This window comes from Flavobacterium sp. UBA6135, from assembly GCF_002428305.1.
Lineage (GTDB): Bacteria > Bacteroidota > Bacteroidia > Flavobacteriales > Flavobacteriaceae > Flavobacterium.
The window spans coordinates 57672-109071 of record NZ_DIVJ01000028.1; the positions used below are offsets into that span (position 1 = coordinate 57672).

A 51400-nucleotide genomic window follows, 5' to 3' on the forward strand; every position below is an offset into this window, starting at 1 on the left:
CGGGAAAACACCTAAAATATAGTGTATCTCATACTAACTTTAAACCCATTCAATCCTTTTCTAATTTTTATGCATTTCAACAAACTTGCAATTTAGATAATACAAATACCAAAACAACTTTTGCTGATTTTGGTAGTCATATTTTAAGTTCATTTATTGCTCAAAAAAAATTTAAATTAAAAGAAGGTTGTAAATAATTATCAATGAACCCAAAAATCCAAATCACCAAAACCGAATTACTTTCTGATAATTGGTACCTACTAAATAAAGTCACATTTGAATTTACACCCGAAAATGGCGAGCCCGAAATGCAACGCAGAGAAGTTTATGATCGTGGAAACGGAGCCGCAATTTTGTTGTACAATAAAGAAAAACAAACCGTCATTTTAACCCGTCAATTTCGATTACCTACATTCTTAAACGGAAACGAAAGCGGCATGATGATTGAAGTTTGTGCCGGACTTTTAGACGAAAATAATGCAGAAGACTGCATCAAACGTGAAACCGAGGAAGAAACCGGTTACCGCATTCAAGAGGTAAAAAAAGTATTTGAAGCCTATATGTCGCCCGGAGCTGTAACCGAAATTTTATACTTTTTTACAGCCGAATATCAACCGGAAATGAAAGTGAGTGAGGGAGGTGGTTTAGCCACAGAACACGAATATATTGAAGTCTTAGAACTCGATTTTAACCAAGCTTTAAAAATGGTTTATGACGGAAAAATTAAAGATGCGAAGACGATAATGTTATTGTTGCATGCTAAGAGTCAATCCATTCTAAACTAAAAAATCGGACAACAAAAAAACAGCTGTCCGATTTTCAATCAACCAAAAAATCAATCTTTAATTTTAAAAACTTTAGTTAAAATATCATCCATCAAACACCATTTGGTTAAGGATGATTGTAATAAATTGGCCCCCACAAAAGCGGTAAACCATAACCAATTGATGTTTACATATATCGCCAGCAAAATACTGAGCAAGATAAACGTTCCGGCTATACCTCTCACGATTCGATTTTTCATAATAAAATTAGTTTTGTTTAATTAGTTGTTTTTTCAATAGGAACAATGGAAGCATGAATCTTTGAATGTACTTCGCAAGTAAGATTAAATCGATTCAATTCTAACAATATGGATTCCGTTTGTTGTTCCGTTACAAAAGCAAAGAACAACAAGGATGTGGTTTCATTCATCTCTGTGGCAAACCAATTAGTTTCTACTGCATCCATGGTACTGTCTCTGAATCCGGTTACTTCGCGATAGGAATAGGTCTGTACTCCATTTTCCTTTAATTGCTTTTTTACCTCAAGTCCAAATTCTTGCACGGCAGTGATTATTAATAGTTTCATTATCTCTTAATTTAGATTATTATCCTGTTCAGTGTTTTCATCTGTATTTTTGATTTCATTATGTTCCCATTTCTTCCGTTCGGTGATATAATAAATCAAGGGAACAACAATTAAAGTTAAGAGTGTCGATACAATCGCTCCGGCAACTAACGAAATCGCTAATCCTTGAAAAATTGGGTCAAATAAGATGATAGAAGCTCCAATTACAACGGCTCCGGTGGTTAATAAAATTGGAGTGGTTCGCACGGCTCCGGCTTCAATGATGGCTTGTTTTAATTCGATTCCGTCGTTTAATCTAATTTCTATAAAATCAATTAATAAAACCGAGTTTCGAACCATCACACCGGCTAAAGCAATCATTCCGATGAAAGAAGTTGCCGTAAAGAAAGCTCCTAACAACCAGTGTCCTAGCACAATTCCTACCAACGAAAGCGGAATGGCCAACATCATCACAATGGGTGTTTTGAAGTTTTGAAACCAACCTACAATTAACATATAAATTACTAAAATTACAACTAAGAAAGCCACTCCTAAATCTCGGAAAACTTCTAAGGTAATTTGCCATTCTCCATACCATTTTACAGTAAAATTACTTTCATCGGATGGTTGTTCCATATACAATTCATTGATAGAATAGCCTTTTGGCAAATTCATTTTTTTAAGTTTTTCTTCCATTCCTAAAATGGCATACACCGGACTTTCTAAATCTCCCGCCATGTCTGCGGTAACATAAACAACCCGTTTTTGGTCTTTACGGTAAATGGTGTTTTGCAGGGTACTTTTCGTTACTTTCACCAAATCACTCACGGGAATCACATTTCCTTGTGAACCTTTAATTTTCAAGTTTTGAATATCTTGCAACGACGTTTTATCTTGATCGTCAAGCGATAATACAATTCCAACCGGGTTATTAGAACGTTCGTCATACAAATTGGAAACAGGCATTTCTCGCAACAAATACGTCAAATTACCCACCACTTGTTGCGGAGCTATTCCGTTCAACATGGCTTTTTCTTTGTCCACTTCCAATTTATATTCAATTTGAGCATCTTCCACCATCCAATCAATATCTACAATATCAGGAGTGTTTTCTAAAATGGTTTTTACTTGGTGAGCTACTTTAATTTGCTCTTCATAATTTGGTCCGTAAATTTCTGCAACCAAAGTAGAAAGTACCGGTGGTCCGGGTGGAACTTCAATGATCTTTACATTCGCACCATATTTTTTGGCAATTTTTTGTACTTCAGGACGAACGATTTTGGCAATGTCATGACTTTGTAAATCACGGTCTTCTTTGTGTAATAAATTCACTTGAATGTCTGCCATGTTGCTTCCTCCTCGCAAATCGTAATGACGCACTAATCCGTTGAATGTTATCGGTGCAGAAGCTCCTATATAATTTTGATAATCTACCACTTCCGGAACGGTTGACAAGTATTGAGCAATTTCTTTGGTAACCGCTGCTGTTCTTTCTAATGTTGTGCCTTCCGGCATATCAATCACTACTTGAAACTCATTTTTATTATCAAACGGTAACATTTTCACGGCCACCGATTTGGTAAAAAACATCAATACCGAACCTATTAGCAATACCGTCGTAATTCCCAACATGACCATTCTTTTCTTAGAACTTTCTAAAAACGGTCGTTCTAATTTGTTGTAAATTCTATAAATACGAGAAGTTTCTAAACCTTGTTCTTCTTTGTGTGCTTGTTCGTCTTTTTCTCTTAATAAATGATAACCCAAATAAGGGGTCACGGTTAACGCAACAAACAACGATAAAATCATCGCAATAGAAGCTCCAATCGGCATCGGACTCATGTAAGGTCCCATCATTCCGGATACAAAAGCCATCGGAAGAATCGCTGCAATTACGGTGAATGTCGCTAAAATGGTTGGATTCCCAACTTCATTAATCGCATAAATGGCAGCTTGTTTAAATGGTAATCGCTTCATTTTGAAATGCCGGTGCATGTTTTCGGCGATGATGATACTGTCGTCAACCACAATTCCCACCACAAAAACAAGGGCAAAAAGTGTAATTCTATTCAACGTATAACCTAATAAATAATAACTGAATAAAGTCAGTGCAAAAGTCAACGGAACGGAAAAGAAAACTACTAATCCGCCTCTCCAGCCCATGGCTAACATCACTAATATGGTTACAGCCAAGATGGCAACACCCAAATGCAATAACAACTCGCCTACTTTGTGTGAAGCCGTCTCCCCATAATTTCGAGTAACTTCCACATGCACATCATCGGGAATTAAATTGGTTTTGAGTTGTTCTACTCTTTCTAAAATCTTATCCGATATTTTCATTGCATCGGCACCTTTTACTTTTCCTACAGAAATAGTAACCGCGGGATATTCGCTTGGTTTATTGGCAAACTTTTCGTTCGCTTTTCCATACCCAAAAGAAACATAACTTCTTGCTGTAGAAGGTCCATCTTGAATGGAAGCCACCTGTTTTAAATAAACCGGCATATTTTGATTTATTCCCACCACCAAATTTTCTACATCTTCGGCATTGGATAAAAATTTTCCGGTAGTGATTAAATATTCCGTGTCATTTTGCACAAAGCTTCCCGACTGCGAAGAACCGTTGTTGGCTTGAATCATTTGCATAATTCCTAACGCATCCACCTTGTTTTCGGCCATTTTGTCTTTGTCTAAAACCACTTTCAACTCACGGGTTCGTCCGCCAATTTCTTTGGTAATAGCTACATCTTTCACTTTTTCAATTTCCGAAGTAACTTCTTCTGCCAGTTGTCGAATTTCAAAATCATCGTATTTTTCACTCCATAACGTTAATCCCAACATCGGAACATCATCGATTGAACGCGTTTTTACCATCGGTTTATAAACGCCTTGCGGAAAAATATGTTCGTGTTTGGCTAATTCGTCATACAATTTTACATAAGAACGCTCAATGTCTTCACCCACATAAAACTGAACAATAATCATCGCCTGACCGTTCATTGCCATGCTGTGCAAATGTTCAACACCTTTGATGTTTGATAACACTTTTTCTAACGGTTTAATGACACGGCTTTCTACTTCTGCCGGTGTTGCTCCCGGATAACCAATCATTACATCGGCCATGGGAACATTGATTTGTGGTTCTTCTTCTCTTGGAATTAAGAACGAACTGTATATACCAATCACCATCAAGGCCACCATCAACAGAATGGTTAGTTTGGAATTGATAAAGAAATTGGCGATTTTGCCTGAGATACCTTCTTGCATGTTGTTTTATTTTTGTTTGAAGTTTTAAGTTTTAGGTTTCAAGTTAATATTAACTGAAAACTGTGACTGAAAACTGTTTACTATTTACTGAACACTCACTTTTGCTCCGTTAAACAATTTCTCTTCTGCCGAAACGATATACGGTTCTTTGGAAGATAATCCGGAGAGGATTTCAACTTTATCGCCGTAGGTTTTCCCAATACGTAACCATCTTAAAATGGCGGTATTGTTGGCAACAGTATAAATTCCGGTGAGCTGACCTTGTTTTACTAATGCCGATTCGGGAACTAAAACTTGTTCTGAACCTTCATTTGAATCTGATGATTTTTCAATTGGAAATTGCACGTTGACAAACATTCCGGAAAGGATAGTTTTATCCATTTCATCTAAATTGACTTTCACTAGATATTGTCCGCCGGTGTTTTTGGCTGATAGACTCACTTCCGAAACTTTTCCGGCTACTTTTTTATTTAATGATTTTAGGATAACCGAAACAGTCATACCTTGTTTGATTTTTGAAATATCACTTTCAGAAACCATGGCTGTAACTTGTAATTTACCTGAACCCTCTACACTTACTAACGGCATTCCCGGATTGGCCATGTCGCCTTCTTTGATGAATGTATTGGTTACAATTCCGCCAAAAGGAGCTGTAATGTTAGCATAATTAAATTGAGCCATAACTTCGTTACGCATTTGTTTGGCACCTTCTAAACCGGCTTTTGCCATTTCAAAACGAGCGGTCATATCGTCTAATTCTTTTTGAGAAGCACTTTGTTGATTGAACAACGCTACAAAACGATCGTAATCTTTTTTGGCATTGTTATAACCGGCAGTTGCTTGTAAAATGGCTGCATCAACTTGTGCTTTTTTGGCTTGTAAATCGGTATTGTTGATGCTAACTAACAGTTGACCTGCTCCTACTTTTTGACCTACTTTCACATGGACTTTGGTTACATAACCCATCATTCGGGTGCTGACATTGGCACTGTTTTCAGCTTCAATTTTACCACTTGCCGTCACAAATGGACTGGAAGAATTTTCTATTGAACCATTTACTTTAACTGCAATAGCAGGTAATGTTTTAACTTCTTTTTGGTCGCTTCCGCAGGAAAATAAAATTGCTGCTGAAAAAATAAGTAGAGATGTTATTTTGATATTCATAAGGTTGTGATTTTGTATATTGATTTGTTGAATGCTATTATTTAGTTAAAAATTCCAAATACATTTTGGTAAAATTGTATTCAAAAACCGCTTGTAAGTATTCCAATTCCTTTTGAGCCGTTTGTGTTTCCGTCATTAATAAATCCGAGGTTTTTTCTAAGCCTTGAATGAAACGATTTTGTCGGATTCTAAAACTTTCTTGTGTTTGTTCAAAGGCCAATTTGGAAAGAGCCACTTTATTTTGAGCATCGGCTAATTGGCGATTGGTTTTGTTTAATTCCAGCTGACTTTGTTTTTTGTATTGTTCTGCCTCAGTTTGTGCTTTTTGGAATTCTACTTTTGATTTTTCAAATTTTCCTATGGATTTATAACCGTCAAATACATTCCAAGACAGTTGTGCTCCGATGGTATAACCGTTTGCACCAAATTGAAAGATTTGGGTATCGTATAATTCGTAGGTTCCAAATGCATTCAAACGTGGTAGAAAGCTCATTTTGCCGGATTTCATTATATTTTTATACGCTTCAGTTGATTTTTCCATCGCTAAAAAATCTTTTCTTGATGTTGATAATTGAGCATTTTCTAACGTAGGATTGATTTCGTTTTCTAAATTTTCAACTGGTTTGTAAATGCCGCCTTGGGTATCTTCGTTCAATAAAAAAGCCAAATAATCGGATGCGTTTCGCACATTACTTTTGGCATATGATAATTGATTGGTGATTTCATTTACACGAACTTGCACATCCAACACATCTGTTTTTTGCAACATGCCTTGTTTGAAATAATTGTTGACTAAATTCAGATTGGCTTGTGCAGTAGAATTTGCTTTTTCTAAAACCTCAACCGCTTTATAAGCCAATTGCAATTGCATGAAGGCTTTGTTTACCTCCAATTCTAAATATTCTTTGGTACGCTCGGTTTGCAATTGATAGGCTTCCATTTTTGACTTGGCCGCTTTTCGTTCAAATAAACCATCTGCATTTAAAATCGGTTGAAGCACTTCAATTCGAGTGGCATAATTTTGCACTTGACTTGGATCATTCAACAAAGCCGGATTAAAATCGGATGGCGTTAAAATTTCTTGATTCAATTTTGAACCAAATGCCATCAACGGATTGGTTGTTGTAATGGCAGTATGCGAAGCCGAAATACTCGGTAAAAAAAGAGCATTCGATTGACGGTAATCGGATCTAGCCAATTCAAAACTTTGCTTAGAAATTTTCAATTGAAGATTTTGTTCCGATAATTTGGTTGTTAAATCAGCTTTGGATAGTTGTAAAGTATCTTGACTGAAAACCGAATATGAAAGTAAAAAACTTACTGTGAAAATTATTCTTTGTATTTGTCTCATAATATTTATACTGAATTATGAGGCAAATTTAAAACGCAAAAAAACAATAGGAAGTAACAAATGTTACTGTGTAACTATTGTTACAGAAGGCTTTGATAAGGAAATATCAAAGGGTAGATTTCAAAATTTAAATTCAAAAAATTATACTTATTAAAAACTTACTGTTAAAAATAAGAACCAACTGAAATTCATTAAATTCTGGCTAAACTTTATACTAAATTACTTCTTATCAAAAGTTATACTCCAAATACCACGAACTTCATTTTCATCGTATCCAACAGCTAAATCTTTTGGATAAAACTTTAAAATTTGTTTTGAAATTTCGGGTTTGATATGTTTTCCGTGGCATTGCAAGCACATGGAATTTGTTTCAATGGGATAATAAAACTGAATTTTATTTCCTTTTTCAATGGCAACCGGCTTTATTTCTTGATTTGCTGCCAATGCTTTTTTAAATTGAGCTATATAGTTCAATTCTTCGGCGTTGGCACTATTATGTGGATTTCTATTTTTGTCTGAAACACGTTTTATAGAAGCATTATAATTGATTGACATACTATCCGTTAACGAAAGTGCTTGGCTATTACAAAATACCAAAGCTTCTAATGTACCTTTTTGTTGAATCGCTTCCATCAAATTTTTGCCTAGTACTTTTTTGGTTTCCAAAGCATACTCTAAACCGACATCGGCATAGGTTTTTTCATTTTCAATTTCTTCGTATTTTTTACCCGATTGTTTCCAACTTTTATTCCCATTAGCTTGCCAATGAGCTTTAAACCATTCCGGTTCTTCGATTTGATAATCAAACATAAAAGCAGCAATTTTTGCTACAGTACCCTCCGGAAATGCTTGTTTTGGCATTAATCCGTGTTTTCTGATGGCTCCAAACATCAATGCTTTATCTTCTGTCGGATTGGCAACAAACGCCACAACATTTTCAATAAATTCATCTCTGTTGTATCCTTCAATTTCAATATATCTCGCTTTTATAGCAACCATTGGCGGAGCAATTCTTCCTTGGTTTTCTGCCGCATTTGGACTATGACATAAATAGCAATGGGTTTCCATTAATTTTTTAACTGTCAATATGTCGGTAACTGTGCCTATCACTTTATCATTTGAAACAGATTGGTAAACTTCATTATTTTTCTTAGTACAAGAAAACAAAAAAAGTAAACTAATAAATAGAGTTATGATTTTCATTTAGAAAAAATTTAATTTTAAAATTATTATATTTAATCCTCTTTACTCATCTTGCCAATAGCACAATTCACATATGATTTTGCCTTTCTAATCAAATTGTTGTTTCCTTTTTCCGGATAACCCAATTCGTTTAATTTTGATGTGATTGATTCTGCATCTACATTTCCGTTTACAAAAATTGTTTCAGAGTCGAGAATAATATCCACCTTTTCAACCCCTTCAATTTTGAGTAATGCGGTTTTAATACTATTCATACAACCGCCACATTTTATATTTTCAACTTCAAATTGATATGTCATAATTTTTTTAATTATTCAACGTGATTTGTAATTATTTTTTAGGTTTTAAAAATAATGCTCACAATTATTCTCTTTTTTCTTCTTTCACAAAAAGATTAAAAAATAATCCACCCATCAAACTACCATATAATATACTATTAATCGGGTTTGAAGTAATGGAACATGTTCCGGAATTGCATCCAACAAAATGATAGTATAAATAACCCACTACAGCTCCAACTAAAACACCTAAAATTGTAATCAAACTTTTCTTTTTCATAAAAAATAAACCTTTAAATTACTACAAAAATAGTTGCTTTACAGTAGAAAATAAGTAACATTTGTTACGTAATGAGACAATTAAATTGGAAAAAAATCTTTTCAACAATTCAGAATAACTCCCACATAAATCGCAAATAATCGTTACTTTTGCCTTCCGTAAAAATGCAACGACAATGATTTACAAATTACGAGTAATACTCGATAACGAAGATGATGTTTTTAGAGATTTAGCCATTGAAAACACCGATACTTTAGAAGATTTACACAATGCTATTGTGAATGCTTTTGGCTTTGACGGAAGCGAAATGGCTTCCTTTTACACCTGTGATGACAACTGGAATCAAGAAGATGAAATTCCGCTTTTTGATACTGGCGATGTTCCGGGTGAAATGCGAATCATGAGCGATTTATCTCTGGAAGACATGCTCTATGAAAAGCAAACCAAAATTATTTATGTGTATGATTTCCTGAACATGTGGACATTTTTGGTGGAATTAGCCGCCATCGAAGAAAAACAAGCTGGTGCTACATATCCTGAACTTTTATACTCGCACGGATTAATGCCAATTGGTTCAAACGATCCAACTTTTGAAGCCGATGACGATTCTTTGTTCTCCGAATTTGAAGACGATTTAGACGAAGACGATTTGGATATGTTTGAAGGCGGAGATGACTCTTTTGAAGATTTTGGGTTTGAAGAGAATTGGAATTAAGTAGCTGAGTAGCTGAGTAGCTGAGAAGCTGAGAAGCTGAAAATAAAATATATAAACCATTTAAAACAATTATAAGCATGAAAAATTTCAGATCTTTACTCATTTGGCAAAAATCAATGTCATTGGTTACAGAAACTTATTTATCCACAAAAGAATTCCCAAAAGAAGAAATTTTTGGATTAACATCACAAATTCGAAGAAGTTCAATTTCGATCCCTAGTAACATTGCAGAAGGATTTGGAAGAGATGGAAATAAAGAATTTTTAAGATTTTTAAAAATTTCATTAAGTTCACTTTTTGAATATCAAACCCAAATTGAGATTGCAAAAAACATAAATTATTTAAACGAAAATCAATTTAACAAACTATACGAGTTCAGTAGAGAACTAGAAGCTATGCTTGTTTCATTCATCAAAAAAGTTGACGAATCAAAGTAAAACTTAGCAACTCAGTATCTCAGCAACTCAGCAACTAAAAAACATGATCAACCTTTTCAACGCCCACATCGAATCTCTTTCCATCCACCGAGTTGGAAACAAAAGTAGAAATGAAGCTATTTTTTTATCTGAAAATCCATATCAAACCAATGACGAAATTACGCCATTGTTAAAAGAGTTTTTTCTGAAATCATTTCGTGAGAAAGAGGAAAACTATTACCAATTTGCTCACGAAGTTGATTTAGAATATAACGATATGTTCAAATTGGCTTCGGAAGTTTTTGAAAATCCATCAACGATACATGATGTTTCAAAAAAAATTACGAAACATTTGTTTGAACAATCCAATCATCCGCACATTAAAAATGGTGAAGTTTATGTGGTTCATTTTACACATTTAACGATTGATAACAATCAAGTGGATGCGATTGGTGTATTCAAAAGTGAGTTACAATCCGACTTTTTACAATTTGAAGAAAAAGGGACAAATTTAGAAATGTTGCTGCAACACGGCATCAATTTGAATAAATTGGATAAAGGTTGTTTGATTTTTAATTACAAAAAAGACGAAGGTTATAAAATTCTAACGGTTGACAGCAATCGCTACGATGCTCGTTATTGGTTGGAACATTTTTTAAGCGTTGATGCTTTTCAAGATGAAAATTTCATCACCAAAAAATACTTGAAATTTTGTCAGGATTTTGCCAAAGATGTTGTTTTTCCTGCCGAAGATAAAAAACAAGAAGTGATGTTTATGAATCGCTCCGTGAATTATTTTGCGAAGAATGATGAATTTGAAGAAACCAATTTCTTGAATGAAGTCATGGATAATCCCGATTTGATTCCTGAATTCAAAAGCTATAAAGTGGATAAAGGCGAAAAATACAGCATAGAAGATGTAACCAATTTCCCGATCGCTAATGCTGCTGTTTCTGATGCAAGAAAGAAAATTAAAAACGTGATTAATTTAGATACCAACATTCAAATTAAACTCGATTTCATCAACCCTGAAAGTGCAGAAAAATTTGTAGAAAAAGGCTGGGATGAGGAAAAGCAAATGTATTACTACTTGGTTTATTTTAATAAAGAACAAAAATCATAATCAAAAAAAAATGCACTCCAACGAGTGCATTTTCATTTTAAAAAACGGTTAACCAATTTCAATCATTCGTTTAGGTTTTGGCAATGCTTCTTCACGTTTTGGTAAAGTGATGTGCAAAACGCCGTTTTCATAAGTTGCGTTTATGTCAAATTCATTTACAATATCCGGTAAAGTAAAAGAACGTTTGAAAGAAGAATAGCTAAACTCTTTACGAGTATATTTTCCATCTTTGTCTTTTTCTTCGTTTTCAACGCTTGCTTCAGAAGAAATGGTCAACACATTGTCATCTAACTCAATGTTGAAGTCTTCTTTTTTCTTTCCTGGAGCGGCCAATTCTACAACAAAATTGGTTTCGGTTTCTTTGATGTTCACAGCCGGAACATTCACATTAAAGCGTTCCATTCCACCCATCCAGTCGGGTTTCAAAAACTCATCAATTAGAGATGGAAACGCAAATCGGTTGTTTGTTTTAACTAGTGTCATGGTTTAAAATATTTAAATTAAACATTGTTTTCACTTACTAAAATGACAAAAAACAGACCAAATCATTTTTTCGGTCAAGATGGCATTTTAACACCCTAAATCACGTCATTTTATCAGTTAAACCAACTGATTACAAGATAAATAGCTGACATTTTTTCATTAATCAAAAAACTAGCTTGGTATTCCTTTTTAATAAGTCTATTTTTGCACTCCTTAAATTTTTAAAATGAAACAATTATTTAATCTATTTGATTTAAATCAAAAAGTAAATTATAAAACAGAAATACTTTCCGGTACAACCGTAGCATTAGCCTTAGTTCCCGAAGCAATTGCCTTTGCTATGATTGCGGGATTTTCACCGCTAACGGGATTATATGCTGCTTTTGTAATGGGATTAGTTACCGCAGTTTTTGGTGGACGTCCCGGAATGATTTCCGGAGCAACCGGTGCTATTGCCGTGATCTTTGTTGGTTTAATTCTTGAACTTAAAAATACGTTTCCGGATATTACACAGGAAACTATCTTACAATATGTCTTTGCAACGGTAATTTTAGGTGGGGTTCTTCAAATTTTGTTTGGATTATTCCGTCTGGGAAAATTCATTCGATTGGTACCACATCCCGTTATGTTTGGTTTTGTGAATGGTTTGGCTATCATTATTTTTATGGCTCAATTCCCAAACTTCTACCAAAAAGGAACAGATAATTTATTGGAAGGAAGTGCTTTTTTATTGATGCTCGGACTGGTTTTAGTAACCATGTTTATCATTTGGGGGTTACCAAAATTAACCAAAATAGTGCCCTCTTCTTTAGTTGCAATACTTGTAGTTTCAGCCATCGTAATCGGTTTTGGAATTGACACAATGACCGTTGCAGATACTTTGAACGAAGGTGAAACCATTAAAGGTGGATTTCCTCCTCTTTCCAATTTTACTATTCCATTATTTACAACAGAAACTTTTCTATTAATTCTTCCTTATGCTGCTATTGTTGCGGGAGTTGGTTTAATTGAAAGTTTGTTGACGTTAAACTTAATTGACGAAATTACAGAAACTCGCGGACGAAGTAATCGCGAATGTGTGGCACAAGGTACTGCTAATATTTTCTCCGGATTACTTTCAGGAATGGGAGGATGTGCGATGATTGGACAAAGTTTAATTAATACATCTGCCGGTGCCAGAGCTCGACTTTCAGGAATTGTAGCCGCAATAATGCTTTTGGTTTTTATCATGTTTGGTTCTAGTCTCATTGAAAAATTACCAATGGCTGCTTTAGTCGGATTGATGTTTATGGTTGCCATCGGAACGTTTGAATGGGCGAGTTTAAAAACCTTCAAAAAAATGCCAACATCTGATGTGGTGGTGATGGTTTTAGTTACCTTAATAACAGCCATCACACACAATCTTGCGGTTGCTGTTTTAATTGGTGTAATATTAGCCGCTTTAGCTTATGCTTGGGAAAATGCAAAACGAATCCGTGCCAGAAAATATGTGGATGAAAATGGGGTAAAACATTATGAAATTTTCGGTCCGTTATTCTTTGGTTCAACTAAAGCTTTTTCTGAAAAATTTGATATTTTAGAAGATCCAAAAGTGGTTATCATCGATTTTAAAGAAAGTAGAATTGCGGATATGTCGGCTATCGAAGCGGTTAACGTTATTACACATCGCTATGCCAAACAAGGTAAAGAAGTGCATTTAAGGCATTTGAGTAAAGATTGTATCAATCTCTTAAAAAATGCGGAAGCAATTATTGATGTCAACATCATGGAAGATCCAACTTATAAAGTGGTCATTGACAATTCGCCATTATAAAAAAGTAAAAGCCTCAAAAATTTAATCGAGGCTTTTTATTTGGGTCATTTTCATCAACTCTTTTTGAAAACGTTCAAAGTTTTCTTTGTTTTTTCCCCAGTCATAAATTTGATAAGGATAACCACATATTGAACTAAAATGTAATTGAAGTTTATTATCCAAAGGAATTATCTTAACTTCGATATATTCAAACCAAGAACTCATTGAAAAAGATGTAGTTGCATAAAATTTTTTGTCTTCCAAATTGAAATCCACGTCTTTAAAACCAGCTCTTTTCATTGCTTCTTGTAATAAACTTACACTATTTTCATTTAATGAAATTTCTACTGTTTGTTCATACATCGAACGCATGAAATTTGGTTTACGAATAACTATTCTAATAATAAATATGATAAGAATACTTCCAAAGAAGATAATCCAAAAAAAGTAATCTTTTATAATTTCCATATTTAAAAATAAAATATTAAAATCCGTTAGGTATAATTATTTAAAATTAAAAAAATATCATAAATTAATATACTTTTTTTCACATCCTTATAATTACATAAAAAAACAATAATTATGACAAATATAATTAAAAGTTCTTTGAAATATGAATTAACGAATAAATCAGGTGTTTGAAAAAAAAGATATCTGATTAAAAAATGATTGACTACAAAACTATGCCCATTGACAATGAAAATTCATTACTCAAATAGATGAATCAAGTTGAAATTACAAATTTAATTGAGCAAAATCAGCTCAATAAAGGAAGGAGAAAATTGTTTTATTTTCAGAAAAAGTTAGAAATAAATTAGATAGATATTTTTTGAAATTTGAAGATAATTATATTATTGCTAGCATGCCACTTGAAATATTTTAATCTTCTTATCATGGTAGAGTATGAATCAGTAAAGAGGAATTTGAAAGTACTCCATCAAAAGGATTTTGTGCCTAACACAAAACTATTAGCTTTATAGGTATAAATTGTATCGAGTTTCTTATTTAGCTGGAGTTTTCCATTCTTTGGATATTATAAGAGTAAGAGTTCACGAAATTCATTTTTTGTGAAACATAAAAAAACAAATACCTGATTATGTACTACTTGTAAATAAAGGTTATTTATTAGACTTTATTCTATTAGATTCAATTCAATCAGTAAATATAAAATTTGAAACCTCAATGAAAATAAATAAAAAAAATATAAGTTACAGCCATACATTTTTTAGAAAATGAAGAAAAAGAATAACAACTTTAATTTTCTCAATTATAAAACCAACTAATGGTTAAAAGGGATTACTCAAATTTTATTATGGTTCCAAAATCAAATTTTCAGCAAAAATAACACTTATAACTATAGCATAATTTACCAATAAATTTAGCTTTTACAGATAAATTAACCATATCAAAAATCAAATTTATTTAATTACAATCGAGGGAATATCAAACTTAATAGTAATTATTAATCATAATTTTAACAAAATAAACTAATAATTTAAAAATCATATCGTTAATTTTATTACATTTATTTTTTATTTCGCACAACACTCCCTCAAATCGATTCATACGCTTACTTATAGAATAATACAGCATCGATGAATCTTTTACAAAACAAAACACTTGGATTGCTTTCGTGTTTCTTTCTTTTTTCGTGGGTAGTGTCCGCTCAAGACGTGCGTTTTCAAAAATTAACCATCAATGAAGGCTTGTCCCAAAATGTAGTATTTTCTATCACACAAGACAGCGATGGTTTTATGTGGTTTGCTACCAAAGATGGCCTGAATCGCTACGATGGCTACACGTTTACGATTTACCAACACAGCCCTTCCGATAAAAACTCCTTGGCTTCCAATTACATTACTACCTTATTTAATGACAGAAATGGAACACTGTGGATTGGTACAGAAAATGGCGTTTTGCACAACTACAATAAAAAAACCAACAACTTTCAACGTATTTATTTACCCTTGGCTCATGCGATGAGTAAAAATACCGCCGAAATCACCAACATCACTCAAGATAAAAACGCCACGATTTGGGTGGGCACAAAATCTAACGGAATCTTTAAAATCCCTTTTGACGAGGAGCACTACAAGCTGAATCAAATTACCCAGATTTACAAAAACCCAAAAAGTAATTTCAATCTTAGCGACAACAACATTTCAAAACTCCATGTAGACGATTCAGGTATGCTATGGATTGCGACTGCCAATGGCTTAACGCGAATGCACATGAAAAACGAAGCAATGGCCACCTTTTATTTTGAGGTACAACACAAAAGCACCTTCGGCCTCGACAAAGATTTTGGAATTGGTTCCATAGCCGAAGCGGATAAAAATAAATTATGGTTAGGTACTCGATCGGGCTTGGTGCTCTTTAACACCCTTGACTTTTCCTATGAATTCTACCCCCATCATTTAAACATCTTTCGATACGGCTGGGGCAATATAAAAGAAATTGTCGAAGATAAAAAAGGTAACCTTTGGCTAGCTACAGCAGCTGAATTGATGCGGTTTGACAAGACAACCAAAAAATACGAAAGTTTTAAAAACGACCCTTTATTGCCGGAATCGCTAAATTACAACAGCATATCCAGTCTGTTTATCGACCATTCCAATATGCTGTGGGTGGGTACCACGGGAATGGGTATCAACTACTACGACCCCAAAGCCAACCGGTTTGGAAAATTAAATCGAAAAGACTTCTTAAATTCCAGAATTCCCGGTTTCAGTATCCGCTCCATTGTGGAAGAAAACGACAGGTATGTTTGGATTGGTGCCGAAGTACTATACCGTTGGGACAGGAAAACAAACCAACTCAAAACTTTTGAAAGCAGTTCCAAAAATCTTAAGCATTTTGGCAACACCAGTGTGTCTTCTTTACTCAAATCAAAAGACAATGCGTTGTGGATAGGTTCCACAGAAGGTTTGTTTCGCTACAACCCCAAAACAGAAGAAACGGTTTTATTTGCAAATGACCCTAATAATCCCAATAGTTTACCCAAAAAAGGAGCTTCCTTTATTTTTGAATCGCAAAATGGGACGATTTGGGTGATTACCGAAAACCACTTATCTAAAATAATTGACCGCAACAAAGGTATTTTTAAAAATTATACTATTAAAAATAACAGTGCCGAAAACTTCATCGTGCAGTCCTTCATTTATGAAGATGAAAACAACATCTTATGGATTGCGTCCAAAAATGGAATGATGGCCTTCAATCCCGTAAAAGAAAGTTTTCACACCTATTTGAACAACCCCGAAAATGAAAAGAGTTTAAGCAACAATAATGTGAATGTGATTTGTCCCGATCCCTATCATCCGTCTCGCTTTTTATGGATTGGTACCACCGGGGGTTTAAATTTATTTGATAAAAAACACCAAACTTTTACCCACTTCTCCCAAAAAGACGGACTCCCCAACAATGTGGTATATGGCATTCTTCCCGACAGTCAAAACTTCCTGTGGTTGAGCACCAACAAAGGGATTTCTAAATTCAATCCGAAAGACAAGACCTTCAGAAACTATGATGTGCATGACGGTTTACAAAGTAATGAATTCAATACGGGAGCTTTTTATAAAAGTGCTAAAGGGGAACTGTTCTTTGGAGGTATTTCAGGCGTCAATTACTTTTTCCCCGAACAGATTCAAGACAACCCTTATTTGCCTTCAGTCGCCATCACAGGAATCAAAATTTACAGTGAGAACAAATCCAAAAAAGACTATACAGAAACCCGTGAAATTCATTCCATTTACGAGGAAAAGCTCCAATTCTCTCATCGGGACAACATCTTGATTTTTGAATTTGCAGCTCTTGATTTTTCAGCCATTGCAAAAAATAAGTTTGCTTACCAACTGGAGAACTTTAACGACAATTGGATTTATATCGACAAAAGCCGATCTGCCACGTTCACCAACTTACCGCCCGGAAACTACACCTTTAAAGTAAAAGGAAGCAATAACGATGGTGTTTGGAATCAAAAAGTGACCACCGTCTCTTTTCAAGTGTTACCCCATTGGAGCGGTACCTGGTGGGCTTACTTGGGTTATTTCCTCATCCTCTTAGCGGTGTTATACCGCATAAGAAACTATGAAATGAAACGATTAAAATGGAAAGCCAAAATTGAAAAAGATAAAAATGAAAATGAAACACTGCGTAATCTTGACCAACTGAAAACTCGTTTCTTTACAAATATCTCGCACGAATTCAGAACACCGCTCACACTAATTCGTGGAAATATTGAACAACTGATGGAAGACCACAACGCCTCAAAAATTAAAAACCAATTACATCAAATCGATCAAAACACGCAGCAGTTGTTGAAATTAATCAACCAACTCCTGGACATTTCCAAATTAGAAGCGGGAGCCACGCAACTCAACAGTAAGACGTACAACATCGTTCCTTTTATCGAACACTTGGTGTATTCGCTTGAAGCGGTTTGTCAAAATAGAGGCATCACCTTGAGCTTTACCACAGAAAGTCAAACGATTCATATCAACTATGACGAAGAAAAAATGGAAAAAGTCATCCTGAATTTGTTGTCCAATGCGTTAAAGTTCACAAATGACAACGGCACCATCGTGGTGAGCGTTACTACAAACAACAACACCGTCTACATTACTGTAAAAGATGATGGTGTTGGTATTGAACCTACCGCCTTACCCTTTATCTTCAATCGCTTTTATCAGGCAGACAACTCCGATACGAAACCATTTGCAGGTACGGGTATTGGACTTACCTTAGTGAAAGAATTAATTGAACTCCATAAGGGTAAAGTACATGTAATTAGAAATGAAGATAGTAATAATGATAAAGGAACCACCTTTATAATCGAACTGCCCATCGGAATAGTGGTTGATATACCATTGAAACAACCAATAAAAAAAGAAATGATATTTCATGACGCTGTACCTGATTTAAAAGTAGCAGCAATTAAAAATGCCAAAGAGGTACCTAAAAAAATAATTGTTTTGGTGGATGACAACCCACACATTCGTTTGTTTCTAAAACAACAACTGAAAGACAAATACAAAATCATTGAAGCCGAAAATGATAAAAAAGGTATTCTAAAATCGCAAAAACACATACCAGATCTGATCATTGCCGATATCATGATGCCGGAAATGGATGGCTATACCATGGTAGAGCAATTGCGAAACGACGAATTGACTAGTCATATCCCCATTATCCTATTGACAGGAAAAGCCACGTTGGATGATAAACTAAAAGGGCTTGAATATGGCGTGGATGCCTACCTCACTAAACCGTTTAACAGTAAAGAACTTAAAATCACGATGGCCAACTTAATGGATCAACGGGAACAACTCCGCCTCAAATTTCAAAAAAGCTTTAAAGTAGAAAAAAGTCAGGTAGCCGTGTCTTCGGTAGACCAACTGTTTTTAGAAAAAACGATACACTACATCAAAGACAACATGGATAATGCCAATTTTAGTGTAGAGCTGTTGGCTCAAAAAATGTGCTTGAGTCCTTCGCAACTCCATCAAAAAATGGTGGCATTACTCGATCAGGCTCCGGGACAACTGATACGCAGTATTCGTTTGGAACATTCAGCCGATTTACTAATTCAAAATGCCGGAAATATTGCTGAAATATGCTATCAAACAGGGTTCAGTGACCAAACGTACTTTTCACGTGCGTTTAAAAATCAGTTTGGTTGTTCCCCATCATCTTATAAAAAAACAGTAAAATGAAAGGAACTTCTATGAATATAAACAAGAATTATGAATGCGAGTACCAATGCTATAAAAGTACCTATTGTTGCAAGATTTATACAACTTATTCTACCGCCATGTAGTTAATTTTGGATTATTAATAACCAATTAAATAACCAAAAAATGAAAAATGTAATGTATTTGTTGCTACTCTTTCCACTAATGTTAGTAGCTCAAAACCCGGGTAAGATTTTGAACATGACTGAAATTACAGTCAAAAGCGGCCACAACAGCCAGTTCAAAGCAGCAGTGAAATTATATAAAGAATGCTACGAAAAAAACAACGGCACCGAAGGCTGGAATCTATGGCAACGCTTTCAGGGAGAAGGCACCGTGTATGTATTGACCAGTATGTTGGACAATTGGGCTGCGTTTGACAAAGAAGACAAAGCGGGCGACGATTGTCAATCGTTTGTAACTACCCACATCATGCCTCACGTGGAAAAAATCAGTTATTCTACCGCTCGAAACTTACCGGACTTGAGTAGAGCTCCGTTGGAAGGAACCAAAATGGTAGTGGTTTATTCGGTTAAAGTCAACAATGCTGCAGCCTTTGAAGAAGGGATTAAAGAACGTCAGGCGTTCATAAGAAGAGTAGAAGGTAGCCCACGTAGTTATATCTACCGCTTTATGGGCGGACATCCGGATTCTCCCTCCTATCTTTTCTCTACCCCATTCAAAAGTTTTGCGGATATGGACATCCAACGCGACAACATATGGAAATTGATTGAAAAAGAAAAAGGCTTAAAAGTAGCCAACCAAATGAGAGAAACCAACGCCAAACTCATTGAAAAAGAATGGTCGTATCTCTATATACTGCACGATGAATTAAGTAAATAAAGTAAATTAAAAAGTAACGTTATGAAAAATGCTGTTTTTTTTTTAACTATCCTGTTGCTGTTTTTTTTCTCAACAGCTGTGGCTCAAAATTCAATTCGCTACCGTGTGCATGTAGACAATGTCTATCCCGGCAAAGTGGAAGTTTATGAAGTCTTGGCTAAAAAGTTAGCAGATTTAGCGGCAGAAAATAAAGAGGAAAAAGAATGGGTCATGTTTGTTTCTGATGATTTCAAATACCATGCAATTTCTCCTCTTAACAGCATGACGGAAATAGGAATCAATCCTTATTCGAATACCTTAGAAAAAATGGGGGGTGAAGCGTTCATCAAAATGTTTGAAAGTTTTGATGAATGTTATCCCAGTCATGGCGATTACATTCTCAATTTGAGTACTACCCTATCCTATATGCCGTATGGCTTAGTGAATATGATAGACGGTAAAGATTTCAGAACCAATTACCTCTATTACTATGAACCAAAGGATTTTGATGCCGTTTTAAAAACGGCCGAACAATTCAAAACGTTGAACGAAAAGAAAAAATCAAAATTGCACTACCGTATCTACCTTAGTGGTTTTGGAAATCCGGAAGCCTATATACTGATTTCCTATGCCGCATCAAACGAGGAGGAACTTAAAAAAATGGTAGAAGAAAACAACAAACTCCTTGGAGAAGAACGGGTAAAACTCAACGATGCCTTAAACGCAAATACCTTTAAAATGGAAACACGTAGAGGCACCATCCGACGCGATTTATCCTATATAAAATAATAACCTAAAACAGTACAATGAAAAAACTAAACATCCTTTTGCTTGCTGTACTTATACTGATAGCCTGCGAAACCAAAAAAGACCGTTATACACAAACGGCTCCTGAAATTGAGACCTATAAAAAAGCTCTGAAAGATTATGAAATGGCCAACTGGGAAGAACTGGCCTCACACTATGCCGATACGGCCAAAGTAATGATGAATGTCACGAAGAAAAATGCAAAAACAGTAGCTCAAATGATTGAAGCTAATAAACAAGACCAAACCTTGTTTATTTCTTATGGGTTTGTTCCCGAAGAATCGGAATATGAAATGGTAGTTACCGACAAAGGGGAAACCTGGGTGAACTACTGGGGGCTATGGCAAGGCCGCTTAAAATTGAACAACGAACTCTACGAAATACCCGTGCACCTAACCGCTCGTTTCAGTAACGGTAAAATTGTGAAGGAGCACGGCTATTGGGACAACAGTGCCATAACCATGGTTTTAATGAAGCAGGCGGATACAACGGCTGTAGCGACACCATCGGTGGCCAACGAATAATACCACACCATTACCAAGTCCGTTTGATTTCAAACGGACTTTATGCAGTAATCTAAACCCTCTTATAATGAAAAATTACAATAGTATTATTATACTCCTCCTATGGAGTAGCACCAGTCTATTTGCCCAACAAAACACCACCGAAAACAACATCAAAATGTACGCTAAAGTTTGGGATGAAATTGTCAACAAAAGACAAATTGACCAAATTAATGCCACCCACTTTGACACCAACATCACCATGGTAGCCAGTCCACAAAACGTGGTAGGCCTTGAAAATTTCAAAGCCCACTACCAAAATTACCTGACGGGCTTTTCAGATATCCATTTTACCATCGTGGAAATCTTTGGTCAAGGTGATAAAATTGTCAAGCATTGGCAATTTAAAGGAAAACATACCGGCGTCTTTTTTGGTGTGCCACCCACGGGTAAAGCGGTAGATGTGGAAGGTGTCACCATTGCTAAAATGAAAAACGGAAAGATTGCTTACGAACTCGACTTTATGGACAGCCTGCCTTTTATGCAACAACTGGGTTTGCTTTCTGATCCTGCAAATGTGAGCGTGATTGACAAACTCTACAAAGCTTTTGCTAAAGGTGATATTCCCACCGTTCTGGGTGGTTTGGATACGAATGTTGTTTGGAATGAAGCCGAGGGCAACAAATACGCGGACGGCAACCCTTACAAAGGTCCGGATGCCGTGCTCAATGGGGTCTTTGCCCGAATTGATGCAGAGCACGATTCTTTCTTGTTAGATGAAATCACGCTACACGAAATGTCATATAATAAAGTACTGGCTACGTTACGCTATAAAGGAAAATATAAAAACGGGAAGGCTTACAACGCTCAAGTGGCTCATTTATGGACGCTAAAAGACGGGAAAGTCACCGCTTTTCAACAGTATGTAGATACAAAAAAACTCAATGATGCTTTAGCTAAATAAACGCGGTATGAAAAAAATACTTATTACAGGGTGCAGTAGCGGTTTCGGATTTGAAGCCGCTAAATACCTCGCCGAAAAAGGCCATCAAGTGTATGCTACCATGCGGAATGCAGCCGGTTCTAATGCGAATGCAGCAGTGGCATTACAGCATTTTGCTACAACCCATGATTTAAAAATCGACGTAATCGACTTAGATGTCACCTCTGATGAAAGTGTCAGCGTTGCTATGACCCAAATACCCACCGTGGATGTTTTAATCAACAACGCAGGTCGTGGATTTGGCGGACCCGTAGAAGCGTTTTCGGCAGCGGAATGTCTGGCTCAATTGGACCTAAACATCGTGGGCACTATTCGAATGGCAAAAGCAGTGCTTCCCGGCATGCGTGCCAAAAAATCAGGACTAATCATTCAACTCAGTTCTATTGCGGGACGCTTAGCTGTTCCCGGGTTTGGTATTTACCATGCCAGTAAGTGGGGCGTGGAAGGTTTAAGTGAAGCCATGCGGTATGAACTTGCTCCGCTGGGTATTGATGTGGCTGTTGTTGAACCCGGTCCCTTTTCCACCAACTTTTTTCCAAGTCTGATAACGGCTAAAGACGATGAAATTGTAAAAGCCTACGAACATGTGGGGGCTTTTAGTGCCGAATTCGGAACTAAAACACAAGCTGCTTTTGCCGATGAAGAAGCACCAACCGACCCAATGATTGTGGTGCAACTCTTTGAAGCTCTTATCAATGCTCCCGCAGGTTCACGACCGTTGCGAAATGTCGCAGGATTGGATTTTGGTACCCGACATATCAATGACGCCGTCGAACCGCTGCGAAAAGGGGTGTTAGAAGCCTTTTATTTATCCGATTGGGACGGCGTGAAAGCCTAAAGTTGTAACCAAACCACACTTTGCATATGAAAACAAAATTTGTAACACTCTTACTTGTTATTACCGTAATGGCTTGTAACGAAAAACAAGCGAACTCCGCTGAGGAAAACCCACCTTCCTCCTATTTGGATTATTCCAACAGCGAGGACCAACTAACTGGCGGTATCAAAATGATTCCCATTACCACCGACAAAGGAACGTTTAACGTCTTTACCAAACGCGTGGGAAACAACCCCAAAATGAGGGTGCTGTTATTACATGGCGGTCCGGGCGGTACGCACGAATGTTTTGCTGCGTTTGATGGCTACCTGCCCAACGAAGCAATTGAATACATCTACTATGACCAATTGGATTCCTATTACAGTGATAAACCCAATGATTCCACTTTGTGGACTACCGAACGTTTTGTAGAAGAAGTGGAACAAGTTCGTGTGGCTTTAAACCTCACCAAAGACAATTTTTATCTATTGGGGCATTCCTGGGGTGGCATACTCGCTGCGGAATATGCCTTAAAATACCAACAGAATTTAAAAGGATTGATCATTTCCAATATGATGATGAGTGCTCCCGACTATGGCAAATATGCCAATGAAGTATTGGGGCCGAAATTGGACCCCGAAATATTAAAGGAAATCAAAGCGTTAGAAGCGGCCGGTGATTTCGGTAACCCGAGGTATGCCGAATTATTGATGAATCATTATTATACCAAACACATACTACGTCTACCGCTAGAAGCGTGGCCGGAACCGATTAATCGGATGTTCAACCATTTAAACCCCAACATTTATGTCTATATGCAAGGGCACAGTGAGTTTGGGATGACAGGAAACGCTACGCTCAAAAATTGGGACGTTACCGATCGTCTTAAATCGATTAAAACACCCACATTAGTCATCTCAGGTACCCATGACACGATGGACCCGAAACACATGGAATGGGTGGCCAACGAGCTCCCAAACGGTCGCTTACTGCTCTGTGAAAACGGAAGTCACTTGGCTTTTTATGACGACCAAAAGACCTACTTTTCAGGTTTAGTTAAATTTATTAAAGATGTTAATAACCAACAATTTAAATAAAATATTAGTTATACGATGGTAAAACTTATAACCCCACAAAAAGACCGCATCCAATTTCTCGACGCCTTACGTGGTATTGCTATTTTAGGCATTTTAGTGGCCAACATTTATTATTTCTCGGGCTTGTTCTTTATGGACCCTGCGGAACAATATCCATGGGCGGCATCTTCTTGGGACATGCCTTTTGATTTTGTGTTGTACACCTTGGTGGACGGAAAGTTCTATTCCATCTTCTCGTTGCTGTTTGGCATTGGATGTGCCATTCAATACCATAGTTTGCAGAAGCTCGAACATCCTTTTGTGCCTTTCTTTACCCGAAGGATGTTTTGGTTGTTCGTGATTGGGATGTGTCATCTGACGTTTATTTGGTTGGGTGACATTCTTACGTTGTATGCTGTACTGGGGTTTGTATTGATGCATTTTGTTCATACCACTAACAAAAACCTCCTAAAGTATGCCATCATACTATTGTTGTTACCGCTGGTGAATGATTTTGTAATCAACCACATCGGGTGGAACTACCCCAAGCACTTTTTCAAAATGAACCAGGCAGTAGCAACCTATTTCGACATTCCGATGCGGGAGTTTGGTGAAGTAAAAACCACCAACATGAACCATTACCTCAAGAACGAGGATTGGGGCGTGTTCTTTAAAGCCAACCTCAGCAACGTGTTCATTCGTATCGGCTATCTTTTGGAAGAAGGACGTCCTTTCAAAGTACTGGGCATCTTTCTGATCGGGCTGTGGTCCGGAAGAGCCATTCTACACAACAACCTCCTAACCAATACCAAGTTGTTACGTAAAATTGCGTTACTCGGCATTACAATCGGTTTGCCGATTTGTTTTCTTCGCACCTACATCGACTTCTTTGGTTATGAGCTACCCTATGCAAGTACGTTAAAAACACTGACTTATGCTCTCGGCACCGTACCGCTGGCCTTGGGTTATGCTGCCGTTCTTGCGTTACTGCATCAAAAGAAAGCTACGCTATTCCGTTGGTTTGAACCCGTGGGGAAAATGGCGTTGACCAATTATATCATGCAATCCTTCTTGGCGATTGGCTTCTTCTACGGAATTGGACTCGGCTTTGCCGGAAAGTTCGGAGCCATTGCCATCTTTGGTATTGCGTTGCTAATCTACACGGTGCAAATCATCGGGAGCAACTTGTGGTTGCAACGATTTAAACAAGGACCCTTCGAGGGTCTCTGGCGAAAATTAACCTATAAAAAATAAAAATTATAAATTATTTACTAACCTAAACCAATAAAACATGGATTTAAAAAAAACAGTAATCATTGCCCTTTGCGTAGGATTCGTTGCCATTGGAAGTTGGGAACTCTTTTGGCGTTCAAAGGGGTATTTCCCTGATTTGGATGATGACAAACACTTGTGGGCTCGCAACCGAGCCAAAGTAGACAAAGCCATTTCAAACGATGTGGTGTTAGTGGGTTCTTCCCGCGTATTATTTGACATCCAATTGAAAGAATGGAAAGCGTTAACAGGCATCCAACCCATTCAATTAGCCAATGCCGGTGCCTCACCGCTGCCTGTTTTTAATGACATTGTGGAAAACAGCAACTTTAATGGGACCGTCATTGTTGGGGTTACTCCTCCCCTCTTTTTTTCTACTACCTATCCGCAAGCTCCGCCTTGGTCAAGAGCAAGTTCGCGTACAAAATTTTTTCATGACCGAACTTATGCCCAACGGTGGAATTACAGTTTGTCTGTTCCGCTTCAAAACACCTTTGCTTTTCTCAGTGACGATGAAGAAGGTTGGTATGACGACATCAACTTGAAGGCTTTGTTGAAAACTATCAAAATGGAAAAACGTACCACCCAACCCGATATGCCACCTTTTTATCGCTTTCAGGATATTGATAGCGATAGAAATGTTCGCATGAAGCAACGAGTGGTCACCGATACAGCCTTTGCCGGTTCGATTAAAAAGGTGTGGAAATTCTTTATGATGGCAGACATGCCGCCACCGGATAAAGACGGTACGATTGCCTTTTTCCTCAAAGACCTAGAGAAGTTTCAAGCTCGCGGTGGAAAAGTAATTCTTGTGCGTTTACCCTCTTCCGGTTTTTTCCATGATTTAGAAACAAATGTCTTTTCCCGAAAAGACTATTGGGATGTATTGGTGTCGCAAGCAGGGGTTCCTGCTTACCACTATACCGATTATGAACCTCTAACCGGATTTGACACTCCCGAATGGTCTCACTTGTCAGGTCCAGATGCCTCGGTGTTTACAGAACGATTCGTAAACATTCTACTAAAAGAAAATGTCATTCCAACCTCTAAAACCAACTAACCATGCTGTTTAATTCTTTAAGTTTCATCGTCTTCTTAGTGCTGGTTTTAGCACTCTACTATTCGCCTATTTTCAATTGGACATCCAAAAAGCGGATGCTCCTCTTAGCGAGTTATGTATTTTACGGGTTGTGGAACCCACCTCTTGTGCTGTTGCTCTGGATTTCTACGATGGTTGACTGGACCGCTGGTCAAAAACTGGCTGTAGAAGAAAACGAACGCAAGCGAAAAGGGTGGTTAATATTGAGTATGGTAGTCAACTTGGGCTTTCTTGCCTTCTTCAAATACAGAGACTTCTTACTTGATAACTTTACCTCTGTAGTCAATACCTATGGCTATGGTTATCAAGCTCAACCGATGGATATCATTCTGCCTATGGGGATTTCGTTTTATACTTTTCAAACCATGTCATATACCATTGATATGTACAAACGCAAAATCGAACCGGCAAGAACGTTTCTTGACTTTGCTTTGTATGTGACCTTTTTCCCGCAATTGGTTGCCGGACCTATTGTTAGAGCCAAAGACCTGATTTCGCAGTTTTATGAAGAGAAGAAAGCCACCGCCAATCAATTCATTTGGGGGTTGTTCTTACTCACCGTGGGTTTGTTTCAAAAGATTGTATTGGCCGATACACTACTAGCTAACACTGCCGATGAGGTATTCGGTTCCAATAAACTACTTCATGGTGTGGATGCTTGGACTGGTACCCTTGCATTCTCCGGACAGATATTCTTTGATTTTGCAGGGTATTCCACTTGTGCTATCGGGATTGCATTGTTGTTAGGTATAGTATTACCCGACAACTTCCGATATCCGTATGCGGCGTTAGGGTTTTCAGACTTGTGGAAGCGTTGGCACATCTCATTGTCCAGTTGGTTGCGTGATTACTTATATATTCCGTTGGGTGGCAATCAGTTTGGAGTAGCTCGTATGTATGCCGCATTAGTCATCACCATGCTGTTAGGTGGTTTGTGGCATGGAGCTGCATGGACCTTTGTGGTTTGGGGTGGCTTGCATGGGGTATATCTTATTTTAGAACGCCTGCAACGTAGGTACCTTCCGTTTCAGATTACGGCGGCTAATGGCATCTTCTTGGCGTTACTAACTTTTACCTGTGTCAACATCACATGGGTGTTTTTTAGATCCCGAGAGTTTGGTACGGCTTGGAACATGATTACTTCCATGAGCTTTCTGAATGGTGAAGGCGAAAAAATAGTAGCCACTTTTGATGTGCTCAAGGTGTTTGTAGTGGTTACTGTGATGTTCTTCTGCCATTGGTTCATGAGAAATACGTCAATGAAAGAAGTTTCGTTGAAAACGTCACCTTGGTTGTTGGGTGTTGTTTGGGGGCTACTCTTCTTCTTGATTTTGATAGCACAAGGCAGTGGAGAGCAATTCATCTATTTTCAATTTTAAAACTATAACAGCCGTCAGCTAGCTACTTACTATATGGTATACCTGGTAAACAATAAAGAATACTAATATTTAAATTTTTAAAATCATGTCAACAATTAACATTTTTGTAAGTAATACAGGAAACTCTAACCAAATTAAACTAAAAGATTCCGAGGAGCACAATCGGGGATGACATTACGACATTGATGAATCCCAGCGATATTATTATTTACAAAGTTGGATGGCAACATTGGTTTGAATTCATAAGACGGTGTGGAAATAAAAGGTGATAGCCTCCAATAATTTATTATAGGTGCCTTCTACTGGGAGATAAAACGCTTTTACCACATCCGTTAAACTTATATCTCATGGAAGTGGTGCTATTGAAATATATAAAAAAGGGTGAACCTTTAATCGTAGGAAAAAAATACAATGGGAAGTTACGAAGTTGTAAATAAATGAATCATATAAGCACTGTAAAAAGTTTTTTAAATAGTACTGTCTTTCCTTATTCTTGTTGATTTATAAATGGACAGGTCTAACGGACTTGATGATAATTGTAAGGTCATTTATACTTAAAAAACAGTTCAAAATTAACCACAAATTCGCATAATTAAAATTTTGAAAGTAAAAAAATTGTGAATTTGTGGTTAATATTTTTAGAGCCAGAAAAGAAAACACACTGTTAAACATGGTTTTAACTATTTTTGAGACCAATAAAGCCAATAAATTGGAGTTGCTAAGGACTATTACCGAAAAAGAAACCAATCGGGATCCAAAGATGTATTTAAAAACTAATTATTAAAAAAACTTTTACTGATTAATTATTTGACTATGTTCATAGTGACTACCAACAAAAGAACTATGCACATTGAAACAATGGAGATATTTGGCGTTGGAAACCTACTAAAGAGCTTGAACTACAGTAAGCGGATGAATTTTACAATCGGTATGGGTGACGTGATTATATCAATTACCGATTTCTATTTTGAAAAGGGAATTCTACTAATACAGTACTACATTATACGTAAGGCATCACTATTTTCCTGGAAACCAAAGACCCTATATATTAACAATTACCTTGATGAATGCAGGTAATACGTTTTAGAGGGATAAAAAGTTAGTGATTGCTTTTGACTATTTCAAGGAATCAGTGGTCATCTTCAAAAAAAACAGCACTGGAATATAATGAATAAATAACATAGTTTTTTGAATACTCCAAATTAAGGCAGATATTTCTTCTAAAAAATAACAAGAATCATTTACCAGAATCCAATTTAATTAGACATTAAATAAAAAAATCTAGAATCTAGCAGTTAATTTATAATAAACTCTTAGATAATTTCCATGGTACACTAGCTTAACTTTACTCAAAGATTTCATCCTTAAATCCTATAAGATAGAGTTTTTCTTTAGCCCGAGTAATCGCAGTATACAACCATCTGATGTATTCCCTATCAATTCCATCCGGCAAATAGGGCTGTTCCACAAAAACATTAGTCCATTGACCTCCTTGTGATTTGTGACATGTTATTGCATAGGAAAACTTTACTTGCAATGCATTGAAATACTCATTCTCTTTTACTTTTTTCAATTTTTTATACATCGCCCCTTCGTCTTCATAATCTTTCAACACCTCCTGATACAATCTATTGGATTGTTCTTGGGTTAATGATGGTGACTCGCTGCTAATAGTATCCAACAATAAAATGGTTTCAAACGGTTTTTGATTCGGATAATCCACCATTCTGATTTTTACTTTGGCAAAATTGAATCCATACAATTCTTGAATTTTGTGAATTTCTAAAATTTCAACAATATCACCATTGGCAATAAAAATAGCTTCATCGGAATCTTTCAACCAGAAATAATTGTTTTTTACCACCATCATTAAATCTCCGGTTGAAAGTTCAGAATCCCTAAGAAGAATTTGCGTTCGAATTTGTTGGTTGTATTGATTGGCTCTTTTGTTGGAACGAACAATAAACGTTGTTTCTTCCAAACCATTATTACTGTAGGAAGAATGAATCGCATCTTGAATTTCATAACCGTCCGTCAAACGAACAATATCTTTGAATCCTTTCAAATTGAACGCAAACGAATTAATTTCAAAACCCTCCAACACTTCCCTTAAATTAGTTGCATTAAATAAAATACCGGAGTTTACTTCCTGACGCATGACTTCATCTAATTCTAAATGATGTACTTCTTTATTATAATACATCCGCAAGGTATCTTCTGCCAAAGCCGGACTAATGGTTAAATTCACAGGAGGAAGCTGAGCGGTATCCCCTATCAAGATCAATTTACAATTATCACCCGAATACACATAAGAAAGTAAATCGTCCAACAGCGAATTGCTCTGACTGTTTTTCGAATCTTGTGGTGCATCCGAAATCATTGAGCTTTCATCTACAATAAATAGCGTGTTTTTGTGTTTATTTTGTTGTAGCGTAAAACTAATCCCACCTGATGGATTCTTTTTTGGGAAGTAAATCTTTTTGTGAATAGTAAATGCCGGCTTTTCGGAATAATTAGCAATAACCTTTGCTGCTCTTCCTGTTGGAGCCAACAAAACAAATTTTCTATTTATAAATTGCAATTGGTTTACTAAGGTTGAAATTAAAGTTGTTTTTCCAGTTCCGGCAAAACCTTTAAGGAGAAATAATTCGTTTTTTGACTCGTTTGTAGCAAAAATTGCAATTTTTTGAAAAAAAATATCTTGCTTTAAAGTAGTTTGAAAAGGGAAATTTTTATGTAAAATACTGTAAAACAAGGATGAATCCATTTTATCTAATTTTAAGAAATTATTAAAATTCAAATATACATATGAAATTTGCGGCAAATGCTTTTGAGAAAAAAAAAAAATTGTAGATTTGCCATATAGACTAAATAAATTTTCTAAAAAAATGATAACATTCATTATTATTGTAGTTGTTCTTGTACTTGCCATTTTTGGGTTGGTAAAATTTATCGACAAAAAGGTAAATTCAAAATTAAAGCCTGTAATTTCTATTGCTCTTTGGCTAATCTCAGCAGTTTTTGCTTATTTAATTTATCAATCCATTCAAGCTCCTATTGAGTTTGATAAACTTAAAGAAAAAAGATTTCAAGCTGCAGTAAACAAAATGATTGATATTAAAGCGGTTCAATTGGCTTACAAATCAATTAACGGTAAGTATACTGACAATTTAGACACTTTAATTACCTTTATCGAAAATGAAAAATTTGTTATCCTTGAACGTAAAGATACTTCTGTGATAGATACCGATAAAAATAAAGCCTTTGGTTTAAGTGTAGGTGCAGATGGTGTAGGAGGTTATTTTAAAGATGTTGTAAAAGTTAGAGAAATCGGTAAAGTGAGTATTAAAGATTCTTTATTTAAAGATTCAGATCGCTACAAAAGATTAAACTTGGTACGTGTTGACGGTATTGAAGCTAAAATTGAATTAAAATCAGGTTTCATAGATAGAAATGACACTAAAGTTCCGGTATTTGAAGCAAAACTTAACAAAGCTGATTTATTGAAAGACCAAGATCAAAGTTTAGTAAAAAGAGAAAAAAATGTAGTTTCAGTGGATGGTATTAATGGTGAATTTATTATGTTAGGTTCATTAGAAGAAGTTAGTATGTCAGGAAACTGGCCAAAAAAATATGGTAATAACGAATAATACAATTACAGAAAAAAATTATAAAAGGCTGTCCATTCAGATTTCACTGAATGGGCTTTCTTTTTGTTGCCGTGACCTATTAAACAACACGATTTCTAACTATAAAGAAATTGATTTTAAAAAATATCCAAAGACGTATTCCATAGAGAATTGTTTATGGAAAACTTTTTTAGATGAAAAGGATTTAACAAAAACCTATGATGAGGTGGTGGTGCTTCATGATAATACTCTAAACACTTTTGTCCCTCTTCCCCTATTTGATGAGGAATACAAAGGAAGTTACTTGCAGTATAACACTAAAGTTTTTGAAACCGATTATTTTACATTTGATCCCATTAAAAATTATGACATGGTAAATGTTTATGTGCCTTACGTAAACATAAACAACTATCTGATTGATCAAATAGGCACGTTTGAATACATGCATTCCTCAAGTATTTTAGTTTCAAAACTATTAGAGAATTCCAAAAATGATGAAACTGTCAAAATGTTTATTCATTTCAAACACAACCATTTTGAAATTGTAGTCATTCAAAATCAAAAGCTATTGTTGTTTAATTCCTTTGAATACAATACACCGGATGATTTCATTTATTATCTGCTGTTTACCGCAGAACAACTCCATTTAAATCCGGAATCCTTAAAATTATTTTTATTAGGTGACATTCAAGAGGAAAGTGAGTTGTTTAAAAAAGCGTATCGTTACATCAGAAATGTTTCATTATATGAAACAGAACTTGAAGAAAGCCACCCGTTCACCTCATATGACAAGCAAAAAAATTTTATTTTGTTTCACTCATGAGAATAATTTCCGGCAAATATAAAGGCCGAAGAATTTCCGCACCCAAAAATCTTCCGGTACGACCTACAACCGACATGAGCAAAGAAGCTTTGTTCAATATTCTCAATAATCATTTCAATTTATCTGAGTTAAAAGTACTGGATCTTTTTGCCGGAACCGGAAACATAAGTTATGAGTTTGCTTCTAGAGGCAGCGAACCCATTATTGCTGTTGATGCAAATTTTGGTTGCGTTTCCTTCATAAAAAAAACGACAGACGAATATGAATTTAATATCACTGCCATCAAAAGTGATGTATTTCAATTCTTAGAAAAAACCAAAGGAGATTTCGATATCATTTTTGCTGATCCTCCTTATGATTTAGACCAAGCGAAGTTTGAAAAAATAAGCGAATTGGTCTTTCAAAATGAATTAATGAATGAAGAAGGTATGTTGATTATTGAACATTCCAAGCATACAAAACTCAATCATTTGCAACACTTTTCATTTCAAAAAAACTATGGAGGTTCTGTATTTTCTTTTTTTGAATATGAAAATGACAATGACACTGAAATTGACGAATACGATGATGACAGCGAAGAATAAAATTTTTATCCTCCCGATTTTAGTCCTTCTTTTTAGTTTAAATGCGTGCTATTTTCCGGCATATAGAACTGTTGCAGAAACTAGTTTATATGATATTTCTTTTACGGAAGGGAAATGGTTTTTAAACTATGTTACCATTAACGGTAAACCTTTTTCAGATTTCTCGGACTATTCAGAAAAAGAGTTACAAAATTGTTTGTACGATTCACTTTACTTAAGCTACGGAAAGAGAAAATCCATTTATAATGTGCCGATTTTAACAGCTAAAAATTCCAATCAAAGTTTATCACTTTTAAGAGCCACTAATACAATTGATTATGTAATTCAAATTACCGGTTCTATTGGTGATAACGACATCGGCGGTATTACCTTTAAACCGATGAAAAATGCAGAAAAATCAACTGCTTCAATCACGTTCAAAGTGTATGAAGTGGCGACTGAAAAAATGATTTATTCTCAAACCACTTCAGGGGAAATTGTAGTAGAAAATAATCGAGAAGATGTACTTTTTGGAAAATCAGCCCAAACTATTTTGAAAAAATGTTTGGAAAAGGGCATGAAACAATTCAAAAAAAGTGGTGGTTGCAAATAAAGAAGTTTATTACCGCTCCACTTACAACCACCGTGATGATTTTCAAGATTAAAAAAAACTTTACATTTTAATTTACAAGCAATTTAATTGTTTTTTGCCCATAATTATTACTCAATTTAAGAATATAAAGTCCTGTTTGATTTATATCAAAAGACACTTCAGAGGAAGTAGTGTTTATTGATTTCACTAAAGCTCCTGCAACAGAATAGACTAAAATAGTTGATTCTCTATCAATATTATTTAAGTAAACTGTTTTGTCTTTTACATAATAATTAATGTTGGACAATGTTGTGTCTTTCACATTTAATAACAATAACCAATCAGCCATTGACATTGTTGTGTTAACTGTCGCACCATTAACTTCAATTTTATAAATTCCAAAACCATTTGTGTCACAATACACAAATATTCTTTTTGCACCATTTGTATTGTTTGCTTCTAAGATAAATGCTCCCGGATTGCTGGAATTTGGTGCACTTGCAAGCACATTTTCTCCATCACTGATAACAAGTGTTCTATTGGATGTGCTTTGTTCTCTAGCCCAAACTTTTATGGTACAATTACCTGAAACGTCAAAAAAGAAAAACCGCATGGTTGGCAAAGCTCCATCTGCAACAGAACCGCCATTCATATTTGCTCTTCTGCCGGATTGAAATCCATCTGAAAAAGTAGAAGTCCCTGTAGATTGAGAAGAAAAATTGTTTGATGTAATGTGACCAAATCTTCCTAAATGATCCACAATATCTTCCGTTCCACCAGGTACTCCGGGAAAATTATCCGGTAAAATAGTCATGTTTGTTAAAAAATTCCAAACTTTTGTTTGAGCGTCTGAAGTCACCACACATAAAAGTGTTAATACACTAAAAAGTAATTTTTTATTCATAATATTTAATTTTTAAAGGTAATCGATTACGTAAATTTAATAAAATAATTTTATTTACATGAATTTTTATGATATTATTTTTTTTTATGATAATAAAAAGAAAATCGTTAAAACAAAGTTCAAAAATGGATAATATCTATCTTTTCAAACTAAAGTGTGCGTTAAACTTTTTTTGATTTCCCTGACGATCTCTATAGTGCAATACAAACCAATAATCTGTGGCGGGCAAAGGCTTTCCTAAATATGTGCCATCCCATCCATTTCCTAAAGACGGTCTCAAACTTTTTACTAGTTTTCCATAACGGTCAAATATAAATAAACTCGAATCGGTTTGATTTTCTAAACCGCTAATATCCCATATATCATTAACATTATCTCCATTTGGAGTAAAAAACTTTGGATACTGCCAAGAAAATAAGGTGAGTATCAAATCATCACATCCGTTAAGATCTCTTACTATAATTGTGTTTTCTCCTGAAGGGATATTGGTAAAAATGGGACTGTTTTGTTGCGGACCGTCATTTAAAATATAAATATAAGCTCCGCTCCCACCCGAAACTGTAACAGTTATGGTTTGGTTATCTTGAAAATCCATACCTACAGCTGAAGTAGCTATTGCCTGTGAGGATGATTGTACTACAGCAGATGTAGTTCCCACACAACCTGTAATCAGGTTCGTTGCCGTAACACTGTAAATTCCCTCTTGTGTTGCATTATGAAAAGATGCCGTTGTAGATAATGGCTGTCCGTTTAAACTCCATTCAAAACTGTTGGTGGCACTATTTAATCCACTATTCAAAATCACTGAGCTCAAATTATTATTGCTTAACGGATCAACACAGATAAATAGGTCACCAAGTTGTGGTTCGGGTAAGGCGTGCACGCTAACACTTTTTGTTAAAATTAAGGTACAAGAACTTTGCACAACATATTTAATGGTAGTTGTTCCCGGTTGAATTCCGGTGACAGTACCATTTTGATCAATTGATAAAATCGTTGCGTTATCAGAAGACCATACACCTCCCGGTACATCCGACGTCATGAGAGAAGTAGCTCCTTCACATAATTCATTTGTACCTATAATAGTTCCGTTTACTGCCTGAATTGTGACATCTAAAGTTACTGTTGAAGCACATTGACCACTAGAAGGTGTGAATAAATATGAGCCACTAGAGTTAGTATTAATAACACTCGGATTCCAACTTCCGGAAATACCGTTAGGAGAAATAGTACTCAAAATAGGTGGAATAACTCCACTACATAAATCTAAAGTGGTAGGAAAATCAGGTACTACTATATTATTTATTGTTACAACTAAAGTTGCATTAGTCGCACATTGTCCCGGAATTGGTGTAAATATATAACTCCCTCCGGTTGTGTTATTGATGACACTTGGACTCCAACTTCCCGAAATGCCATTTGGTGAAATGTTGTTTAATAAAGGTGGAGTACCACCAAGACACAGACTTAAATTCTCAGGAAAATCAGGAATACTACTATCCGTAACAATTACATTTAAAGTTATTGGAATACCACATTGACCCGTATCAGGTGTAAAAACATAATTACCGCTTGTCGTCGCATTAATTACACTTGGATTCCAGATTCCTGTAATACCATTGGGAGACGTCGTGTTTAAAGCTGGTGGAGTAGCATTGTTGCATAACGTTAAATTAGTCAAAAAATCGGGTGTGATTGAAGCACTCACATCAATGGTCATTGTAGTTATAGAAGCACATTGCCCCGCATTAGGAGTAAAAGTATAGGTTGTAGTTGCCGAGTTATTGATTGGAGGAGACCAACTGCCACTAATGTTGTTTGTGGAAATTTCGGGCAAGGGTGATAAAGGAGATCCTAAACAAATGGGTGACACTTGATTGAACGTTGGCACTATATCAGACACCGTTATGGTTATATATTTTCTACAAGTTTGACCATTTACTGTGGTATCTACCCAATATTCTGTAGTCGTAGATGGATTAACCGAAATAGTTGGTGTGGTAGCACCTGTTGACCATAAATAGGAAACACTGTATTGAAAGTTATGAAGCGTGGTAGCAAGCACAAAAACACGCTGTACCGAAGTAGCACCAAAATCGTTTATCACTATCTTATCCACCGCTGTTGGAGTTGGTAAAGGGATATTGATTCTGTCCAATCTACGATTCAAATTTGCACTTGTCCAATAGTTAACAGTGTTTACATTATTAATTGTACTTGTATAGGAAGCACTATTATTAAAATCGCGTATGTCATCATCCCCAACTAAATCTTTAACATAGACTAACTGATTGTTATTATAAAATTCAACATTTAATAAAGCAGGTGTTCCTGAAAAACCCCAATAGGTATTTGCAAACAAACTAAAGTCGGTAATAATCCGGCAAGTTGTTGGAAGCACCAAGGATCTTGGATTCGAACCGGAAGCATAACGAGCACTCCATGCATTAAGCGTTGTAGCCCAGGGTTGTATAAAAAATGGAACGCCATTAAATACAAAATTTCCGGCTTGAGCTTGGGTTAACAAGGTATTACCATTGAATGACGAACTAGAAGGATTTGAATTAAAACTCGATGAAAAATCCAAAATAGTAAAGGGTTCAAATGAAAAGTTGTTTTCCGTAACAGCTAGTTGTACCGTTGCATTAGGACAAACAACTGTTTCACTTGCAGTAATTACAGATTGTATCAAAAATACTGTTACAGCAAGTCTTTGACTACTTTCAATCCCACCAATTGTTTGGGAAGCAAAATAAACCTGACAATTCAAAAGTGTTGTAGTGGATGGCAAAGGAACACCACCAACAGCAGTGGTATACCACAAAATTTGGGAACCCGTGGCTTCCAAATCTTCTACGGTTGGGGAAATTGTATAACAGATAACTTGAAAACCCTCCCCCGTTGGTGCAGGTGTATTTAATAAATTATTTCTCGTACTGTATGTATTCACATCAAATGAAATGAAATTCGCATGAGTCAACATGGAGTTGAATAAGAACAAAATAAGGATGCATATTGTTTTTTTAAATAACATAGTTTGATGCTTCATTATACTACACTTTTCATTAATTAAGACAGATTATTTCAAAAAACCATATGATTCTTCAAGTTCATTTGATGGATATAAACTGTATTTTGAAATAGTCTTCTCGTTTACTTTCTTACTATTAGTAATTAATTAAATACTTCTATAAAAAATACTTTTTCTTTATTGACTTTAAGAAGCATTAAAAAACAACTACAATTAATTTTCAAGATATCATTTTAAATAGTAATTGTAATCGATTACGTAAATTTAATAAAATATTTTAATTAGCAACATTTTTTATGATATTAATTTTTTTTATGGCAAAAAAAATGTGATACTGTACTAATTCTACCATAAAATGAGAGAATTAGTAAAGTATCATTTACAGAAAAATTGTAGCTAAAAATAAGTCTTTAGCATAGAAAGAGTAAAAGAAATAATGGAATAGAAGAATTGAGAAAGTGTACTTTCAAACTATATCCTTAAAAAAAGCAGACCTATAAGCCGGATTCTGTATTCGCCGAAACGAACCCTTATCATTTATCTTGCCAAGCCATTACTGACTTGATCTAGCTGCCTACCCTTCAACATCGAACGAGTAGCTCTTATCCGCCGAAACGGAGCGTTGATATACATGGCATTGCACCGCATAGAGTTTACCTGGTTTCACTACAGCCGAACTGTACATACTTTCTGTTGCACTGGTCCTCATTCGCCGAAGCGAACGGACGGGAGTTACCCGTTATGCTACTCTCTGGTGTCCGGACTTTCCTCCTTCGCCAAGGCGAAAGCGATAAGGCGGTCTGCGGGGCAAAGATACTTCTTTTTAAGGAATTGGAAATTGATTAGTAAGGTATAAATAAACAAAAAAAGCAATAGCTGTAACTACTGAAATACCAATATAAAAAACCAAAAACACCGGAATAAAAAGTAATGTTTTTAAAAACATTTGCTTTGTCGTTAAATTGAAAATTTTCTTGAGAAAATAAACATGTAAAATCGTGTAAAGTACTATGGAAAATAGGGAATAATAATTCATTGGCGGTTTAACCACATACAAAACCGGAATAAACAAAAAGGATAAAATGGCACATTGAGAATACGTATAACCATAAACCACTAAGTGTTCGGCGTAATTATACTGCTTCAAATTATAAAAAACAATTTTAGACATTAACGCCATAAACGGTAAGGAAATCAGATAAACCAAATTGTTATAATCTGCCACCTTTCTCATAATTTCTTCCATTTTAATGGGGGAATTTGTATCAGAAAATTGTCCGTAGTCAATTTCAACCAAATGTCCTCTAACCATTAACAATGAAAAAATTCCACCCATGGCAACCGCAATAATAAAATAGGAAATCGGATTTACATACCGCATTCGCAGTCCATTGATGTAACCATTTACCACATCGGACGGATCGGTAAAAATAGTTTTAAAGGTGACAAAAAACTTATTGTCAAAACTAAAATACGTCAGTGACAAATCAGAAACTATTTGTTTTATTGTAATTCTGTTTACAATGACTTTTGCACCACAAGTAGAACAAAACTTTTCATTGACTTGCATCTCACTTTGACAATTTCTACAAGGCATGGGTTTAAATTTTTTCTCTAAAGTAAAAAAAAATACTTTGTACTTTTGAAAAAAATCAGCAATGAACATCAAATTAATCGCCATAGGTAAAACCGACAATAAGAATTTACAAACTTTAATGGAGGAATACCAAAAACGGTTGTCCTTCTACATCAAGTTTGAATTGGAAGTTATACCCGATTTGAAAAATGCAAAAAACCTTTCGGAAGACCAGCAAAAAGAAAAGGAAGGCGAACTGATTTTAAGCAAGCTCACTCCTACTGACTATTTAATACTATTGGATGAAAATGGAAAATCCTTCAGCAGCATGGCGTTTTCTGCCGAATTACAAAAGAAAATGAATGCCGGTATCAAAACGTTAGTTTATGTAATTGGTGGTCCCTATGGTTTCTCTGAAAAAGTGTATCAAAAAGCCAATCAAAAAATTTCATTATCAGCCATGACGTTCTCCCACCAAATGGTGCGTTTATTTTTTATTGAACAAGTATACCGAGCTTTTACCATTCTTAAAAACGAGCCCTACCACCATCAATAACAATTGCAATCCGGTAACTTCTTTTTATTGTAAATAAAATGGGTTGTGGCAATTTGTGTCGTTTCATTTTCCAATTCCGTTAGCAACACCACATTGGACAAATAGGTATCAAAAGATACTTCCTCATCAAAATTCAAGTATATCAAATTCCGTTTTCCTTCCCCCGAAAATGCAATATAGTCTTTTAGAAAAGCTAACAATTCGCTTTGGCTCACTTCATTTCCGTCAACAGTAATGGTCTTATCTTGCTTAAAGTTGATGTAATACGTTTGAAAATGCATGTGGTATTCCGGATTTTCTTTCACATAAATACTTGAAAAATAAGAATCATAGGTATAACTAATCGATTTAAACGAAATAAAAGCTAACGACCGCTGAATACTATCGGTATAGGAATAATAATTGCCCGCAATATCTTCCGTATGAACATCATCGTTTTTGCGTTTGTTTTGTAGTTTGATTATTTGCGGAATTGCCAATCGCAACGGCAATCGCTTATCCACATTAAAAACCCAGTTGGTAGTACTAATGGTATTGTTTCGATTCACCTGCACCATCGTATCTTTGTCTTTCACTTCAAAAAACAGATACACCGGTGTGTGATCCACCATCGTAGAATCAATAGTTCGATTGGCTTTGGCTAACTGAACATCTTTTTTGCAACCCATCATTGCAAAAGCAAGAATAACTAAAAAACTAATTCGCATAATTTATTGTAATAAAGTAACTAATTTGACACATTCAACGGCTTCTTTTACATCGTGAACCCTAAGTATTTTGGCTCCTTTCAACAAAGCAGCTGTATTTAAAACAGAGGTGCCGTTCAAAGCCAACTCGGGTGTGGTTGCCAAGGTTTTATATATCATTGATTTTCGGGAAACGCCAATTAACAGGGGCAATTCAAAAGCGGCAAACAGCTCCAGCATTTTCAGTAGCTCAAAATTCTGTTCCACTGTTTTTGCAAATCCGAATCCCGGGTCAATAAGTAAATCGTTAATCCCCAATTTTCGAGCTTCCAAAATGCGTTCTGAAAAATAAAAAAGTACGTCTTTCATTAAATCATCATACTGCGTTAAAGTAGTCATGTTTTGTGGCGTGCCTTTCATGTGCATCATGATATACGGAACTTGATAATGAGCCACCACTTGCATCATGTTGACATCCAACATTCCTGCAGATATATCATTAATCAAAGCCGCTCCGTTTTCCAAAGCTATTTTGGCAACTTCACTTCTAAAGGTGTCGATGGAAAGTAGCGTTTCCGGAAAATGCTTTTGTAGCAATACCAAAACAGGCAACAAGCGTTCAATTTCTTCTTTTTCTGAAATCAAAGCTGCATTCGGTTTGCTGGAATAAACACCAATGTCTATAAAATCAGCTCCATCAGTCACCATTTTTTCTACATGATTCAGAATGGCTTTTTCGTTAGAATACCATCCACCATCATAAAAAGAATCAGGTGTAACGTTCAAAATACCCATTACTTTTGGGGTGGCCAAATCGATAAGTTTACCGCGACAGTTTATTAACATCTCGTTTGAAAAAAGGATTTAAAAAGTAGCTCGTTCTTTTACTTAAAATTGTATTTTTGAAAAACTATTACAAATATACAATCAATAATGAGTAACACGGCACAAGAATACGACAAAGTCATAGCCATTTGCAGAGATTTATACAGCAACAAACTAAAAGATTACGGAAGTGCTTGGCGTATATTGCGATTGCCTTCACTAACCGACCAAATTTTTATAAAAGCACAACGCATCAGAAGTCTTCAGGAAAACAGCTCCCGAAAAATTCAAGAAGACGAAACCGGAGAATTTATCGGCATCATCAATTATTCCATTATGGCTTTGATTCAATTGGAGTTAGGGGTGGTGGACCAACCCGATTTAAACCGCGAAGAAGCTCTTTCGCTTTACGACGCAAAAATCAAATTAACCAAACAATTAATGGAAGACAAAAACCATGATTATGGGGAAGCTTGGCGTGACATGCGGGTAAGTTCTTTAACCGATTTGATTCTGCAAAAACTATTACGCGTAAAACAAATTGAAGACAACAAAGGAAAAACCCTCGTATCGGAAGGCATTGACGCCAATTACCAAGACATGATTAACTATGCGGTATTTGCTTTGATTCATTTGGGTTTTCACAATAAATAAAAACACGTTTGGAATTGTCGCATTGACAAATTAACTAATTGACACATAAAAAATGAAGTTACTTACACAAATTTCCCGAATACTCGTTGGTGTTTTATTCATCATCTCCGGATTAATTAAGTTAAACGACCCCGTTGGTTTTTCGTTTAAACTGGAAGAATATTTTGCAGAAAACGTACTGAATGTACCGTTTTTTATTCCCTATGCCTTATTGATTGCCGTTGTGGTGGTCATCTTTGAAGTAGTACTGGGAATCATGTTGTTAATTGGTTTCAAAACCAAATTCACGGTTTGGAGTTTGCTGTTAATGATTGTGTTTTTCACGTTCCTTACCTTCTACTCCGCTTATTTCAATAAGGTTACCGATTGTGGTTGTTTTGGCGATGCCTTAAAACTAACCCCTTGGGAATCGTTCACCAAAGACATTGTCTTGCTGGTACTGATTTTAATTTTATTTTTCAATCAAAAATACATCCAACCACTTTTCAATAAATTAACTCAAAACGGAATCGTTTTCTTAGCTTATGCAGGATGTTTGTTCTTTGCTTACCATGTGTTGATGCACCTTCCTGTGAAAGATTTCAGAGCATACAAAGTGGGTACAAATATCAAAAAAGGAATGGAAATTCCCGAAGGTGCGGAAAAATCCGAATTTGAAATGGTATTCATTTACAAAATCGATGGCGTGGACACCGAAATCAGTTATGACGAAGTAATGGCAGGAAATGTTCCTGAAAATGCTGAGTTCGTTGACCGAAAAGACAAGTTAATCAAACAAGGATACGTTCCTCCAATCCACGATTACACTATGGAACTTGATGGCTCTGATTATACCGAAGAGTTATTGGAAGAACCAAAGCTTATCCTTTTGATCTCCTACGATTTAGCAAAAGCGGAAGCATCGGGAATGGCCTTATTGGAAGAGTTCCATCAAAAGGCCTTGAAAAAAGGCTACAAAGTAATTGGTATGACTGCTTCTGACCAGCCGTTGATTGAAAAAGCTCAAAAGCAACACAACCTTACGTTTGATTACTATTTCTGTGATGCTACAACACTAAAAACCATTGAAAGAGCTAATCCGAGTATTGTGGTTTTAGAAAAAGGAACCATAGTGGAAAAAAGACATTTCAACGACATTGACAAAGTAAATTTAAAATAAGATGAAACCCATTTTCACACTAGGAAACATCATTGCTTCCTTGTTCATGATATACATTGGCATTCGATTGCTGACCATTCACGAGCAAAGCGACTTTTTACCTAAATATGTTACCATTATTTTAGGGGTTCTTATTTTATTTTTAGCGATTGGAGGTTTGATTGCACGAACAGTAAATCATTTTAAAAAAGACAAACAACCTTGATTCGTTATTTGTTTCATAAAATCGGTTATGCGTTACTCACCCTTTTTGGGGTGATTACCGTAATCTTTTTTCTGTTTACCGTGTTACCCGGCGATCCGGCTCGAATGATGCTGGACCAAAACGAAAACTCCGAACAATTGGCGTTAGTAAAAAAGAAATACGGTTTCGACAAACCCGTGATGACACAATATTTATATTACCTCAACGACTTGTCGCCCCTTTCCTTTCACAGTAAAAACGAATCCGATTATACCTTTTTAGCTGAAGGAAAATACAACGCCCAAAAGCTAGTAACCATCAGTGCTACCACCTTAGCAATAAAAACCCCTTACTTGAGAGAAAGCTTTCAAAAAAGCGGCAAAAAAGTAACCGCCGTTATCGGCAACACCTTACCCAACACGTTTGTACTAGCGGTTTTTGCCATTGTCATTGCTATAGTTGTTGGTATTTTTCTCGGCATCATCTCTGCACTTTACAAAGACACCCTATTAGACAGAATGATTGCTTTATTGAGTACCCTAGGCATGAGTATTCCCTCCTTTTTCAGTGCCATTCTTTTTGCGTGGTTGTTTGGTTTTGTGTGGCACCAGTACACGGGACTCAACATGACCGGAAGTTTATACGAAGTCGATGATTTTGGCGAAGGCAGCACCATCCAATGGAAAAACATCCTCCTACCGGGAATTGTTTTAGGAATAAGACCCCTAGCAGTTGTCATCCAATTGATGCGAAATTCACTTCTGGAAACGTTCAGTCAGGATTATATCAGAACTGCCAAAGCCAAAGGGTTAAACTTATACCAAATTATCAAAACTCACGCTTTAAAAAATTCACTAAACCCTGTTGTGACTGCCATTTCAGGCTGGTTTGCCTCTATGTTAGCCGGTGCTGTTTTTGTAGAATACATCTTCGGTTGGAACGGTTTAGGAAAAGAAATTGTAGAAGCCTTAAACAATTTGGATTTACCTGTTATCATGGGCTCTGTGATTGTTATTGCCACAACCTTTGTTGTCATCAACATCCTTGTTGACATGATCTATGCTTACCTTGACCCTAAAATTAGGCTGTTTTAATTTTTTTTTACCACATAGAGACATAGTTTTTCATAGCTATCGAAGACACTTCGCTCAGTTACAGATAAACCAGCTGTGCGAAACCAAGACCCGAGCGGTCAATGTCATTAAGTTAAGGATTTTGTAATTTGAAAAAGTCACACAAAGCAAATCACCCCCAGTTTGTCATCCTGACGAAGGAAGGATCCCATAATCCAAGTAACACAAAGCTTATCCCCAGCTCGTTCGAGCACAATATCATTGAGTTAAGGATTTTGTAATTTGAAAAAGAAAGAAGGTCTTGAGAAGGATACGCTAAACCTAAATTTTAATACGTTTTTCTGCGACTTTGCGACTTTGCGAGAAAAAAAATAAGCTTAACTTAATGACATTGCCCGAGCGGTAGCGAACAGGCGAAGCAATTGGTTCTATGTCCTTTTTTCCTATGTAGCTATGTGGCTTAATTTTTTTGTTGTTTGTTTTTTCTTTAACCACCTAGAAACATAGTTTTTCATAGTTATTGAAGACGCTTCGCTCAGTTACAGATAAACCAGCTATGCGAAACCAAGCATTGGTTCTATGTCCTTTTTTCCTATGTATCTATGTGGCTTAATTTTTTTGTTGTTTGTTTATTTTCTAACCACATAAAAATCGTTGTTTCTTGTCAAACCCACCATTATGATGTAACCATTTCAAAAATCATAATCTTAGTGTCTTCTTTTCTTCGTGGCAAAAAAATCTACATTTTCGTTGTAAAAAACCCATTAATTTATATTTTCTTTATACTATTGTAATCGAACTTTAATTAAATTTGTAAATAAAAAACATGAAAAAAATAATCTTCGCACTTTGTCTTTTATTCGGATTTACCTCCTGCACAAAAGCCCAAAAAACAGAATTCTCCCCTGAAGCCTTAGCCGAAATCATGCAAACGCAAACCGGAGAAGACATTTCCTTTCAAGAAATATTAAAAAAATACCAAGGAAAAACCATCGTCATCGACATTTGGGCTTCCTGGTGTCCTGATTGTATCAAAGGCATGCCTAAAGTAGAAAGCTTACAAGAGCGTTTTCCCGAAGTAGTTTATGTATTCTTATCGTATGACAAAACCCCGGATACCTGGGCAACAGGTATTGAAAAATACAACGTAAAAGGCGAACATTATTTAATTCGCTCCAACTGGAAAGGCGGTGGCTTTAAAGATGCAATTGACATTGATTGGATTCCGAGATACATGGTCGTAGATCCAACAGGTAAAATAGCCTTATACCGTGCCATTGAAGCCGATGATGAAAAATTGATTGAAACCCTTAAAAACCTAAACTAATGAGACAACGTATCGTAGCCGGAAATTGGAAAATGCACAAAAACGCCGAAGAAACAGAAGATTTACTCAATGAATTGATACAAGCCATTCCAACAGATTGTGAAACAAGAGTCATTGTGGCTCCCACTTTTATTAATCTGGCAGCTGCGGCAGATCATTTAGAGTTTACCAACATTGAAGTAGCCGCACAAAACATGCACCAAGCAGAAGGCGGAGCTTTTACGGGTGAGATTTCTGCAAACATGTTGCAAAGTGTAGGTGTGAATATTGTCATTTTAGGTCACTCAGAAAGACGGGCCTATTTTCATGAAACCGACGCATTGTTAGCCAACAAAGTAGATACCGCTTTAAAACATGACATGGAAGTCATTTTTTGTTTTGGTGAAGAATTAAAAGACCGCTTAAACGGCAACCATTTTAATGTTGTAGAAAACCAATTAAAAGACGGCTTATTTCACTTAGATGCAGCAGCATGGAAGAATATCATTTTAGCCTATGAACCCGTTTGGGCCATTGGAACCGGAGAAACGGCTTCACCCGATCAAGCACAAGAAATGCATGATTTCATTAGAGATACGATTCAAAAAAAATATGGAAATAGCGTTTCAGAAGATGTAAGCATTCTTTATGGAGGAAGCGTAAAACCGGATAATGCCGCAGAAATATTCTCAAAACCCGATGTTGACGGCGGACTCATTGGAGGTGCCGCTTTGAAAAGCGAAGACTTTTCCAAAATTGTTTTAGCGTAAAATAAATTACATATTCATTTCAAATCCTGTCCTTGTGGGCAGGATTTTTTTTTAATTAAAATAGCTCACGAATTATCCCATAGGCTATTAACAAACCGTATGTCATCCCGACAGAAGAGGTTCTCATAATCAAAGTCGCCATTCAACCTCAATCAACAAAAAAAAGCCGTTACATCACTGTAACGACTTTTCTAGAATTAACAAATAACACTATTTATTTTGGCATAACAACCGTATCAATCGCGTGAATAACGCCATTTGAAGCAGCAACATCTGCAATAACAACGGTAGCTGTACCACCATTTGCATCTGTTAAAACTACATTTCCACCAACTAAACTCAACGTGATTTTTCCACCTTGAACAGTCGTTACTTCAAATTTTCCATTGTTTGCATTGATAGCATCAATTACAGCAGCCGCTTCAAATTTCCCGGCTACAACATGATAAGTCAAAACCGCAGTCAATTTGTCTTTGCTTTCCGGTTTCAAAAGCGATTCCACAGTTCCCGCAGGAAGTTTGTCAAACGCAGCATTCGTTGGAGCAAAAACCGTAAATGGACCTTCGCCACTCAATGTTCCTACTAAATCTGCAGCTCCTACAGCCGCAACTAACGTACTAAAATCAGCATTGCCTGAAGCAACACCAACAATATTAGGCGTTTCTTCTACAACTACAGCTTCTTCTACTACTTCTTCTGTCACTACAGTTTCTTCATTTTTCTTTTCACCACAAGAAGCCACCATAGCTCCTACTAATGATAACATGGTTAAGGATTTGATTAATTTCATTTTTATTTTTTTTATATTAATTCATGTAAAGATAGAGGTTAATAAATTTTGTTTAGCATAATTAACAAAACATTAAACAAAGTTTATCGATTAAACTTAAATAAAGAGTAAATTAGTATTGTTTAGTTGACATAAAAAAGTAAACATTCAGATAGTTTGAACATTACAAAAAAAAAAAGAGGACATCTCGTCCTCTTGAAATAGTAGCTACCTCTTAATAAAATTTCTACAGAAGACGTACTTGTAATTAGTTTTCGCCTTCCAGACAAAGAAGAGTTCAACAATCCCAATCTTTAAGAATCACTGTTGACTCATCATGTATAAAAACAATAGCTATTTTGAATAGCTATTCATTTTTCAATACTATCCTAAATCTAGCTTTACCATTTTCTAGATGTTCAATTGCTTCATTTACCTTTGCCATCGGAAATTCTTCAACATCGGGATAGATAGAGTGTCTTACACAGAAATCCAGCATAGTTTTAGTTAAAGCCGGACTTCCTATGGGGCTTCCTCCTACTGATTTTTCTCCCATAATTAAACTAAATGCTGGGATTTCCATCGGCTCCAAAACGGCTCCCACTGTATGAAATCTTCCTTTTGGTGCCAATGCAGTCAAATAAGAATTCCAATCCCCCGCTTGCGCGAGCGTCCCGCTCGTGCCCAAAATCTAATTCAAATCAATCTCTAAAATAGTTTGATCATCATTCCCGTAATTTCTGGCACTCATACAGTTCCAATTTAGTGAATATAAAACAAACTCCGATTGTTTCCCAAAATTTGTATTTTCCACTCACCCTTCAAAGATAGAAAAATTTTATTTTGGTAAAACCATAGTTGTCGGGGGGTTTCATTGTTGGCTTTTCAAGCCCAACGAAACTCTAGCTATTACCTGCTGGCGTTCTTTCGGTTTCATTTCGCCAATTTCAATATTCTATACGCTCCTCTTGCCACAACTACAAATACAATAGCTCCGATAATCAAATCGGGATAACTCGAGTTTAACCAATTGACCAAAATTCCCGCAACGATAACTCCCGAATTGATTATAACATCGTTTGACGTGAAAATCATCGAAGCCTGCATATGTGCTTCTTTGCTTTTGTTCTTTTGCAACAGGTAAAGACAAAGTACGTTTGCTATCAATGCCAAAACAGAAACAATAATCATTGTTTTGAAATCGGGCATCGCTTCTATTCCGATAAAACGTCTGATAACTTCAACAAAACCGATAACGGCTAACAGGATTTGAAAGTAACCTGCAAATTTGGCGATATTGTTTTTTCTTGCAATCGTACCCCCAACAGCAAACAAAGCCAATGCGTAAACGATGCTATCGGCAAGCATATCCAAGCTATCCGCTACCAATCCCATTGAGTTGGAAAAAATACCGAACAACATTTCCAATCCAAAGAAAACGAAATTGATAATCAATACCGTCCATAGTAGTTTCCGTTGGCTATTGCTTGTATCTGTTTCAACAACTGCGTTAGTTTCTTCGGTTGAAATCAGCGTTGTATTTAGGTTCAAGGTTTCCAAAGCCGAAAAAATCGGCTCTGGGTTTCCACTATGGTAAACATTTAGTTTTCTATTGGGAATATCAAATTCCAATGACTTTACCGTATCAAAGTTTTGCAGTTTCATACGGATTAATTGCTCCTCACTTGGGCAATCCATTTTTGTTATATTAAATATGGTTTTATTCATCTTCTTAAAGTCTAAATTTTATTCCCCCGTTAATTACAAATCCGTCCAATGGTGCATAGATGTCTTTAAAAACAGGGTTGGTTATTGTGCCTGTATAAATGTTGTCAAAACGGGTCTGCCTTGTATCAAGGAAATTTTCAAAGTTGATGTACAAAGAAAATCTTTCCCAAATTTTTTCAGCCATAAAGCCACACATCACATAGTCTTTACCTGTTGTTCCGTCATTGAGCTTTTGCGGACTAAAATAATAGGCTTCCAAACCAATCTTCCATTTATCCTCTATTTCATACATCAGTACAGAGTTAATGCGGTGTTTTGGTGTTAATGGATTTTCGGTATTTATTCCGTTTTCAATCAATCGGGTATCGGTAAAGGTGTAGCCCAAAAACAATTTAAAATCATCATAACCGATTTTGATATTGGTTTCTGTTCCTTTGGTATGAATGTAGCCCGATGAATTGATGAACTGATATGTATTTGTAGCTATATTTTGAAGCAACAAAGGATTATCCAAATAGGTGTAAAAGAATAAATGATTTATGCTGAATGTCCAATCATCGCCAATATTAGTACGGTAATTGATGTCTGCATTTGCTCCGTAGCTCTTTTCTAATTTATTGGTATTATCGTCAATAGGCATTACATTTTGATATTGTATGCGTTCGCTTTCTTCCGTAAAAATGGTTGGTGTTTTGTAGCCAAATCCGCCTCCGATACGTGAAGTCAATCCGTTAGCAATCTGAAACAATGCCGATATTCTTGGCAAAAAAACAGCTCCGTAATCTATCACGTAATCCGTTCTTAAACCTGTTTCCAATTGAAGCCAATCCGTAGCCTTAAAAGAATTTTGAACGAAAGCCCCGAATGTGGTTTGGTTGTAATCTCTTAACGGAAATGCGGTCATCTGCTTTTCTTTAAAATTGTCCGTCCAAATATTAACGCCTGTTACCCATTCTGACTTTTCTTTGCTGTGGGTATAGCTTGCTTCCGTAAAAGTGGCTGTTTGCCTTCCCTCAAACTCGTAATTGGGAATAGCTGTATTGCGGTTAAAATAACTTACGCTGTTCTTTATCTGTACAAAACTGTTTTCGTTTACCGTATGGTCAAAAACAAATTGGGTAGAATAGCGTTGTGTTTTGTTTTCTTCAAAATATTGGTGTGTGTTATCGCCTTTGCCTTTGATGTAAAGCATATCGCCACCCAAACGGTTTTCAATGGTGGTGTTAATGCCGAAGTTCATTTTTGTTTTATCATTGAAGTAAACAAATAATTTAGGGTTCAGTACATACCTTTCAAATTGGGGAATGGCAGAAAGCCCGATTTGTGCAGGGTCGTAAGCTCCGTTGCGATTATGCGAAGCAAATATTGTCGTTCCGATTTTCTTAAACTTCTGTCCGTAAAAACCATTGATGTCTAAACCCCTGCCCGATGTTCCGTTTAAATGAAAACGCAAATCCCTTTCTTCCGTTGGTGTCTTGGAAATCAGATTTACCAAACCTGCTATTGCTCCACCACCGTACAGCGTAGATGTTGAACCTTTAATAACTTCAACCTGCTTTAAGTCAAGCGGTGGAATTTGCAACAAACCCAATCCGCTCGAAGCACCCGAATAAATAGGAAAACCGTCTTTTAGAATTTGCGTATATCGTCCGTCAAGCCCTTGAATACGAATACTTGCATTGGCACTTGTGGGCGATGTGGTTTGTACGTGAATACCTGTACTTTCACTCAAAAGCATACGAATATCCCCTGCTTTCATATTGCCTTTTTCGTCTAATTCCTCTCTTCCGATAAACTCAATGCGTGTAGGGATATTTTGGATAGTTCTTGTACTTCTTGTAGATGAAATAACAATACCGTCTAACTCTGTTGAACTTTCATAGAGTAAAATCTCAATCGGGGTTGTATCTTCTAATGGAAAGTTAAAGCTGTCGGTACGTTGGGCAAAACCGATATAACTAAATTGAATTTCTTGCAAACCGTTTGCAATACCTGTTAATATAATATGTCCGTTTTCATCGGAAATTGTGGCGATTGTAGTGCCTGTTACCTGTGCGGTTACGCCCATTAAAGGCTCTTTTTTTTCGCTGTCTTTAATTACAGCTTTGAACGTATTTTGTGCATATACACAAAGGTTGAGTGTCATAAAAAATGACACAAAGAGTATTTTTTTCATTGAAAAATAATGCTTAATATTTAATAAATAAGTAATAACGGTGGAAAGCACCGTAACAAATCAGTTTGGGCGGAAAGCACCATATATTAAGCCAATTGTGGAGGATGCCAAATAGAATAAGGAAAGTCTGAAATAGGCGGTGTTGGCATTGTGCCTAATTTTCTTTGGGGTTCTTTTACTGAATGTTCAATCGAAAAATGAAAGTTGGTTAAAACAAATCCCGTACAGGTGTTGCAGTTAAAAAAAGGCGAACAGCAACTGCAATCTTCGTCTTGTTCGTTTTGTCCTTGCTCGGTGGTATGTTCCTGCATACATTTATCCTCAATAAAAGACGGTACGGCTGATAACAGCAATACATAAACGGCTAATATTAAAGATATAAATTTCATTTTACAAAGTTAGGTAAAAATTGTTTCGTTATTTTTTGATTTTCCCGAAATGTCGTTTTTTAGCACGAACGTTGTTTTACGCTTGCAGGTAAC

General features: G+C 36.0%; 48 protein-coding genes and 1 other RNA gene (1 of these 49 running past the window's edge). 27 read left to right on the top strand and 22 right to left on the bottom strand.

What is annotated here, in order from left to right:
* Window positions 1-197: the 3' end of a hypothetical protein gene (locus tag B3L86_RS07510; RefSeq protein WP_291117118.1), read on the top strand. It extends 250 nt beyond the left edge of the window; only the last 197 of its 447 coding nucleotides appear in the window; its start codon lies off the left edge, out of view; it ends in the stop codon at window positions 195-197.
* Window positions 198-203: 6 nt separating this feature from the next.
* Window positions 204-785 carry a GDP-mannose pyrophosphatase NudK gene (gene nudK, locus B3L86_RS07515; protein WP_291117121.1) on the top strand — a complete coding sequence of 194 codons (582 nt, stop codon included), beginning with the start codon at window positions 204-206 and terminating at the stop codon, window positions 783-785.
* A gap of 50 nt (window positions 786-835) precedes the next feature.
* Here nudK and B3L86_RS07520 read toward each other — a convergent pair whose 3' ends face one another.
* From B3L86_RS07520 to B3L86_RS07555, 8 genes are all read right to left on the bottom strand, one after another.
* Complete coding sequence (locus B3L86_RS07520; RefSeq protein ID WP_291117124.1) at window positions 836-1024, bottom strand: YgaP family membrane protein; 189 nt, start codon at window positions 1022-1024, stop codon at window positions 836-838.
* A gap of 17 nt (window positions 1025-1041) precedes the next feature.
* Window positions 1042-1350 (bottom strand): hypothetical protein, encoded by a 309-nt coding sequence (locus B3L86_RS07525; RefSeq protein ID WP_291117127.1) that lies wholly within the window; start codon window positions 1348-1350, stop codon window positions 1042-1044.
* Window positions 1351-1356: 6 nt separating this feature from the next.
* Window positions 1357-4599, bottom strand: coding sequence for an efflux RND transporter permease subunit (locus B3L86_RS07530; protein ID WP_291117130.1), 3243 nt, complete (start codon window positions 4597-4599; stop codon window positions 1357-1359).
* Window positions 4600-4683: 84 nt separating this feature from the next.
* Window positions 4684-5763, bottom strand: a complete 1080-nt coding sequence (locus tag B3L86_RS07535) for an efflux RND transporter periplasmic adaptor subunit (RefSeq protein WP_291117133.1) — start codon at window positions 5761-5763, stop codon at window positions 4684-4686.
* Window positions 5764-5800: 37 nt separating this feature from the next.
* Window positions 5801-7114 carry a TolC family protein gene (locus tag B3L86_RS07540; RefSeq protein ID WP_291117136.1) on the bottom strand — a complete coding sequence of 438 codons (1314 nt, stop codon included), beginning with the start codon at window positions 7112-7114 and terminating at the stop codon, window positions 5801-5803.
* A 219-nt stretch (window positions 7115-7333) separates the two neighbouring features.
* Window positions 7334-8317: a c-type heme family protein gene (locus tag B3L86_RS07545; protein WP_291117139.1), complete on the bottom strand. Its 984-nt coding sequence runs from the start codon at window positions 8315-8317 to the stop codon at window positions 7334-7336.
* A gap of 32 nt (window positions 8318-8349) precedes the next feature.
* Window positions 8350-8616, bottom strand: a complete 267-nt coding sequence (locus B3L86_RS07550; protein WP_291117142.1) for a heavy-metal-associated domain-containing protein — start codon at window positions 8614-8616, stop codon at window positions 8350-8352.
* A gap of 64 nt (window positions 8617-8680) precedes the next feature.
* Entirely contained in the window at window positions 8681-8875 is a 195-nt protein-coding gene (locus tag B3L86_RS07555) for a DUF6132 family protein (RefSeq protein WP_291117144.1), read from the bottom strand.
* 175 nt (window positions 8876-9050) lie between these two features.
* Between B3L86_RS07555 and B3L86_RS07560 the strand changes: the two genes are divergently transcribed.
* From B3L86_RS07560 to B3L86_RS07570, 3 genes are all read left to right on the top strand, one after another.
* Window positions 9051-9590, top strand: a complete 540-nt coding sequence (locus tag B3L86_RS07560; protein WP_291117147.1) for an IS1096 element passenger TnpR family protein — start codon at window positions 9051-9053, stop codon at window positions 9588-9590.
* A 77-nt stretch (window positions 9591-9667) separates the two neighbouring features.
* Window positions 9668-10027: a four helix bundle protein gene (locus tag B3L86_RS07565; RefSeq protein WP_291117149.1), complete on the top strand. Its 360-nt coding sequence runs from the start codon at window positions 9668-9670 to the stop codon at window positions 10025-10027.
* Window positions 10028-10070: 43 nt separating this feature from the next.
* Window positions 10071-11129 (top strand): nucleoid-associated protein, encoded by a 1059-nt coding sequence (locus tag B3L86_RS07570; protein ID WP_291117152.1) that lies wholly within the window; start codon window positions 10071-10073, stop codon window positions 11127-11129.
* 48 nt (window positions 11130-11177) lie between these two features.
* Here the strand turns inward: B3L86_RS07570 and B3L86_RS07575 are convergent, their stop codons facing one another.
* A complete protein-coding gene (locus B3L86_RS07575) occupies window positions 11178-11612 on the bottom strand; it encodes an Hsp20/alpha crystallin family protein (RefSeq protein WP_291117156.1) in 435 nt (144 codons plus the stop codon).
* Window positions 11613-11838: 226 nt separating this feature from the next.
* Here B3L86_RS07575 and B3L86_RS07580 point away from each other — a divergent pair, with 226 nt between their 5' ends.
* Window positions 11839-13425, top strand: a complete 1587-nt coding sequence (locus B3L86_RS07580) for a SulP family inorganic anion transporter (RefSeq protein WP_291117158.1) — start codon at window positions 11839-11841, stop codon at window positions 13423-13425.
* 21 nt (window positions 13426-13446) lie between these two features.
* Here B3L86_RS07580 and B3L86_RS07585 read toward each other — a convergent pair whose 3' ends face one another.
* On the bottom strand, window positions 13447-13872 hold the full coding sequence (locus B3L86_RS07585; RefSeq protein WP_291117161.1) for a hypothetical protein: 426 nt from the start codon (window positions 13870-13872) through the stop codon (window positions 13447-13449).
* A gap of 1127 nt (window positions 13873-14999) precedes the next feature.
* Here B3L86_RS07585 and B3L86_RS07590 point away from each other — a divergent pair.
* The 10 genes from B3L86_RS07590 to B3L86_RS07635 all read left to right on the top strand — a co-directional run bounded on the left by B3L86_RS07590 (window position 15000) and on the right by B3L86_RS07635 (window position 27914).
* A complete protein-coding gene (locus tag B3L86_RS07590) occupies window positions 15000-19118 on the top strand; it encodes a hybrid sensor histidine kinase/response regulator transcription factor (protein WP_291117164.1) in 4119 nt (1372 codons plus the stop codon).
* 144 nt (window positions 19119-19262) lie between these two features.
* Window positions 19263-19979 (top strand): hypothetical protein, encoded by a 717-nt coding sequence (locus B3L86_RS07595; RefSeq protein ID WP_291117167.1) that lies wholly within the window; start codon window positions 19263-19265, stop codon window positions 19977-19979.
* Window positions 19980-20000: 21 nt separating this feature from the next.
* On the top strand, window positions 20001-20747 hold the full coding sequence (locus tag B3L86_RS07600) for a hypothetical protein (protein ID WP_291117170.1): 747 nt from the start codon (window positions 20001-20003) through the stop codon (window positions 20745-20747).
* A 38-nt stretch (window positions 20748-20785) separates the two neighbouring features.
* Window positions 20786-21289: a nuclear transport factor 2 family protein gene (locus B3L86_RS07605; protein ID WP_291117173.1), complete on the top strand. Its 504-nt coding sequence runs from the start codon at window positions 20786-20788 to the stop codon at window positions 21287-21289.
* A gap of 67 nt (window positions 21290-21356) precedes the next feature.
* Window positions 21357-22232 (top strand): ester cyclase, encoded by an 876-nt coding sequence (locus B3L86_RS07610; RefSeq protein ID WP_291117176.1) that lies wholly within the window; start codon window positions 21357-21359, stop codon window positions 22230-22232.
* A gap of 7 nt (window positions 22233-22239) precedes the next feature.
* On the top strand, window positions 22240-23109 hold the full coding sequence (locus B3L86_RS07615; RefSeq protein WP_291117179.1) for an SDR family oxidoreductase: 870 nt from the start codon (window positions 22240-22242) through the stop codon (window positions 23107-23109).
* A gap of 26 nt (window positions 23110-23135) precedes the next feature.
* Window positions 23136-24185, top strand: a complete 1050-nt coding sequence (locus B3L86_RS07620; RefSeq protein WP_291117182.1) for a proline iminopeptidase-family hydrolase — start codon at window positions 23136-23138, stop codon at window positions 24183-24185.
* A 15-nt stretch (window positions 24186-24200) separates the two neighbouring features.
* Window positions 24201-25418, top strand: a complete 1218-nt coding sequence (locus B3L86_RS07625; protein WP_291117185.1) for a DUF418 domain-containing protein — start codon at window positions 24201-24203, stop codon at window positions 25416-25418.
* Window positions 25419-25455: 37 nt separating this feature from the next.
* The gene (locus B3L86_RS07630) at window positions 25456-26496 is read left to right on the top strand and encodes a hypothetical protein (RefSeq protein WP_291117188.1); all 1041 of its coding nucleotides are present in this window, start codon (window positions 25456-25458) and stop codon (window positions 26494-26496) included.
* Between the two features lie 2 nt (window positions 26497-26498).
* Window positions 26499-27914, top strand: coding sequence for an MBOAT family O-acyltransferase (locus B3L86_RS07635; protein WP_291117190.1), 1416 nt, complete (start codon window positions 26499-26501; stop codon window positions 27912-27914).
* Window positions 27915-29259: 1345 nt separating this feature from the next.
* On the opposite strand, the gene B3L86_RS07640 is transcribed toward B3L86_RS07635, so the two are convergent.
* Window positions 29260-30681: an ATP-dependent DNA helicase gene (locus B3L86_RS07640; RefSeq protein ID WP_291117192.1), complete on the bottom strand. Its 1422-nt coding sequence runs from the start codon at window positions 30679-30681 to the stop codon at window positions 29260-29262.
* Window positions 30682-30802: 121 nt separating this feature from the next.
* Here B3L86_RS07640 and B3L86_RS07645 point away from each other — a divergent pair, with 121 nt between their 5' ends.
* From B3L86_RS07645 to B3L86_RS07660, 4 genes are read left to right on the top strand one after another with little or no spacing between them, the layout of a single operon-like run.
* Entirely contained in the window at window positions 30803-31564 is a 762-nt protein-coding gene (locus B3L86_RS07645; protein ID WP_291117195.1) for a hypothetical protein, read from the top strand.
* Window positions 31548-32366 (top strand): DUF3822 family protein, encoded by an 819-nt coding sequence (locus B3L86_RS07650; protein WP_291117198.1) that lies wholly within the window; start codon window positions 31548-31550, stop codon window positions 32364-32366. Before B3L86_RS07645 ends, B3L86_RS07650 begins: the two co-directional genes overlap by 17 nt.
* Entirely contained in the window at window positions 32363-32950 is a 588-nt protein-coding gene (gene rsmD, locus B3L86_RS07655; RefSeq protein ID WP_291117201.1) for a 16S rRNA (guanine(966)-N(2))-methyltransferase RsmD, read from the top strand. The genes B3L86_RS07650 and rsmD overlap by 4 nt, the downstream gene beginning before the upstream one ends.
* Complete coding sequence (locus B3L86_RS07660) at window positions 32907-33542, top strand: hypothetical protein (RefSeq protein WP_291117204.1); 636 nt, start codon at window positions 32907-32909, stop codon at window positions 33540-33542. The genes rsmD and B3L86_RS07660 overlap by 44 nt, the downstream gene beginning before the upstream one ends.
* Window positions 33543-33609: 67 nt before the next feature.
* Here the strand turns inward: B3L86_RS07660 and B3L86_RS07665 are convergent, their stop codons facing one another.
* The 4 genes from B3L86_RS07665 to B3L86_RS07680 form a co-directional block, all read right to left on the bottom strand.
* Window positions 33610-34425, bottom strand: a complete 816-nt coding sequence (locus tag B3L86_RS07665) for a T9SS type A sorting domain-containing protein (protein WP_291117207.1) — start codon at window positions 34423-34425, stop codon at window positions 33610-33612.
* 136 nt (window positions 34426-34561) lie between these two features.
* Window positions 34562-37474, bottom strand: coding sequence for a T9SS type B sorting domain-containing protein (locus tag B3L86_RS07670; protein ID WP_291117210.1), 2913 nt, complete (start codon window positions 37472-37474; stop codon window positions 34562-34564).
* Between the two features lie 463 nt (window positions 37475-37937).
* An RNA gene (rnpB, locus tag B3L86_RS07675) (RNase P RNA component class A) lies at window positions 37938-38263 on the bottom strand.
* Between the two features lie 16 nt (window positions 38264-38279).
* Window positions 38280-39053 (bottom strand): DUF3667 domain-containing protein, encoded by a 774-nt coding sequence (locus B3L86_RS07680; RefSeq protein ID WP_291117213.1) that lies wholly within the window; start codon window positions 39051-39053, stop codon window positions 38280-38282.
* A gap of 61 nt (window positions 39054-39114) precedes the next feature.
* On the opposite strand from B3L86_RS07680, the gene rlmH reads away from it, so the two are divergent.
* Window positions 39115-39588, top strand: coding sequence for a 23S rRNA (pseudouridine(1915)-N(3))-methyltransferase RlmH (gene rlmH, locus B3L86_RS07685; RefSeq protein WP_291117216.1), 474 nt, complete (start codon window positions 39115-39117; stop codon window positions 39586-39588).
* Here rlmH and B3L86_RS07690 read toward each other — a convergent pair.
* Window positions 39582-40295: a hypothetical protein gene (locus B3L86_RS07690; RefSeq protein WP_291117219.1), complete on the bottom strand. Its 714-nt coding sequence runs from the start codon at window positions 40293-40295 to the stop codon at window positions 39582-39584. The two genes, rlmH and B3L86_RS07690, sit on opposite strands and share 7 nt — an antisense overlap.
* 3 nt (window positions 40296-40298) lie before the next feature.
* Window positions 40299-41120: a dihydropteroate synthase gene (gene folP / locus B3L86_RS07695; RefSeq protein ID WP_291117222.1), complete on the bottom strand. Its 822-nt coding sequence runs from the start codon at window positions 41118-41120 to the stop codon at window positions 40299-40301.
* Window positions 41121-41207: 87 nt separating this feature from the next.
* On the opposite strand from folP, the gene B3L86_RS07700 reads away from it, so the two are divergent.
* The 6 genes from B3L86_RS07700 to tpiA all read left to right on the top strand — a co-directional run bounded on the left by B3L86_RS07700 (window position 41208) and on the right by tpiA (window position 46245).
* Window positions 41208-41753: a DUF1599 domain-containing protein gene (locus B3L86_RS07700; RefSeq protein WP_188362169.1), complete on the top strand. Its 546-nt coding sequence runs from the start codon at window positions 41208-41210 to the stop codon at window positions 41751-41753.
* Between the two features lie 52 nt (window positions 41754-41805).
* Window positions 41806-42912 carry a BT_3928 family protein gene (locus B3L86_RS07705; RefSeq protein WP_188362168.1) on the top strand — a complete coding sequence of 369 codons (1107 nt, stop codon included), beginning with the start codon at window positions 41806-41808 and terminating at the stop codon, window positions 42910-42912.
* 1 nt (window position 42913) lies between these two features.
* Window positions 42914-43117, top strand: coding sequence for a hypothetical protein (locus tag B3L86_RS07710; protein ID WP_291117226.1), 204 nt, complete (start codon window positions 42914-42916; stop codon window positions 43115-43117).
* 8 nt (window positions 43118-43125) lie between these two features.
* Window positions 43126-44190: an ABC transporter permease gene (locus B3L86_RS07715; protein WP_414655126.1), complete on the top strand. Its 1065-nt coding sequence runs from the start codon at window positions 43126-43128 to the stop codon at window positions 44188-44190.
* Window positions 44191-44995: 805 nt separating this feature from the next.
* Window positions 44996-45496 (top strand): TlpA family protein disulfide reductase, encoded by a 501-nt coding sequence (locus tag B3L86_RS07720; RefSeq protein ID WP_291117231.1) that lies wholly within the window; start codon window positions 44996-44998, stop codon window positions 45494-45496.
* A complete protein-coding gene (gene tpiA, locus B3L86_RS07725) occupies window positions 45496-46245 on the top strand; it encodes a triose-phosphate isomerase (protein WP_291117234.1) in 750 nt (249 codons plus the stop codon). Before B3L86_RS07720 ends, tpiA begins: the two co-directional genes overlap by 1 nt.
* 214 nt (window positions 46246-46459) lie before the next feature.
* On the opposite strand, the gene B3L86_RS07730 is transcribed toward tpiA, so the two are convergent.
* From B3L86_RS07730 to B3L86_RS07750, 5 genes are all read right to left on the bottom strand, one after another.
* Entirely contained in the window at window positions 46460-47035 is a 576-nt protein-coding gene (locus B3L86_RS07730) for a fasciclin domain-containing protein (protein ID WP_291117237.1), read from the bottom strand.
* 346 nt (window positions 47036-47381) lie between these two features.
* Entirely contained in the window at window positions 47382-47645 is a 264-nt protein-coding gene (locus B3L86_RS07735) for a hypothetical protein (protein ID WP_291117240.1), read from the bottom strand.
* Between the two features lie 302 nt (window positions 47646-47947).
* Window positions 47948-48742, bottom strand: coding sequence for a cation transporter (locus B3L86_RS07740; protein ID WP_045972337.1), 795 nt, complete (start codon window positions 48740-48742; stop codon window positions 47948-47950).
* A gap of 4 nt (window positions 48743-48746) precedes the next feature.
* The gene (locus B3L86_RS07745; protein WP_291117249.1) at window positions 48747-50918 is read right to left on the bottom strand and encodes a TonB-dependent receptor; all 2172 of its coding nucleotides are present in this window, start codon (window positions 50916-50918) and stop codon (window positions 48747-48749) included.
* A gap of 86 nt (window positions 50919-51004) precedes the next feature.
* Entirely contained in the window at window positions 51005-51307 is a 303-nt protein-coding gene (locus tag B3L86_RS07750) for a hypothetical protein (RefSeq protein ID WP_045972341.1), read from the bottom strand.
* Window positions 51308-51400: the final 93 nt, after the last annotated feature.

Excerpts from the sequence above, each read along its gene's own strand:
- nudK (WP_291117121.1), top strand. The coding sequence starts at position 204 with ATGAACCCAAAAATCCAAATCACCAAAACCGAATTACTTTCTGATAAT.
- B3L86_RS07520 (WP_291117124.1), bottom strand. The coding sequence starts at position 1,024 with ATGAAAAATCGAATCGTGAGAGGTATAGCCGGAACGTTTATCTTGCTC.
- B3L86_RS07525 (WP_291117127.1), bottom strand. The coding sequence starts at position 1,350 with ATGAAACTATTAATAATCACTGCCGTGCAAGAATTTGGACTTGAGGTA.
- B3L86_RS07530 (WP_291117130.1), bottom strand. The coding sequence starts at position 4,599 with ATGCAAGAAGGTATCTCAGGCAAAATCGCCAATTTCTTTATCAATTCC.
- B3L86_RS07535 (WP_291117133.1), bottom strand. The coding sequence starts at position 5,763 with ATGAATATCAAAATAACATCTCTACTTATTTTTTCAGCAGCAATTTTA.
- B3L86_RS07540 (WP_291117136.1), bottom strand. The coding sequence starts at position 7,114 with ATGAGACAAATACAAAGAATAATTTTCACAGTAAGTTTTTTACTTTCA.
- B3L86_RS07545 (WP_291117139.1), bottom strand. The coding sequence starts at position 8,317 with ATGAAAATCATAACTCTATTTATTAGTTTACTTTTTTTGTTTTCTTGT.
- B3L86_RS07550 (WP_291117142.1), bottom strand. The coding sequence starts at position 8,616 with ATGACATATCAATTTGAAGTTGAAAATATAAAATGTGGCGGTTGTATG.
- B3L86_RS07555 (WP_291117144.1), bottom strand. The coding sequence starts at position 8,875 with ATGAAAAAGAAAAGTTTGATTACAATTTTAGGTGTTTTAGTTGGAGCT.
- B3L86_RS07560 (WP_291117147.1), top strand. The coding sequence starts at position 9,051 with ATGATTTACAAATTACGAGTAATACTCGATAACGAAGATGATGTTTTT.
- B3L86_RS07565 (WP_291117149.1), top strand. The coding sequence starts at position 9,668 with ATGAAAAATTTCAGATCTTTACTCATTTGGCAAAAATCAATGTCATTG.
- B3L86_RS07570 (WP_291117152.1), top strand. The coding sequence starts at position 10,071 with ATGATCAACCTTTTCAACGCCCACATCGAATCTCTTTCCATCCACCGA.
- B3L86_RS07575 (WP_291117156.1), bottom strand. The coding sequence starts at position 11,612 with ATGACACTAGTTAAAACAAACAACCGATTTGCGTTTCCATCTCTAATT.
- B3L86_RS07580 (WP_291117158.1), top strand. The coding sequence starts at position 11,839 with ATGAAACAATTATTTAATCTATTTGATTTAAATCAAAAAGTAAATTAT.
- B3L86_RS07585 (WP_291117161.1), bottom strand. The coding sequence starts at position 13,872 with ATGGAAATTATAAAAGATTACTTTTTTTGGATTATCTTCTTTGGAAGT.
- B3L86_RS07590 (WP_291117164.1), top strand. The coding sequence starts at position 15,000 with ATGAATCTTTTACAAAACAAAACACTTGGATTGCTTTCGTGTTTCTTT.
- B3L86_RS07595 (WP_291117167.1), top strand. The coding sequence starts at position 19,263 with ATGAAAAATGTAATGTATTTGTTGCTACTCTTTCCACTAATGTTAGTA.
- B3L86_RS07600 (WP_291117170.1), top strand. The coding sequence starts at position 20,001 with ATGAAAAATGCTGTTTTTTTTTTAACTATCCTGTTGCTGTTTTTTTTC.
- B3L86_RS07610 (WP_291117176.1), top strand. The coding sequence starts at position 21,357 with ATGAAAAATTACAATAGTATTATTATACTCCTCCTATGGAGTAGCACC.
- B3L86_RS07615 (WP_291117179.1), top strand. The coding sequence starts at position 22,240 with ATGAAAAAAATACTTATTACAGGGTGCAGTAGCGGTTTCGGATTTGAA.
- B3L86_RS07620 (WP_291117182.1), top strand. The coding sequence starts at position 23,136 with ATGAAAACAAAATTTGTAACACTCTTACTTGTTATTACCGTAATGGCT.
- B3L86_RS07625 (WP_291117185.1), top strand. The coding sequence starts at position 24,201 with ATGGTAAAACTTATAACCCCACAAAAAGACCGCATCCAATTTCTCGAC.
- B3L86_RS07630 (WP_291117188.1), top strand. The coding sequence starts at position 25,456 with ATGGATTTAAAAAAAACAGTAATCATTGCCCTTTGCGTAGGATTCGTT.
- B3L86_RS07635 (WP_291117190.1), top strand. The coding sequence starts at position 26,499 with ATGCTGTTTAATTCTTTAAGTTTCATCGTCTTCTTAGTGCTGGTTTTA.
- B3L86_RS07640 (WP_291117192.1), bottom strand. The coding sequence starts at position 30,681 with ATGGATTCATCCTTGTTTTACAGTATTTTACATAAAAATTTCCCTTTT.
- B3L86_RS07645 (WP_291117195.1), top strand. The coding sequence starts at position 30,803 with ATGATAACATTCATTATTATTGTAGTTGTTCTTGTACTTGCCATTTTT.
- B3L86_RS07650 (WP_291117198.1), top strand. The coding sequence starts at position 31,548 with ATGGTAATAACGAATAATACAATTACAGAAAAAAATTATAAAAGGCTG.
- rsmD (WP_291117201.1), top strand. The coding sequence starts at position 32,363 with ATGAGAATAATTTCCGGCAAATATAAAGGCCGAAGAATTTCCGCACCC.
- B3L86_RS07660 (WP_291117204.1), top strand. The coding sequence starts at position 32,907 with ATGACACTGAAATTGACGAATACGATGATGACAGCGAAGAATAAAATT.
- B3L86_RS07665 (WP_291117207.1), bottom strand. The coding sequence starts at position 34,425 with ATGAATAAAAAATTACTTTTTAGTGTATTAACACTTTTATGTGTGGTG.
- B3L86_RS07670 (WP_291117210.1), bottom strand. The coding sequence starts at position 37,474 with ATGAAGCATCAAACTATGTTATTTAAAAAAACAATATGCATCCTTATT.
- B3L86_RS07680 (WP_291117213.1), bottom strand. The coding sequence starts at position 39,053 with ATGCCTTGTAGAAATTGTCAAAGTGAGATGCAAGTCAATGAAAAGTTT.
- rlmH (WP_291117216.1), top strand. The coding sequence starts at position 39,115 with ATGAACATCAAATTAATCGCCATAGGTAAAACCGACAATAAGAATTTA.
- B3L86_RS07690 (WP_291117219.1), bottom strand. The coding sequence starts at position 40,295 with ATGCGAATTAGTTTTTTAGTTATTCTTGCTTTTGCAATGATGGGTTGC.
- folP (WP_291117222.1), bottom strand. The coding sequence starts at position 41,120 with ATGTTAATAAACTGTCGCGGTAAACTTATCGATTTGGCCACCCCAAAA.
- B3L86_RS07700 (WP_188362169.1), top strand. The coding sequence starts at position 41,208 with ATGAGTAACACGGCACAAGAATACGACAAAGTCATAGCCATTTGCAGA.
- B3L86_RS07705 (WP_188362168.1), top strand. The coding sequence starts at position 41,806 with ATGAAGTTACTTACACAAATTTCCCGAATACTCGTTGGTGTTTTATTC.
- B3L86_RS07710 (WP_291117226.1), top strand. The coding sequence starts at position 42,914 with ATGAAACCCATTTTCACACTAGGAAACATCATTGCTTCCTTGTTCATG.
- B3L86_RS07720 (WP_291117231.1), top strand. The coding sequence starts at position 44,996 with ATGAAAAAAATAATCTTCGCACTTTGTCTTTTATTCGGATTTACCTCC.
- tpiA (WP_291117234.1), top strand. The coding sequence starts at position 45,496 with ATGAGACAACGTATCGTAGCCGGAAATTGGAAAATGCACAAAAACGCC.
- B3L86_RS07730 (WP_291117237.1), bottom strand. The coding sequence starts at position 47,035 with ATGAAATTAATCAAATCCTTAACCATGTTATCATTAGTAGGAGCTATG.
- B3L86_RS07740 (WP_045972337.1), bottom strand. The coding sequence starts at position 48,742 with ATGAATAAAACCATATTTAATATAACAAAAATGGATTGCCCAAGTGAG.
- B3L86_RS07745 (WP_291117249.1), bottom strand. The coding sequence starts at position 50,918 with ATGAAAAAAATACTCTTTGTGTCATTTTTTATGACACTCAACCTTTGT.
- B3L86_RS07750 (WP_045972341.1), bottom strand. The coding sequence starts at position 51,307 with ATGAAATTTATATCTTTAATATTAGCCGTTTATGTATTGCTGTTATCA.